Below are 47011 nucleotides of genomic sequence, written 5' to 3' on the forward strand. Positions count from 1 at the left end.
TTCACGTAGTAGACGTTGCCCACCAGGTTGGTCTCTTCGAAGCCGACCGTGTGGCGGATCTCGTAGTAGTCGGCCATCTTCAGTTCCCCTCTGCGTGGAGCACGGCGAAGACGATCGGATCGGTCCGGTCGTTGACGGTGGTCGACCAGGTGGCGATCCGCGCGCCGCCGGAGGCGAGCAGCGCCCACCCGTCGGCGTCGACCTGGCGCACGGTGAGGGCCTGGGTCATCGAGCCGGTCTTGCGGACGCACTCCAGTGCGCTCCAGACCCGTGTGTTGGCCACGCTGAGCGGTTCGCCGGTGTCCGCGGCCAGCAGCCGGCCGAGGGCGAGGAGCTCTTCGCCCAGCAGTCCGGCCCAGTCCTCTTCGGTGCGTTCGATCGCCGTCTCGATGTCGCAGGCGACCTGGTCGGCGCCGACGACCACGAGGGTCAGCTCCGAGGTGTGCGACGCGGTGACGTGCACGCCGTCGCACTCCGGCTTGCCGTCGGGACGGTAGTGGATCTCGACCGGCCGGTCGAGCGCGCGGCCCGCGGCGAGTGCGGTCTGCGCCCTCCGCTCGGCGATGCCTTCCGCCGGGCGGCCGGCCGGGTCCGGTTCGAGCACCACCGCCCGCGACCCGCCGAGCAGCCGTTCACAGGAACGCTCCACATAGGACCCGAGCATCGAGGGGACCCACGGCCCGGCACCGTCGCGCTTGCGGACCGCGCGCAGCTTCAGGCCTTCCCAGCGCTCGACCAGCGTCCCGTCCGGGTTGCGCACGTCGAGGTCGTAGACGTAGCTGTCGCCGTTCTGGGAGCGTTCCTTCGCGTCCAGCAACACGTACTCGTCGTGCTGGCGGCCGGGTTCGGCCAGGTACAGCTTCTCGATGCCCTGCGGCAGCAGCGTCGCGTCCGGGACGCAGCACTGGATCGCGTGCATCATCGCGTCCCGGGTGCCCGGGTCGGCCAGCAGCCGCTCCTGCGGGAGGAACGGGGCGAACCACTGGTGGTCGGCGCTGGTCGCGATCTCGGCGACCGCGTGCCGGGCGCTCGCCCGGCGGTAACCGAGGACCCGCTGGAACCGCTTGCCCTGGAACAGGACCGAGCCGTACAGCTCGCTGACCGGCTCCACCGGCACCGGCGGCAGCGCGACGTCGCGGGCGACGCGCTCGCCGATCTCCGTCGGCCGGGCGAAGCTCAGCCGCGCCTTGAAGTGGTCGGCGCTGAAGCCGGTCTCCTCGCTGCGGATCACGACGTCGACGGTGTCGGCGTCCCGGGCCAGCGTGGCCAGGCGGACCGTGGTCGACCCGCCCGGGGAGACGATGATCGGCCGGAGGAACTCGACGTCGGTGAGCACCGGGGTCCCGGTGCGGTCCAGCGTCGCCGCCGCGGCCTGCGTCATGGCCTCCATGCCGAGCACCGCCGGGAACAGCAGCTGCCCGTCGAGCAGGTGGTCGGTCAGGTACGGGTCGGCGCCGTCGGACAGGTCGGCCTCGGTGATCAGCTCGACGCCCGGGTAGTGCACGACCGCGCGGTCGACGAACCGGGTCAGCGGCAGTTCGCGCTTCTGGATCGGCAGCGTGGCCAGGCCCGACGTGCGGCCGCAGACCACCAGCACCGGCGGCGCGGCCGGGTCGGCCAGCACCTGGCGGAGGATGGTGATGCCCTCCTCGGTCGGGATCGGCGTGATGCCGTCGCGCATCAGGGCGGACACGACGCCGAGCTTCTCGCCCATGCCGGTGCCCGACCAGACCGACCACTCCAGCGCGATCGCCCGCGCCTGCGGGTGTTCCTGGCCGAAGCGCAGGGTCAGCTCGGTCATCCAGTCGTTCGCCGTGGCGTAGTGCGCTTCCCCGCGCAGGCCCGCCCGGCCGATGATGCTGCCGAAGGTGACCAGGAGCTTGACGCGGTCCTGGTCCACCGCGGCGAGCACCGCGTTGAGGCCGCCGATCTTCGGGGCGAGGGTCTTGCGGAAGCTGTCCTCGGTGAGGCTGAAGAGGGCGGCCGGCTCGTTGCGGCCCGCGCCGTGGAGGATCGCCGTGACCGGGCCGAGCTCGGCCTGGACCCGGGCGACCGCCTCGGCGATCTGCGGGGCGCTGGTGACGTCGGCGCGCTCGTAGCGGTAGCGGATGCCCGCCGCCTCCATGCGGTCGAGGTTCTCCGCCAGCTCGGTGTCGGTTTCGGGGTCGCTGCGGCCGAGCAGGGCCAGCTTGGCCCCGGAGTCCTTGGCCAGCGCCAGCGCGCTCTCCGCGGTGATGCCCTTGCCACCACCGGTGACGAGCAGGACGTCGGAGGAGTCCAGCGAGTCGCGGATCGGCCCGGCCTTGGGCGCCGGCAGCGCGGACAACCGCGGCACCGTGCGCCCGCCGTCGGCACCGTAGCGGGCCTCGGTGAAGTCCGTGGTCGCGGCGACCTCGCTCACCACGAGGTGCACGGTTTCGGCGATCGCGTCCACATCGGACGGCGACGGGTCGGCGAAGTCGATGATCGTCGTCTTCGCCGACGGGTCCTCGAGCCGCAGGGTCCTGGCGAGCCCGGCCGCACCGTAGCCGTGGTGCACGACCACGAAGCGCGTGCCGTTGGGGGCGGCCATGACGGCGCGGCCGGCGTCGAGGAAGAGACCGACGTGGCTGGAGTCGCAGTCCGCCGGCAGGCAGAGCAGCACGCCGTCGCCTGCTCCGGACGCGGCGAGCGCGGCCTTCAGCGGTTCGGCCAGCGGGTGCCGCGGCGTCGAGAAGACCTGCCAGTCCGCACGGCCGTTGCCCGGCGGGAGGTCCGCGCCGGGCCGCGGCGCGGGCACGTACTCGACCGCGAACGGCCGGACCCACGGTCCGACGCCCGGGGCTTCGCCGACGGTGGTGTCGGTCGGCTTCGCCGTCTGCGCCAGCTCGTCGATCATCTCGGCGAGCTCACCGAGGCACACCGTCGCGAAGTTCGGCATGCCCTCCAGCGCGGGCCGGCCCAGCGCCCGGGTGACGTCGTTGACCAGCTGCCCGACCGTGATCGACGACAGGTGCAGGTCGTCGAGCGGGTGGGTGTCGGCGGTGACCGCCTCCAGCGGCAGCTCGACGCGCTCGGCGGCGAGCTTGCGCAGCAGGTCCAGGGTCGAGCCGGAGTCGCCCTCGGCGGTCCCGGCGTCGGCCTCGGCGGCCTGGGCCCGCTCCGCGGCCAGCTCGGCGGCCAGCTCGCTGTCGATCGACGGCGCCGCCTCGCAGGGACTGGCCAGGAAGCCGAACTCGCCGTCGGCGGGCAGGGCACGCACGACGCGGCCCTCGAACAACGCGTCCACCGAGACCGGCGCGCCGAGGGCGAACGCCGCGCCGACGACCCGCAGCAAGGCCTGCAGCGACGCGTTGTCCGTGTCGATCGCGAGCACCGGCGTCTCCGGCGCGATCTCCTCGAAGAGCCCGGTAAGCACCCGGCCCGGGCCGACCTCGACCACCAGGTCGCTGCGCTCGGCGACCTTGGCGGCGGCCTCGCGGAACCGGACCGGCAGCACGATCTGGTCGCGCAGCAGCTCGGGCAGGTTCTCGGCGGCGTGCAGCACGTCGCCGCTGACCGTCGAGACGACCGGACGCTCCAACCGGGCGAAGCTGAATTCGCCCAGCCGCTCGGTCATGGCGTTCGCGGCCGGCTCGACGGCCGGCGAGTGGAAGGCGTGCGAGACCTTGATGCGGGTCGCGCCGACGCCCTGGGCCTTGGCCCGGGCGACGATGCGGTCGATCGCCTCGGCCGGCCCGGAGATGACGGTCTGCTCGGGCGCGTTGTACCCGGCGATGACGACGTCGTCGCCCAGGCCGAGCTCCTCGACGCGGCCGGGCGAGGCGGCGATCCCGGCCATCGCGCCGGTGCCGTCGCCGGTGGTCGTGGCCATCACCTTGCCGCGGACCTTCGCCAGCTCCAGCAGCCCGCGCTCGTCGAGCGCGCCACCCCAGTGCAGGGCGGTCAGCTCGCCGAGGCTGTGCCCGGTGGCCGTCGAAGCCTCGATGCCGAACGAGCGCAGCACCCGCAGCCCGGCCAGCGAACCGGTGACGATCCGCGGCTGGGCCACCTCGGTCGCGACCTGGTCGCCGGTGACCGGCAGTGCCGCGGCGCGGAAGATCTCGTCGGCCACGGCGAACCGGCGGCGCAGGGTACTGTCGCCGCCGCGCCCGGACCCCTGGCCGGGGAACAGGTAGCCGATCTTCGGCGCGGAGTCGCGGCTGCTCGCGAAGATGCCCTCGCCCGCGTCGAAGACCGAGTCCCCGGACTCCAGCAGTTCGAGCAGCTTCGTCAGCTTCCGCTCGGCGTGCTCCGGGTTGGCCGCGACGACCGCGGCGCGCACCGACCGGCCGGCCAGCTCGCCGGCCAGCTGGCCGGCGAGGTCGGTCAGCTCCGCGAACGACAGCTTGGGCACGACCTCCAGCGTCGCGGCGATGTCGCCGCGCAGGGTCGCGACGTCGTCGGCGTCGAACAGCAGCAGCTCGGCGTCCTGCCGGCCGGCCACCAGGGTGCGGGCCCGCTCGTCGAGCTCGCGGCGGCGGGCCGCGGTCGGTGCCTCGGTGACGGTGACGTGGGAGTTGATGCCGCCGAAGCCCATCGCGGAGACCCCGGCGCGGACCGGCTGGTCCTCGGGCCAGATCGTCGCGTCGCGCGGAACGTACATCCGCGCCGACGTGCCGGTCAGCGACTCGTGCGGCTCGTGGTGCCCGGTGGCCGGCGGGATGACCTGGTGGTACACCGCCAGCGTGGCCTTGATCAGGCCCGCGACCCCGGCCGCGGCCTTGGTGTGCCCGATGTTGCCCTTGATGGTCGACAGCGCGGCCGGCTTGGCCAGCGGGTCGGCGTCGCGGCGGGCGGTGGACAGCGCCTCGATCTCGGTGGCGTCGCCCAGCGCGGTGCCGGTGCCGTGGCCTTCGAAGTAGGAGACGGTCTCGACGCCGTAGCCAGCGCGGTCGTAGGCGCGCTTGAGGGCCAGCCGGTGCCCCGCGGCCTCGGGCCGGGTGATGCCGCCCTTGCCGTCGGAGGAGACGCCCCAGCCGCCGATCGACGCGTAGATCCGCTTGCCCTGCTCCAGCGCGTCGCTCTCGCGCATCAGGACGAGCATGCCCGAGCCCTCGCCGGGCCAGAAGCCGTTGGAGTCGGCGTCGTAGACCTTCATCTCGCGCTTGGCCAGCGCGCCGGTCTTCGCGAAGCCGATCACCTCGAACGGGTCGATCGAGAGGTCGACACCGCCGGCGACGGCGAGGTCGAGGTCGCCCTGGGCGAGCGCGTTGGCCGCGGTCACCACGGACAGCAGCGAGGACGAGCAGGCGCCGTCGACGGTGTACCCGCCGCCGGCGAAGTCGAAGTGGTTGCACACGCGCCCGGCGATGGTGTTCGCCAGGCCGCCGGCGAGGGTGTCCTCGTTGATCTCCGGGAACGGCTCCTTGTACTGGATCTCCAGTTCGCGCAGGAAGCTCGCGGTCTCCTCGTCCGCCCAGCCGCGGGCGGTCAGTGCGGCCGCGACCGTGCGGCGGACGTACGGCCAGCGCAGCCGCATGATGTTGGCGCGGGAGAACTCGCCGGTCAGGCTGTTGCCGATGACGACGCCGGTGTTCTGCTTCGGGGCGCCCTCACCCTCGGCGAACCCGGCGTCCGCGAGGGCCTGCGCGGCGACCTCGAGGGCCAGCCAGTGCGTCGTGTCGGTCGCGCGGAAGGTGCTGCCGGCGACCTTGTGCGCCACCCGGTCGAACTCGTAGCCCCGCAGCACGGCCGCCTTCTGCGCGTAGAAGCGGTCCGGCGCCTTCGGGTCGGGCGAGTAGTAGTCCGCCCGGTTCATCCGCTCGTCCGGCAGCCTGCGGAACGCCCGGCGCCCGGCCAGCACGTTTTCCCAGAGCTCCTCCGGAGTACTCGCGTCGGGGTACCGGAGACCGATACCGACGATCGAAATCCGCTCTACGCTCATGCCACCGCACTCCCACTGGCTCTCGAGCCCCGTATCACCGGAACCGTCAGGTCCCCGCTGTCCTCCGGCGCGGGATGGGGATCCCGCGTCCGGTCACTTCTCCTCGGGCCGCGGCGCCGCTGCCCGGTTCGCCCGGTCCGCCGGGCTGCCGGGTCCAGCATCTCCCGGCCACCGCGGACCCTCTTCTTTCTCCCTGCCCCGGCCCGCACGTCAGCACGCTGGGACAACGAGGCACTCCGTCTACTTCGGACTGTTCACGCGCCGAACTGGCCGGGCCGGCGGCCCTCGCCCGCCGGTCCGCGATAGGCCTGGGCGATGTCGAGCCACTGGTCCGCCAGCGTGCCCTTCGCCCGGACGTCGAGGTCGTAGCGGTGCCGGCGGCGGGTGACGAGCAAGCAGAAGTCCTCGGCGCTGCCGCTGACCCGCTGGGTCGCGTCGGCGGGCCCGAACGTCCAGAGCGCGCCCGAAGGCGCGGTGAGCTCGTACCGGAACTCCTCCGCGGGCGGCGTCAGGTTTCGCGCCTCGTAACCGAAGTCCCGGACCCGGACGGCGAAGCCCACGAGGTGCTTGATCCGGTCGGTGCGCTCCAGGCGCACGCCGAGCGCGTCGGCGACGTCTTGGCCGTGGCCGAACAGCTCCATCATCCCGGCGCAGGCGAGCACGTACGGCGGCAGCGGGTTCACCAGCCACGGCACCAGCCGGTCGCCGGGGACGGCGGCCAGCGCCTTGATCCCCGCGTCGCGCTCGGCGCGCCAGCGGCTCAGCAGCACCTCTACCGGGTCGTGGACGAACTCCTGCAGCGCGCCCTCGACCGCCTGCTCGAACCCGACGGAGGCGAGCGACTTCGTCAGCTGCACGAAGGCTTCCGGCTGCGCGGCCGAAAGGCCCGCGATCCGGAAGATGAACGCGAGGTGCGCGATCTGGTGCCGGACGGCCCAGCCCGGCGCCGGCGTGGGGGTGTCCCACTCCGCTTCGGCGAGGCCGGCGACGAGCGCGTCCACTTCGGCGGCCTCGGCGGTCAGGTCGGCGATCACGCCCGTGGTGTCGGTCACTTGTCTGTCCTCTCACCGCTACGACGTCTTCTCGTGAGCCGGCGGCCGCCGCGAGGAGGGGGTAAGGGAAGCCATTCCTCGCGGCGACCGCCGGCCGGCAGATCGGGGCCGCCCCGGGGCGGCGTCGCGAACCGGGTCGGGTTTCGGTGTGGCCCGGTGCTGCGCGCTCCGGCGGGCGATCTGTCCTTTTCGATCATCACCCACGCCGACCTGGGAAGTCTTCTCTTCGCGGGCGGTGCGGCAGCCGGTCACCGGCCGCCACGGCCGCGGTGAGAGCCGCCCACGACACCAGCTCCACCAGCCCGCGATCGTCTGTCCCCTCCGAACGGACGGCGGCGGCGTCGGCGGGCCCCACCTGGTAGGCCGCCTTGGCCGTGAACAGCGCCAGCCGGCCGGCCGCGCGTTCGGACCCGGGCAGCTCGGCGAGCACCGGCTCGGCCCAGGCGCGGCTCAACCCGGGCGGCTTCCCGTCCCAGGCCTTGACTTCCCGGCGGACGAGGTCGCGCACCCGGGGCGGCACCGAGCGTTCCCCCACCTGCTCGATCGCGGCCGTGGCGCGTGCGAAGGCGTCGGCCAAGGCGCTGCCCGGGGGCGCCCAGCCCGGACCGTCGGCGGAGGTCGCCGGGAGCAGGCCCAGCGCTTCCCCGGCCGGCGGCGCGGCCCCGGGTTTGAGCAGGGCTCCCAGTACCGCCTTGGCTTTCGCCCGTGCCGACGGCGGAACGGACTCCGGCAGCGGCGACGGGCCGAGGAACACGCTCACCAGCCGGTTGAGGTAGTGGAACGCCACGGCCACGGCGGTGAACTCGGCGGCGGTGCCGGCGGGCACGTCCGCGGGCAGCCGGCCTTCTCCGCGCGCCCACGCCGCCAGGGCCCGCGTGTCCCGGTCCGGGATGGCCCCGGCGTCGCCGGCCTCGATGGCCGCCGCCGCGGCCGGCTCGCCCAGCGAGCCGAGCGCCATGCCGTGCACCTCGACGCAGTACGGGCAAGAGTTCGCCGCCGACACCGCGGCCGCGACGACCTCCTTGTCGGCCCGGCTCGCCGTCCCGGCCGCGACCAGCGACTCCCGCAGCATCAGCCACGCGGCAGCGAGCACGTCCGGCGCGGGCGAGTGCAGCGCGACCGGCGGGGCGAGCATCCCGAAGTCCCGCTCCACCTGCCGGTAGACGTCTCGCACGAGCCCTCGCGCCCGCCTCGGCCGCACGGCCTCGACGTACTTCACGTCCCGCAGCGTCCGCCGCAGGGCGAACCGCACCAGTCCGGGCGCCATCGTGCCTCCTCGGGAAAGAGCGAACTCGTGTGCCGCAAACCGGAACTCGCGTGATCAGACCCGTGACTCGCGTGATCGGACGCGGTACGGCTCCGATCACGCGAGTTCCGGCTTCAATCACGTGAGATCCGTCCCCGGTCACGCGAGTCCCGGGTTTCGTGCCGGCGACGCGGCACCGTTTTCCGCGAGCCCCGCCGGAGTGCCGGTGTGCTCGACCGGCTTCGCCGGGCTTCGGACCGGCCGGCTTCGCGCTCCCAGATGCCCAGGAGCGCGAGTTCCAGGTAGCCGTGCATCAGGTGCCGGCCACCAGGTCCAGTTTGGACACCGCACGGCGGCCGGTGATCGAGCCGTCCGGCGCCGGAGCGCCGTACTTGACGTCGACGTCGCGGGCCTGCAGGGCCCGGACGATGCCCGGGACCGATCGCTCGGCGAGCGCGGCGACGGTCATCGCCGGGTTGACCGTCAGCGCGCCCGGCACCGACGCGCTGTCGGTGACGAAGATCCCCGGGTGGTTGCGCAGCTCGTGGTTCGGGTGCAGCGCGGACGTCGCCGCGTCGTCCCCGATCCGGCACGACGCCAGCGGGTGCACGGTGTACGCCCCGACGACGTCGTTGGTCCACGGCGCGACCTTCGCCAGGCCGTCCTTCTCGATGATCGCCTTGCAGTCGGCGTCCGCGAGCGCCCAGCCGCGCCGGGTGTTCTCGGTCGGGTCGTAGCGCAGCGAGCCACGCCCGAGCATCTGCTGGGAGATCCGGTACGCGTTGCCGGTGGGCGGCGGGGTGCCGAAGACGCCCTCGTTGTCGTCCTCGGTCATCAGGAAGATCGTCAGCCAGTTGGCCCACTGGTTGAGGATCTCCTTCTTCTGCGCCCCGTACCACCGTGGCTCCTCCCCGCCGGGCACCTGGGCGAGGATGGTGCCCAGCCCCGGCGGGAAGTACAGCTGCTCCAGCGAGTACCGCTCGTACTCCGGCAGCGACCCGTCGAGCTTGTCCCAGTTCGCGACGGTCGGGCCCTTGCCGATGTGGTTGGCGGAGTACACCGGACCGTCCTCACGGGACAGTCCGAGCACCTCGCGGACGCGGTCCTCGTCGACGATCGCGGTGTTGAGCCGCTCGCCGTTGCCGGAGAAGTACCGGCCGACGCCGTGCGGCATCGTGCCGAGCGTCGCCTCCGAACGCTGCAGGATCACCGGTGTCGCGCCGGCACCCGCGGCGATGATGACGACCTTCGCCTCGATCACGCCGGTGCCGGTGTGGATCCGGTAGTCCTCTTCGTCGATCAGGTCGAAGTGGACGCGGTAGCCGCCGTCCTCGGTCCGCTCGAGGCGCTGGACCTCGTGCAGCGGCCGGATCTCGGCACCGTGCGCCAGAGCCGCGGGCAGGTAGTTCGTCAGCATCGACCGCTTGGCGTCGAACCGGCAGCCGGCCATCATGAAGTTGCAGTTGACGCAGGTCCCGTTGTCCACGGCCACCGGCGCCGGGTTCGCGGTGCGCCCGGAGTGGTTGCAGGCCGCGGCCCACAGCCCGCCGGCGTAGGAGACGTCGGTCCAGTCCTGTTTGGACACCGGGAGCGACTCGTCGACCCGGTCGTACCACGGCTCCAGCGTGTCGCGGCTGAGGACCGAAGGCCACATCCGGCGCCCGATGCTGCCCTGGCGGTCGAAGACGAAGCGTGGCGCGCGCGGCATCGCGGCGAAGTACACCACGCTGCCACCGCCGACGCAGTTGCCGCCCAGGACGCTCATCCCGTCGCCGACGACGAAGTCGAACGCCCGGGTGTAGGACGAGCCGAGCAGGTAGTCGTGCTCGAAGTCGTTCGCGGCCAGCCACGGCCCGCGCTCCAGCACGGTCACCTTCGCTCCGCCCGCGGCGAGGTGGTACGCGGGGATGGACCCGCCGAATCCGCTGCCGACGATGACGACGTCGGTCTTGTCGATGGCCGTCATGCGGGACTCCCGGAAGGCGTGGTGTCGGGGTGGAGCTCGGCCAGCTTGCGGCCGTAGCCGTACTTCGGGAACCGCCAGAAGCCGTCGGCGTCCGGCGCCTGGTATCCCAGAGCCAGCAGGCCGGGGTGCCCGTCGCGGATGGCCTCGGCGGTGTGCCGGTGCGCGGCGCTGTCGTAGGCCATGTTGCAGAACAGCGCGAGGCTGACCCAGCCGTCCTTCTCCGGGTGCCCGGGCGTGGTCAGCCGCCGCACCAGCTCGCGGCGGTGCTCGTACGGCAGCGCGACGAACGGCGGGACGTCGTGGTCGAGCTCCAGTGCCACCTCGCCCGCGTAGATCTTCGCGTGGTCGTTGAGCGACTGCGCGAGGTAGGGCAGGCCGGCCGTGACGCCGGTCGCGTCGAAGTTCAGCAGCTCGAGCGCGCCCGCCGCCACCGACCCCGGGCCGGGCGCGGCCCCGGCGATCGCCCGGTCCTCCGGGAACCGCTTCTCCCCCGGCACGATCGTGTCCGCATAGGCCTCGAGAGTCATGTTCTTGACGCGTTCTTCTTCGGTGGCCTCGGGTTGCACCGGCCTACCTCCTCGTCGAATGTCCACAGTAGACTCAGGCGGCTTCGGACCGCCGCGTCCGCTCCCGGCGGTGCACGGTCATCGGCAGCCCGCCGCGCACCCGCAGCGACAGCATCGCCTCGGGTTCGACGACCTTGCCCGGCACCTTGCGCAGCTCCAGGTCCCGCGCCGCCATGGCGAGCACGAACACCGCCTCCATCACCCCGAGGCTGTTGCCGATGCAGAACCTCGGCCCGGCACCGAACGGGATGTAGGCGTACCGCGGCGGCCGCCCGGCCGGGTTGGCCGCGTCGAACCGGCCCGGGTCGAAGCGTTCCGGGTCGGTCCAGAACTCCGGGTGCCGGTGCAGCGTGTAGGGCACGACGACGACGTCGGACCCGGCCGGCACGTGGTACCCGCCGATCTCGTCGTCGGCTTGGGCGATCCGCGGCAGCAGCCACACCGGCGGGTACAGCCGCATGACCTCTTCGACCACCGCGACCGTGAAGGTCAGCCTCCGCAGGTCCTCGTGCTCGGGCAGCCGGTCGCCGAGCACCTCGACGGCTTCGGTGTGCAGCCGCTCGGCAACCTCCGGGTGCTCGTCGATCAGGTGGAACGCCCAGCCGAGCGTGCTCGCCGTGGTCTCGTGCCCGGCCAGCAGCAGGGTGATCAGCTCGTCGCGCATCCGCTCGCGGGACGCGCCCTGCTCCGACCCGGACGCGATCAGCCGGGACAGCACGTCCTCGCCGTTCTCGACCGGGTTCGCCAGCCGCTGCTCGACGAGCTCGTCGGCGATCCGGCGCAGGTCGTCGCGCGCGGTCCGGAACTCCACCTGCTTCTTCAGCGGCACCCACTGCGGGACCATGCTCAGCGTGACCGCCTCGAACATGGCCTGGTCCTGCACGGCCTCGAACGAGTGGCCCAGCGTCTCGTAGCCGCCGAGCTCGGCGTCGAGCAGCGTCCTGCCGAGCACGCCGAGCGTCAGCCCGGTCATCTCGTGCAGGATCTCGACCGGCCCGTCGTGCTCGGCCAGCCGCTTGACCAAAGCGTCCACCTCGGACGCGACGACCGCGGCCTGCCGCGAGATCCGCTTGGGCTGGAACACCGGCTGGATGGTCCGCCGCTGCTGGCGCCACGTCTCGCCGTCGCTGGTGAGCAGGCCGTCGCCGAGGGCCCGGCGGGCCTCCTGCAGGCCGATGCCCTTGTGGTAGTTCGCCGCGTTGTCCGCGAGGACGTGCTTGGCCAGGTCGGGGTGGTTCACCAGGTACATCGCCTTGGGGCCGATGGCGATGCGGACGACGTCGCCGTAGGTCTCGGCGTTGTCGCCCATGAGCGCGAGCCGGTCGGTGAAGAGCTGCTTCAACAACCGGAACGTCGCCCGGCGCGGCGGCCCGGGCGGCGCGGTGCGCGCCGCCCGGGCTTCGTGCTGCGGACCGGTCATGCCGCGACGGGCTGCTCGTCGTCGCCGGCCTCGGTCCCGGCCGCCGCCGGGGCGAGCTCGAGCTTCGCCTTCTGCGCGGCCTGGTCCGCCTCGAACTGGATCCGCGCCTTGTTCGAGAAGTGCAGGCCCCACAGGAAGGCCCCGCGGATCAGGCACACGGTCGCGGTGGCCAGGAACAGCCCGTACGAGACGTGCACGGCGGTGAAGAAGCCGTACGCGAGCGCAACTCCGGCCCCGAAGGCGAACTGCGAGCCCCTCTTCGACGGCGACGTGCCCGGGTCGGTCACCATGTAGTTCGTGTAGAGCACGAACGCGATCCCGGTGCCCATCGCCAGCGCGCCGGGGATGGACGTGCCGAAGAGCCAGCCGCGGACGAAGGCCTGGATCACGAAGAAGCTCAGCCAGCCCGCGATCAGGAACATCCGGTTGGTCAGCATGGCGTTGAGCACCGTGCCCGAGATCAGGATGATCGCGACGATCAGCCAGCCGCCCCAGGTCGCGATCTGCTCGCTGAAGTGGTACGGCGGGGCGATGCTGGCCCACGGGAAGAACAGCAGGATGATCGTGATGCCGAAGTTCGACGGGTTCATGTAGTGCCGCATGCGGCCGTACACCGGCGCCTGCAGGATCCATTTGGCGCCGACCGCCACGACCACCCCGAAGATCATCACGAGGATCCGGTCGTTGACGTAGGTCAGCATGTTCAGCGCGAGACCGGTGATGTGTGCCGGCAGCAGGAACTCCATGAGCCCCTTGAAACCGTTGCCCTTGAACCGGACGGTCCGCCGGGTCACCTTGGCGTTGATGATCTCGAGCAGGATCTCCGTGGTGTACGCCGTCGCCAGCGCGACGAACGGGTACAGCCACGGCTGCTCGAAACCGAGGATCGTGTAGCCGATGATGTTGAAGATCGTGATCGACATCGCGAACCGCTTCAGCGCGGTGACGACCTTGTTCGTCCGTTTCGGTGGTGCGGTGTCCACTGTGGTCAGGGTCGGGGTGGCCATGCCGTCACATCTCTTCCTTGGCCGTGGTGCCGAGCTGGTACATGTGGCAGCCGGGTTCGAGCTTCAGGTCCTGCGTCCGCAGCTGCCCGGTCCGGTCCCGCCACTGCAGGTGCACGTCGAGCGGGCCGCTGACGTCGTGCCCGAGGCCGATCTGGACGTCGAAGCTGCGCCGGCCGGCCTCCCCGCTGCTGCCGTCGACCCGGCCGAGGTACTTCTTGCCGTCCGCGGTCGTCACGGTGACCTGGGCGCCGATCGCGGGCACGCCGGCCGCGGGCAGCGGGCCGGGCGCCACCGGGGCGTCGGTGGTCAGCTTCAGCTGCAGGTACTTGCCGGGGTTCGGGCTGTCGTTGTGGTAGAAGATCGGCTGCTCCCACTGCCGCGCCACCGCGAACTCGGGCAGGCCGTCCCCGTCGGTGTCGCCGACGGCGATCCCGCGGGTCGGGATCGGCACCGCCAGGCCCAGCTGCGGGCCGAGGTCGGTGTAGCGGCCGCCCGGGCTCTTCACGAAGAAGTGGAACGTCTGGTCGCCACCGATGTCGTCCCCGGCGCGGGCGTTCGGCCACCAGAACGGGTTGGACAGCAGGCCGTCGTTGGCCGTGGCCAGCTCCTGCAGGTTCGGCCAGCGGTTGACCTGGCCCTTGACGAACCCGGTCGCCTGCGCGATCTGGTTCTCGCCGCTGTTGTTGAAGTCCTGGATCTTGACGTCCCAGCCCCAGCCGGACCAGGCCGTGCCGTCCGAGCCGCTTTCGTCCTCGAACGGCGCGACGCCGTCGTTCAGCTGGCTGCGCAGGTCCTGGGCGTTCTTCGCGGTGTTCATGAACTGGAAGTTCGACTCTTCGATGCCCCACGAGGTGGTGATGTTGCTGACGAACAGGTCGTAGAGGCCGTCGTGGTTCAGGTCGCCGAAGTCGACGCCCATCCCCTTGAAGGAGTCGTGGCCCAGCACCTTCGACTTCGGGTCCGTGATGCCGCGGACCCCGGTGACCTCGCCGAACTCGATGTGCCCCGGCGAGGACTTGTTGTACAGGAAGTGGTCGTGCCCGAAGTCGTTGGCGATGTAGAGCTCCGGCAGGCTGTCGCCGTCGACGTCGGTCGCGCTGGAGGCCAGCGTCCAGCCGAGGCGCGCGCTCTCCGGGATGCCCTGGGAGGCGTCGACGAACTGGGCGCTCGGGTTCGCCCCGGCCGTGGCACCGGTCCAGCGGAAGATGAACTTGCCGCCCGAGTTCGTCGCGTGCGACATCGACTGGTTCAGCGTGATGCCGCCGTCGGCGTTCGGGTCCAGGACCTTGCTGTCCGGGAAGTAGTTGCCGACGAAGACGTCGACGTGCCCGTCGCCGTCGAAGTCGCCGATGGTGACGGAGTCGGTGTTCCACAGCGGACCGCTGTACTTGCCGTCCGTGCCGCGGTGGTTGCCCGGCACCAGCTCGGTCGGCTGGAACGCCGAGGCGTCGAACTTCGTGGCGTTGGCCTTCTGCAGGAACAGGACCGGCGTGCGGCCCCAGTAGTAGGCCAGGATGTCGGTGCGGCCGTCTTCGTTGAAGTCACCGGGGACGCAGCCCATCGGCGCCATGTAGTCCCACGTCGGCAGCGCCGGCGCGGGGTCGAGCGCGAACGGCGCGTAGCGCGGGCCCGAGTCCGGCGCCGGCGTGATGACGACCTGGTCGCTGCGCGGGTCGACCAGGCACAGGTCGTTGGCCTTGCCGCTGCCGCTGATGTCGTTGAGCGCGATCGCGGCGCCGACCGAGGAGATCCAGGCGGCGATGTGCTCGTACTCCTTGTTCACCGTCCGGATCGACTGCGACTTCTTGGCCGCGGGCAGCGCGATCGTCATCGGGGTGAAGTGGAACTGGCTCGCCATCGAGTCCTGTTCGGCGGCCGAGACGCGGGGCAGCTGCGCGACCGTGTAGAGGCCGAGGATCAGCACCAGCGCCACGATGCCCGCCAGCTGCTTGCGCAGCCAGCCGAAGGTCGCGGTCATTTCTTCTTACCTCCGTGGGTCAGCACTTCTTCGGCGATCCGCTGCCGCCAGTGTTCGAAGGCCGGGACGTCGTCGCCGTCGACGACGACGGCCGGACGGACCTCCTGGGTGATCGCCGCGGCCCGCTCGGCGGACAGGCCGCAGATCGCCTGGGCCGCCATCTCGGTCTCCGGGATCATCAGGCCCGAGCGCACCCGGCACTCGGCGGCGAAGGCGCTTCCCTGCGCCAGCGGTCCGTGGTGGATCCCGGCTCGGTCGACCAGTTCCGCCAGCTCGTCGGCGGTGACGCCGCACGCGTAGGTCGAGGCCAGCCCGACCCCCGCGTACAGGTCGCCGTGGCGCGACTCGGGGAACTCCTCGATCGTTTTGGTCACCAAGGCGACGTCGGTGCCGCAGATGAACCACAGAGCCCGGCCGATGCCTTGGTCGATGGCCCGCAGCGCGTAACCGTCGTAGCGCCGGTCCGGCCAGGAGAAGTTCCGATCCTGGTGCTGCTGCCGGATGTACTTGCCGGTCTTGAAGTACGCCTGGTGGAAGCCGTAGCCGTCGAGCACGAGCCAGCGCAGGAGCGGGTCGAACGCCGACGCCTTCGGCCACGCGAACCGCGGGAGCCGGGCCATCGCCCAGCCGACCCCGACGTAGATGATGTAGTCGTGCTTCTCACCGGGGCCGGCCAGGAACTCGGCGATGTTCGTGCTCTTGCCGAACGGCAGCCCGTCGAGGACGCCGTACCCCATTCCCGCGCCTTCGTAGGCGAAGCCGCGGTACTGCGGAGGAATGCGCTCGAGCCATTCCTCGGCTTGCTCGGCCGAACGCGCTTCGACCGCGTGCGCGTACCCGAGGAGGAATTTCTCCCCGATCGTCTCGAGTCGTTCCTGAGCGGCTGGGCTCTTCCGGTGGAAGCCCCGCTTCTCCAGCGACGTCTCCGAGACATCGGGTGTCAGGACGCGGCGCCTGAGCGTTCGCCAACCATTGCCCAACGCACTCTCCCCCTTAGGGTCGACCAGGTTCGGTTCTTTGCTTCTACGGTCACAGATTCGCTGGTCAGCGCTCTACTCCACGGTTGCCCGCGATCACCCCGCGGCTTCTTCAGCCCGCCAGCCGCCGGGCCGCCGGGTCGAATTCCGCGCGGATCCGCTGCCGCCACAGCTCGTAGGGCGGCTGCGGCCCGTCGTCGCCGTCGGCCTGTTCGGTGCGGTCCGCGAGGTCCTGCGCGCCCTGCACGGACAGGTCGGTGAGCACCCCGGCCGCGAGGTGGGTGTGGGCGGGCACGTACGAGGAGTACGTCCGCGCCTTCACCGCGAACACCACGCCCAGCGCGAGTTCGTCGTAGTGCTCCCCGGCCGCCCGGCGCAACCGGCCCAGCCCGCGCTGGTCACTGCCTCCGGCGAAGGTCGCGGCCAGCCCGACCCCGCTCCACAGGTCCGCGCGACGGTGCTCGGCGAAGCGCACGACCGCCTCGGCGACGGCGTCCGGGTCCCCGCCGTTGATGAACCACAGCGCCCGCCCGACCCCCTGGTCGAACGCCCGGCCGAAGTACTCCGGGCGCCCCGCCCACGGGTAGGGCTGCGGCTCGGCCTGCTCGTCGACCCACTTCTTCGTGTCGAAGTAGGCGCGGTCGAAGCCGAAGCCGTCGACGGCCAGCCAGCTCATCACCGGGTGGTAGGCCACCCCGGACAGCTCGGGCAGGATGTTCTTCCACAGTGGACGCGGCAGCCGCGCCATCGCGAAGCCGATCCCGATGTAGGTCAGGAAGATGTGCGGGCGACCCGGCCCTTCCAGCAGCGCGCGGGTGCGGTCGCGGCCGCCACCCGGCATGGCGTCGAGGATCGTGTAGCCCATCGTCGCGCCCTCGTAGGCGAACCCGCGCTGCTCGGGCTCGATCAGCGCCAGCCGGCGCTCGATCTCCCACAGCGACGCGCCTTCGATGGCCCATTCGAACCCGCACACGACCGCCTGCGGCACCGCCTCCAGCCGGGCCGTCGCGTCGGTGTGGGTGACCGGGAATCCGCGCTCGGCGAACCCGACGGAGGCGAGCGGCGGAGCGAGGAAACGCTTGCGGAGCACTCCGATTACGGTGGACATCGTCGTGGTCGTCCTTACTGTGACGTGGTTGCCGATCCGGCCGCAGTCACGGCCGGCAGCCGCGTGGTGACGGTTGCGTGCCACTCGGGGGCGGCCTGCCTTGGTCGGATCGGCAACTCGCGGGGGATCAGGCGGCTGCGCGCAGGTGCGGGCGCTGGGCGGCGAGCATGCGCTGGGTGAACGGCGACTGCTTCGACGCCAGCGTGATCGCGATCGGCGCGTCGGTCGGGGCCGGCGCGCGCAGGCCCATCCGGGCGGTGGACGGGCCGTGGGGCGCCACGGTCACGCCCGAGTAGCCGATCGAGAACCGCGGCCCGGCCGCGCCGGGCTGGTGCTGCGCGACGGCGATCGCCGTCCACCGCCCCGCGGGCACGCCGTGGATGGTCAGCTCACCGGAGCTCATGTTGGCCATGCCGCCGAAGGCGACCGGGCCGCACTGCGGCACCGTGTCGGCGAAGAGCCCGACGAGGGTGTCCGCGGGCGCGGAGCCGCGCGGCATGTCCAGCTGCATCGACAGCACGCCGGTGCCGTTCTGCAGGGAGGCGCAGCTGCGGCCGGCCGCGCGCAGCGTGCGCAGCGGCGGAAGCCGCTGGAACGTCGGCGAGATCGCCACGAGCAGCTCGGCGACCTGCGGTTCCCGGTACTGCGTCGGCGTCATCCCGACCGCGCGCGAGAACCGGCTGGTGAACGTGCCGACGCTGCTGTAGCCGACACTGCACACGATGTCGGAGACGTTCAGCGACGTCGTCAGCAGCAGCCGCTTCGCCTCGAACAGGCGCACGGCGGTGAGGAACCGGCCGGGTGTCACCCCGGTGGCGTCGGCGAACATCCGGGAGAAGTGGAACCGGCTGACGAACACCTCGGACGCCAGCTCCGCGAGCGTGATCGGCTCGAAGTACCGCTCCTGGATCGACGAGATCGCCTGCAGCACGGCGGGCCGGACCGACTTCTCGACCCGCTCGAGGGCAGGCACCCGGGGCGGATCGTCGAACTCGCTGTCGTATCCGACAGCCGCAATAGACCGCAACATCATCCGTCCAACCTCGAATTCCCCTGATGGCAGTTCTCCTGCTGCCAGGGAAGACGCCGGGCCTTGCAGGACGATCGACGAGCGATGGAGGGATCCCGGGCGAAACGCACCCGATCGGGCCACCCCGTCGCGGCCACGGGCGATCCACACCGGACAGTCCATGCGAAACGCACGGCGACGGCGTGCCGGACACCCGCCCACGTGATCCGCGGCGGTCCCGCCGCGCCCCCGCCTGGTCCGTTCCAGCGACGCCGCCGGGCGCTCAGGCCCAGGTTGGGCCGGATGGCGGACCATGCGGAACGCACGAAGCGAACCTGCGGAACGCACGGGGCCACGGGGCAAACGCACGTTGACTCTGGTGGGCGACTCACTGGTCGCCGGAGGGACGCTCTGTCACATTCGGATAGAAGCCCGGAGTCGGCCGTCCCCCGACCCGCGCGGCACGACTGGGGAGCGCGAGGACGCATTGATGACGCTGGAGGCCTGCCATGTACTCCGAACTGCCGCCCACGGAAGCGCCGGACGACGGTGGCGTGACGTTCACCGTCCTGGGCCCGCTGGAAGTGCTGCGTGCCGGGGTGGATTACGCGCCGACCACGCCGAAGGTCCTGCAGCTGCTCGCCGTGCTGGTGATGCGCCCGGGCAAGATGGTACACATCGACACCCTCATCCGGGAGCTGTGGTCGGACAACCCACCCCGGACGGTGCGGACGACGCTGCACACCTACGTCTACCACCTGCGCCGGTGCATCGACCAGAACCGGCTGGCCGCCGACGGTGAGAAGATGCTGTCCACCAGGCAGTCCGGCTACACCTTCGCCATCGATCCGTCCCAAGTGGACACCTATCGGTTCGTCCGGCTGCAGCAGCGGGGCCACGAGCTCCAGGACGCCGGCGACCACGCCGCGGCCGCCGACGCCTACCGCGCGGCGCTCGACCTCTGGTCCGGGCCGCCGCTCGCGAACGTCCACTGTGGACCCGTTTTGTCCGCCTACCGCACCGAGCTGCTGGAACAGCGCCGCAGCGTCCTGCACCTGCGGATCGAAGCCGAGATCACCAGCGGCAAGCACCGCGAGTTGATCGGCGAGCTGCGCTCGCTGGCCACCGGCAGCCCGCTCGACGAAGCCCTGCACGGCCAGCTGATGCGCGTGCTCGGCCGCAGCGGGCGGCGCTCCGACGCGATGGCCGTCTACCGCAGGCTCCGGTCGCGGCTGGCCGGCGAACTGGGCGTCGAACCGTGTGACGACCTGCAGGTGCTGCTCCGCGAGCTGATCTCCGAAGGGGACCACCGCTGATCGACCGCTTCCCCGGTTCCGGCCGCAAACTCATCGCCCCGCCCGAGAAAGAATTGAGGAAAGTCCGATGCCCGCTCCCATCACCCGCGCCTATGGCCAGTTCTGCGGCCTCGCCCGCGCTCTCGAGATCATCGGCGAGCGCTGGTCACTGCTGATCGTCCGTGACCTGGTACTCGGCCCGAAGCGCTACGACGAGCTGCAGGCCGGCCTGCCCAAGATCCCGCCATCCATCCTGTCGGCCCGGCTCAACGAGCTCGAGGCGACCGGCGTGCTCCGCCGTCGCGTCCGTGCCGAGCTCGACGCGGGCCTGATCTACGAGCTGACCCAGTACGGCAGCGAGCTCGACCACATCCTGCTCGACCTCGGGCTGTGGGGCGCCCGTTCGCTGCACCAGCCGGGCCCGGACGACGTGTTCACCCTGGACTCGGCGATCCTCTCGCTGTACACGACGTTCCGCGCCGAGGTGGCCGAGGGCGTGCAGATCACCTACGAAATCCGGTACGACGACCGGATGATCGTCCACGCACTGATCGAGGACGGCGCGGTCAAGGTCGGCGAAGGCCGCTTCGCCGGCGCGGACCTGGTGGTCAAGGCCACGAGCGGCGCGGCGATGCTGGACCTGATGAGCGGGCAGGTGTCCGCGGCGGAAGCGGTCCGCACCGGCAAGCTGGCGATCGAGGGTGACCTGGCCGACCTCGAGCTGATGGTCCGCCTGTTCCACGTCCCGGCGGCCCCGGAACCCCCCTCGGGCATCGTGGTCCGCTGACCGGTCGTGAGTGAGAAACAGGGTGGGAACCCTGTTTCTCACTCACGACCTCGGTGGTGCATGGGTTCCGTTCCCGGCGCGATCCGGCCCGCCCGGTTCATCAGGTACCGCCGCTCGGGCAGGCTCGCCGTCCGCCGCGCGGCCCGCAGGTAGTGCTCGCGCGCGCCCGGCAGGTCGCCCGCCAGCTCCAGCAGGTGCGCGCGGACCGCATCCAGCCGGCGGCCGACGTCGAGCTTCGCGTCGACCGTGTCCAGCAGCTCCAGCCCGCGGGCCGGGCCCGAGGCCTGGGCCACCGCCACCGCGTGGTTGATCGTGACGACCGGGCTCGGCATCAGTGCCCGCAGCACGTGGTACAGCTCGACGATCTGCGGCCAGTCGGTCTCTTCCGTGCTCGGCGCGGTGGCGTGCAGGGCCGCGATGGCCGCCTGGACCTGGTACGGCCCGAGCGCCGCGTGGCCCAGCGTCGCGTCCACCAGCGCCTCGCCCTCGGCGATCATCGCCGCGTCCCAGCGGCCGCGGTCCTGGTCCTGCAGCGGCACCAGCTCGCCGTCCGGCCCCGTGCGTGCCGCGCGGCGGGCGTCGGTCAGGAGCATCAGCGCCAGCAGGCCCGCGACCTCGCCCTCCCCCGGGGTGAGCGCGTGCACCGCGCGGGTCAGCCGGATGGCCTCCGTGGCCAGTTCGGCGCGCACGAGGTTCTCCCCCGACGTCGCCGCGTACCCCTCGTTGAAGATCAGGTACAGCACCTGCAGGACGACGCTCAGCCGGTCCCCGAAGTCGTCCGGCGAGGGCTCGCTGAACGTCGACCCCGCGGCGGCGATGCTCTCCTTGGCGCGGGTGATGCGCCGCGTCATCGTCGCCTCGGGCACCAGGAACGCGCTCGCGATCTGCGCCGTGGTGAGGCCGCCGACCGCGCGCAGCGTCAGCGCGACCTGCGAAGGCGGCGACACCGCGGGGTGGCAGCACAAGAACAGCAGCTTCAGCGTGTCGTCCTCGCCGGCGGGCTGCTCCTCGCCGGGACCGGGGACGACCGCGGAGCTCGCCGGCTCCCGCACGGCGACCGACTCCTCGCGCCGCCGCCGCGCGCTCTCGCTGCGCCAGTGGTCGGTCAGCCGCCGGGTGGCGACCGTGACCAGCCAGCTGCGCGGGTTGCCCGGGACGCCTTCGGCCGGCCACTGCTCGCTCGCCGCCAGCAGGGCCTCCTGGACGGCGTCCTCGCACGCGTCGAACTGGCCGTACCGGCGCACCAGCACGCCCAGCACCTGCGGGGCCAGCGGGCGCAGGAGCTCGGCGACCGGGGCGGAGGCGGTCACCTCACGAACCGGGGATCTCGGATTCGGCGTCGGCGAAGAAGACGATCTCGCGTACCTCGACGGCCAGGCCGTCGATGGCGGCGTCCGGGATCATCGCGGCGAGCTCGACGGCGCGCTCCTTGCTCGCGCAGTCCACGAGGTAGTAGCCGGCCAGGAACTCCTTCGACTCCAGGAACGGGCCGTCGGTGACCGCCGGCAGTCCCCCGCGCACCCGCACGACGGTGCTGTCGGCGACCGGCGCGAGCGCCTGAGTGCCGATCATCTCGCCGGACTCCCTGATCGTGCGGATGAAGTCCTGGTGCCCGCTCATGATGGCGTCCATGTCCTGCTGGGACAGGCTCGCCATCACGTCGGGGTTCAGGTACATCGCCAGCAGGTACTTCACGCCCGCGCTCCCATCGTCGGTGGCACGAACATAGCCGACCGCGCACCGCCGGGGGGCGCCACGTCGCAAGCGCGGAGTGGAGCCGCCGCGGGCCCGCCTGCCAGCCTGGACCCCCGGGCAGTCCCGGTTACCCGGACCCAGGAGGTTGGCACCGATGGCCGACGTGTTCACGGACCTGCAGACCGAGACCGAGGCGCTGGCCGAGCTGGCCGAGCGCCACGGGCGCGGCCCGGGCCCCGGCCCCGACCTCACCGGGCACTTCGCCCGGCTGACGTCGACCGCGCGGCTGGTCCGGCTCAGCGCCGAGAACCCGGGCGCCTTCGGCGTCACCCCGCAGATCTCCTACGACTCGCTCGACGAGGCGATCGTGACCTGGCTGATCGAGCAGCGGAAGGCCAACACCCTGCTCGCCTCGGCCCCCGCGAAGCCGGAGCTGCCGTGGAGCGACGGCCCGCTGCGCCCGTCGGTGCTCGCCGCGGCCGCGCTGACCGAGCTGTTCGCCTGCGGCCAGGACATCGCCGACGCGCTCGGCGTCCGCCCCCGGCGCGACGACGCGATCGGGCACGTCGCCTACTACGGCGTCCGGACCAGGGACCGCGCCTACCGGCGGCACCAGCGGACGCCGCCCGGGCCGTTCCGGTTCGAGCTGCGGGCGCCGTCGGGGACGCGGTGGGACTTCGGGCCCGAAGAGGCCGCCGACCGCGTCGCCGGGCCCGCCGAGGACTTCTGCCTGCTGGTGACCGGCCGCCGCCTCGCGGAGGACCTGGCGCTGACGTTCAGCGGTGGGCACACCGCCGAATGGCTGGAACTGCTGGAGAACTGACCGGCGTCACTCGAACGGCGCAGGATCGCCCGCGCCGACCCGCAGGATCTCCGGTTCGCCGGAGGAGAAGTCGACGACGGTCGTCGGCTCGACCCCGCAGTCGCCGGAGTCCAGCACCGCGTCGAGCTGGTGGTCCAGCTCCTCCTTGATCTCCCAGCCCTGCGTCATCGGCTCGTCCTCGCCCGGCAGCAGCAGCGTGCTCGACAGCAGCGGCTCGCCCAGCTCGGCCAGCAGCGCCTGGGTGACGCGGTGGTCGGGGATGCGCACGCCGACCGTCTTCTTCTTCTCGTGCATCAGCCGCCGCGGCACCTCCTTGGTGGCGGGCAGGATGAACGTGTAGCTGCCGGGCGTGGCCGCCTTGATCGCGCGGAACACCGCGTTGTCGATGTGGACGAACCGGCCCAGCTGGGCGAAGTCCTGGCACACCAGCGTGAAGTGGTGCCGGTGGTCCAGCTTGCGGATGGTCCGGATCCGGTCGAGCCCGTCGCGGTTGCCCGGCCGGCACCCGAGCGCGAAGCACGAGTCGGTCGGGTAGGCGATCAGCCCGTCGGCGCGGAGGATCTCGACGATCTGGCCCAGCGACCGGCGCTGCGGGTTCTCCGGGTGCAGGTCGAAATAACGTGCCATGACCGCAGAGCCTAGGGTCCGGGCCGCCGGCGGGCACGGCGGCGGGGGTCCAGGGGGGCGCGTCCCGGTCGCCACCGCCCGCGCGTCTCCCAGCTTGCGGTTCCCGGCCCGAACGCTGGGCCGGCCCGGGCCCCCGCGCGACACTCCGAACGGGGACCACACCAGGGAGGGCGTGCCATGACGAAGCTGACCGTGCCGGAGCTGGACCGGCCCCGGGGCGTCACCGCGGCGAAGTACCTGTTCGAGGGCCCGCAGGGCCGGATTTCGCTGGCCGACCTCTTCGACGGACGCCCGCGGCTCGCGGTGCACCACGCGATGGCCGACCACAGCGGCCCCTTCGATGTCGTGCCGGTCGCGGACATCGCCGCCGCGCTGCACGACCCGGACCTGCGGCTGGTGCTGGTCTCCCGCGCCCCCTACGCCAAGCTCGAGCGGTATCGGCGGCACTTCGGCCGGGACCTGCGCACCTACTCGGCGGGCCGCGCGTTCACCGCCGACTTCCCGGCCGCCCGGCGCCTTTCCGAAGCGGCGGGCGCCGAATTCTTCGACGACGACGAAGCGGGGCTCAGCTTCTTCGGGCAGGACCGCGGTTCGGTGCTGCACACCGGGTCGGTCGCCTTGTCCCGGCTGGACTTCCTGGGCTTGCTCGGCGTCCCGGACCGCCTGCGCCCCGGCACCGGCCGCCGCTGAGCGCGGCGTACTCCCAGGTCCCGTGCTGTCGTCCCGGGCAACTCGCGCCCGTTCGCCACGTCTTTCCGGTGCGGGGAAACGGCCCTCGCGTGAGCTACGATCGATCGGCAGCAGCACGCCCTGGCCGCGCCCTGTGGAGCGCCCGGCCATCGCCGAGACCCCGGGGGTTCCACTGATGTCTCCGGTCGCCGCGCTCGAGCCGGCCGCGGAGCTGTCCGCGACCGCCGAACCCCGCGGCACCACCGCCGCCGACCGGCGCCCTCGGCTGGCCACCTACCTCTCCGCGGCCATCATCGTCGTGGTCGTCACCGGGTTCGGCGTGATCGGCGTCGTCGGCCTCCTGCCCGCGTCGGTCGGCCCCTTCCGCGCCGGATACGCCATCGTGGCCGCCGTCGCGCTGCTGGCGATCCAGCTGCTGTGGTTCAGCCGCCCGTCCGCCCGGCTCGACTCGACGACCAGCCGGGTGCTGTTCGTGGTCATGGTCGTCCTCGCCTACGTGCCGATGCTGACCTTCGGCTGGCTGTGGGCCACCATGCTCGTGTACGTCGGCAGCGCCGCGCTCCTGGTCCTGCCCCCGCGCTACGGCTGGGCAGCGGTCGTCGTGATCGTGCTCAGCACCGTCGGGGTCTACCAGGTGTTCGGCGTGGCAGCGGCGCCCACCGTCTACAACGCGTTCGGCACGCTCTTCTACATCCTGGTCTTCTACCTGCTGTCCCGGCTCGCGCGGATGGTCCACGAGCTCCACGAGGCCCGCACCGAACTGGCCCAGCGCGCGGTCGCCGAGCAGCGGCTGGCCTTCGCCCGCGACCTGCACGACCTGCTCGGGATGAGCCTGTCCGCGATCGCGCTCAAGGGCGAGCTCGTGTCCCGCCTCATGCGCAAGTCCGCCGACCGCGCCAAGGCCGAGCTCGCCGAGATCACCGCCACCGCGCAACGCACCCTCTCCGACGTCCGCGCGGTCTCCCACGGCTACCGCGAACTCTCGCTGGAGAAGGAGTCCCGCACGGCCGAATCGCTGCTGTCGGCGTCCGAGATCGCCGTCCGGATCCACTTCGACCAGGGCGATCTGCCGGTCCAGGTCCGCACGCTGCTGGCCAAGGTGCTCCGCGAAGGCGTCACGAACGTCCTGCGCTACAGCGACGTCGAACACTGCGAAATCGACGTCCGGCACCAGGACGGCAAGGTCGCTCTCGAGATCGTCAACGACGGCGTGACGGCGGACGACCCGGCGCTGGCCCCGGGCAGCGCGCTGACGATCCTGCCCGACGAGGTCTCCGCGCTCGGCGGCACGGCGACCGCGAAGGCCGGCGCGGACGGCCGGTTCCGGCTGCGCGTCGAGCTCCCCCTGCCCGGCGGGCCGGGCGGCCCCGCCGCGCACGACACCGAGGAGCGCTCGGAGAGCGCGTCGAAGCAGATCCGCCGGCTGCTGCCGGTGATCATGGCGCTGATGGGCATCGGTGCGTTGGCGCACCTGCTCCAGCTGGCCCCCCGGCCGTGGGAGGTCGCGCTGGTCGTCGGCTCGATCGTGGCGTTGCTGGCCTTGCAGTTCTCGTACTTCAACCGGCCGTCGACCCAGCTGCGGTCCGCGCAGAGCTACGGGATGCTCCTCGTCCAGGCCTGCCTGATCTACCTCCCGCTGCTGCCGCTCGGCCCGCACTGGGTCAGCCTGCCCGGGCTGCTGCTCGGCAGCGCGCTGCTGGTGCTGCCGCCCGTCGCGGGCTGGGTGTTCTTCGCCCTCAACATCGCCGCCTACGCGGAGATCCACCGGGTGTCGGGCGCGGACCTCACGTCCACGATCTTCTACACCGCCGCGACCGTGATGACGAGCCTGACCGTGTTCGGGCTCCTGTGGCTGGTCCGGCTGGTCACCGAGCTCGCCAGCACCCGGCGGCGGCTGGCCGAGATGGCGCTGGCCGAGGAGCGGCTGCGGTTCGCCCGCGACCTGCACGACCTGCTCGGGATGAGCCTGTCCGCGATCGCGCTGAAGAGCGAGCTGACCGCCCGGGTGCTGCCCCTGGACCGCGACCGCGCCGCCGAGGAGCTGAACGAGGTCCTCGGCCTGACCCGCCAGGCCCTGTCCGACGTCCGGTCCGTGGCCAGCGGTTACCGCGAGCTGTCCCTCGACAGCGAGTCCCGCACGGCGAAGTCCGTGCTGGCGGCCGCGGACGTGCGGGTGCGCATGGAGATGCTCGGCGACGACCTGCCGACGCCGGTGCGCACGGTGCTGGCCGTCGTCCTGCGCGAAGGCGTCACGAACGTGCTGCGGCACAGCAAAGTGGAGAGCTGCGAGATCGCGATGCGCCGCACCGACGGCGGAATCTGCCTCGACATCGTGAACGACGGTGTCGAGCGGAACGGTGACGGGCCCGCGAAGCCCGTCGTGCCCGAACCACGTGCCGCCGCCGTACCCCGGGACTCCTCCCCCGGCAGCGGGATCGGCAACCTCTCCCACCGGGTCGCCGACCTCGGCGGCGAACTCACCGCCGGGGTCGAGCCGGACGGCCGGTTCCGGCTGCGGGCGGTCGTCCCGGCCTGAACCCTTCGCGCCGGCCCGAACCGCCGGCCCGGCGCGCGGACACCGGACGGCCGATCCGGCCACGCTGGTCTGGACCTCCGGTTCGGCTCCGGCCGCCGGTCACAGCCAGCCGGACTCCTCGGCGATGCGGATGGCGTCCACCCGGTTGCGGGCGTTGAGCTTCGCGACGACGGTCGTGAGGTAGTTCCGTACTGTCCCGGCGGAAAGGTACAGCCGGGCGGCGACCTCCACCGTCCCGTAGCCCTGCGCGGTCATCCGCAGCACGTCCAGCTCGCGGGCGGTCAGCGGGCAGTCGACGCTGTCCCAGGCGGCCAGCGCGAGGTCGCCGTCGACCATGCGGCGGCCGGCGAGCACACCCCGCACGGCGTGCGCCAGCTTGTCCGGGGGCGCGTCCTTGAGCAGGAACCCGCCCACCTTGGCATCCAGGGCGCGCCGCAGCGTGCCGGGACGGCCCAGGCTGGTGAGGATGAGGGTCCGGCAGCCCGGCAGGTGTTCGTGCAGCTCACCGGCCGCGGTGAGGCCGTCCTTGCCCGGCAGGTCGATGTCGATGACGGCCACCTGCGCCTGCTTGGCGCGCGCGGCGGGCAGGATCTCGAGCCCGGAGGCGACCTCGGCTACCACGTCGATGTCGGGTTCGAGCCGCAGCAGCGCCACCAGTGCTCCCCGCACGATGTGCATGTCCTCGGCCACCAGCACTCTGATCACGGGTGTGCCTCCGCACTCACGATTCCCCAGAAGCTCAGTTAAACATTCCGCTTGACGAATCGGTTGCACCATTCGGGCACCACTTTTGCGGCGATGCCGCGAAATGCACATGCACGGGTTAGGGCCAGGTTAAAAATGCCTACTCGCACCCGGTCGACTACCAGCCGTCACGGACGGACAGGGATTTCCGTCACTCGTGTCGGAAATTTTCCGGCCAGGTCGCTTGTGGACTTCCCACACCGCGAGCCGGCCGCGGCGGGCGCACTGGGCACCCGCCGCGACCGGCTCGAGGCTTCGAGAACTGCGCAAACGCGCATCAAGCCGCTTCGAGGACGTCGGCCCGGCAGAAGCAGGTGCCGCGGCGCCCCGGCACGGCGCCCGTGGAAGCCTCGATACTGAAGTGCTCGAAACGGTCGATCACGAGGTCCGTCCCAGCCTTTTCGAACTCGATCTCCAAATCGGTGAAAAGCGCGCGGACGTCGGCGGAAAACTGTGCGGACATGTTCTGCTCCCAGTGGCGAAGATGAATGCTTCACGTGCCATAAATCGTCGCCAACGGAGGCGGCATCAACCAGTGCCCGCATCATCGCCGTGATGTGGCTTACACATGGTCCGTGCGGTTACCGCAAAGACTCCGAACGGGCTAGCAAGTCCCTCGAACACCGTCGAATCACCGCGTTTTCGTCACCATGTGCGGTCACCCGCATCCCCGGTGCTACCACGGGTATGAGAAACGCACATGTGTGCACGGCCGGAGTGCCCGTTCCCCGCCGCGTTCACACCCCATGTGCAAAACGCATGCCCGGGACCGGTGAAATCCATCCGGACCGGTGCACAGAGCACTTAAGAAGTAGACGCCCGCCGACTTACAGTTTTGGTCGAAATCACATCCCCCGCACCGGACGCCTTCACCGGGAAGGTGCCCGGGCGGCATTGTCGACCGGGAGGGACGGCCACCATGGATGAGATCGTCCGGCAAGCCGTGGCACGCGCCATCGTGACCATGCGAGACAACCTGGGGGAGCGGCTCACGATCGACGACCTCGCCCGCGCGGCCATGTTCAGCAAGTTCCACTTCACCCGGGTGTTCCTGCGGGTCACCGGGCTGTCACCGGGCCGGTTCCTGTCGGCCCTGCGGCTCGCGGAGGCCAAGCGCCTGCTCGCGACCACGGTCATCTCGGTGGCCGACATCAGCCACCAGGTCGGCTACAACAGCGTCGGCACGTTCAGCGCCCGCTTCAGCGGCAGCGTCGGCGTTTCGCCGTCGGGGTACCGGCAGCTGCGCGGCATGGCGCCGCGGGTCGCCGACCAGCAGGCCCAGCCGGGCTCCGGGACGGCCGTGCGCGGCCAGCTGCGCGTCGCGCCGTCGGCCGAGGTCGGACCGGTGTTCGTCGGGCTGTTCGCCGCCCGGATCGCCGAGGGCGCGCCGGCCAGGTACGCCGTCCTGCCCGGCCCGGGACCGTATGCACTGGCAGACGTTCCGCTGGGCTCGTGGTACGTGCTCACCCACGCCTACGGCTGCGGCGAGGTCGACGACCACACCCTGCGGCCCTACACCGGCCTCGCCGGCCCGGTGACCGTGCACCGCGGCGTCACGGCGAGCCTGGCCGACGTCCGGCTGCGGCCCCGGCACGGCTTCGACCCGCCGGTCCTGCTGGCCCTGCCCGACCTGCGCCGGTCCGCGGTGGCCCGCCCGATGGCGGTCTGAGCGCGGGCAATTCCGGGACACCGAATCCGCCGTCCGTTAATCCGCGGACGGCGGACGCACCCGGCCCGCGTTCCCCGCAGCCATTCGGCCCAGCGGCGCCGCCGTGAATTCCCGTCATTACCGGGTGAGTGCGCTTCCGCGAAACACCGGCGGGGGCCGGGCAATGGCGTACAATTGCGGTTCGGAGTCAACGGACTGGGGTGCGAGGTACCGTCGTGATCAAGGTGTTGCTGGCCGAGGACATGCACATGGTCCGCGGCGCCCTGGTCGCCCTGCTCAACCTGGAATCCGACATCGAGGTGGTCGCCGAGGTGTCCACCGGCGACCAGATCCTGCCGGCCGCGAAGGCGGCCCAGCCCGACGTCGCGGTCATCGACATCGACCTGCCGGGCAAGGACGGGCTGTCGGCGGCGGTCGAGATCCACGAGAGCCTCCCCGACGTCCACACCCTGATCCTGACCAGCCTCGGCCGCCCGGGCACGGTCCGCCGCGCGCTGGACGCGAAGGTGAACGGCTTCCTGCTCAAGGACTCGCCGTCGGACAAGCTGGCGAACGCGGTCCGCTCGGTCGCCATCGGCCGCCGGGTCATCGACAGCGAGCTGGCGCTGGCCGCCTGGGAGACCGACGACTGCCCGCTCACCCCGCGCGAAATCGAGATCCTGTCGCTGGCGGCGCGCGGACGCAACGTGGCCGATATCGCGGCGGAGCTGTTCCTGTCGGCCGGCACGGTCCGCAACTACCTGGCCGCGGTGGTCACGAAGCTCAACGCCCGCAACCGGGTCCACGCGATCCGCATCGCGACCGAAGCGGAATGGCTTTAGCCCCGGCCGGTTGAGGCTGACCAGCCAAGCACGCTAGCCGTCCGTCCGGGTACGAGTGTCGTCCCTCCAAGCACGCGTGCCGACCCTCCAGACACACGAGCCGCCCCTCCAGACACGCGTGCTGCCCGCCCGAACACCCCACCCCGCCCGGAAAACCGGCCGGGAAAGCGCTTACGCCGACAGCTCGTCCGGCGCCCGATGCCGGCGCACGCCGCCACACCCCACCGGGACCGCCGCCAGCAGCCGGTGCGTCCCGTCCGCACCGGACTCCGTCGCCAGCGTCCCGCCCAGCGACTCCACCCGGTCGAGCAGGTTGCGCAGCCCCGATCCCGAACCCGCGCCGCCGTCCGCGGGGCCGCCCGCGCCGTCGTTGACGATCTCCAGCCAGGCCGTTCCGTCCTCCTTGCTCACCGAGAACGCGCACCAGCTCGCCGTGCTGTGCCGCACCACGTTCGTCACCCCTTCGCGCAGCACCGCCGCCAGCGCGGTCGCCACCTCCGGGGGCAGGTCCTCCGTGCCGGAACGGGCCACCGTCACCCGGGTCCCGGCCGCGCTCAGCACCGCCGCCGCGGCCCGGCACTCGTCGGCCAGCGACAGCTCGCGGTAGCCCGCCGCGACCGTGCGGACGTCGGCCAGAGCGCGCCGCGACATCGTCAGCAGCTCGGCCAGTTCCTCCTTCGCGCGCCCCGGCTGGCCGATCACCAACCGGTCGACGAGTTCACCCTTGAGGGTGATCGCCGAAAGGCTGAGGCCGAGCAGGTCGTGGACGTCGCGGGAGAACCGCTTGCGCTCCTCGGCGATCGCGCTCCGCTTCAGCTCGCGCCGTTCCTCCTCGCGCTCGGCGATCAGCCGCGCGGCCGCACCCGCCCCGGACAGCGCCAGCGCCGCGATCCCGGCGGACACCGCGCCCGCGAACCCGGCATCGGCCGAACCCGTCGGCCAGGCGCAGACGAGCCCCGCCACGACGCACACCAGCCCCGCCGCGGGCACCGCCCGGGCCGGCCGGACGGCCAGCAGCAGACCCCCGGCGAGGAACCCACCCGCGGTGCTCCACAGGGCTCCCAGCAGCAGCATCGGCCCGTACGCGAGCAGGGCCTGGGCGGCCAGCGCCAGGCCGGGGCGGCGGACGCGGCCGTGGGCGAACGCGGTCAGGTGCACCCCCGCCAGCGCCGCCGCGCCGGCCAGCGCGAGCAGCCGCGGGGCCCAGGACTCCCGTTCGGCCAGGACCGGGAGCAACGCCGTCAGCGCGACCGCGGCGGCCGCCGCCACCGGACCGCCCGCGACGAGCGCGCGGAAGTCCGGCCGTCCGGCATCCCGCTCCGCCGGCGGCTCGGCCCGCACCCGGGACTTCCCGCGCAGCCGAACCGGATATGCCACGGCGCCTCCCACCTCACCCGCACCCCAGTGCCTCAAAGGTAACAGGGCGAACGGTTCCCGCGGAGGCGTCGCGCGATCAGCCCAGCGCATTACCGCCGGGGAAATCGAGCACGCACTCGCCGACGCTGACCTCGGCCGGCCACTCCAGTTTCAGTGAGCGGTCCACCCGGTCGCCCGCGTCGACCGGCACGGCGTGCGCGGCGAGTCCCATCGCCTTCGCCGTCAGGTAGAGCACCTGCTGCAACGCGCCGACGTGCACCAGCGTCGTCGCGTACGCGGCACTGCCGAGCACCCACGCGATCCGCGACATCCGCGCGGTCATCGTCAGCAGCACCGAGGGCCGGCGGTGGCTGCCCGCGCCGACCATCGCCAGGTCCAGCATGCCGTCCAGGACGCCGAGGTCGTCGTTGATCAGCGTCAGCGTGTGCCACAGCGGGTCGTAGTGGTAGATCCCCCGCGCGAGGTCCGCGCACCGGTTGATCCCGACGTAGATCTCCAGCTCGTACAGGCACGCGACGCTGAAGTACGGCCGCTGGGAAGCCTCGTGGCCGGGTCCGCCGGGCAGGTACGCCGGCCCGATCGAGCGCACCCGCGCGGCGCGGAAGAGGAACTCGCCCACCTGGTCGGCGGACAACGCGCGTTCGGTGACCTCGGGGCACGTGTGGTCGTGTTCGAGCAGCGTGGCCAGCGTCGGGTCGGTCGCCTTGAGCACCTCCGGGTCGGGGCGGTGCAACGGGAAGGTCGGGCCGGCGGTGAGCTGCTTGACCACCGGCGGCTCGGTGCCCGCCCGGTGCGCCTCCGGGTCCGGCGGGCCGCCCTTCAGCCACGTCCGGCTGCGGGCGTGGAACATCAGGTCGTCGGGCGACCAGACGGTCAGGTCGGTGTCGGTGTCCTCGGTGAACTCGGCCCAGTCGTCGGCCACCAGCACCACGCCCGCGGCCACCAGGAACGTGACGACGTCGGCCACGACCGCCTCGGTCAGCCCGGAGGTCTCGGCGACCTGCGCGACGGTCACCGGCCCGGCCAGCGACGACGCCACGGCCACCGCCGGCGGCCGCAGCAGCGCGACGCGGTACCGGGCGCGGGGCGACTCCAGCACCAGCCCGCCGCCGTCCGGGCGCATCGCCGAGTACCGCGACAGCTTGATCAGCCGGCCCGGCGGCACCACGTCGGCCGGGAAGACCGGCGCCTGGGTCACCGGGATGGCCGAGAGCAGCGGCCCGCGGCCGTCGTTGAGCGCGAGCGAGTGCACGACCGAGCCGGACAGCTGGTTGAGGACCCTGCGCAACGTCCCCGCCCACGCTTCGGCGGCGTTGCCCGCCGACGTGGCGAGGTTGCCCATCGAGATCGGGCCCAGCGCCATCCGGCCCAGCGACTCGCGGACCGGCCGGGGGATGTCCGCCAGCTCGTACTCGCCCCACCAGGTGATCGCGACGAGCGTGTCGTCGTCCCCCGCCTCCAGCAAGGTGTCTTCGGTGAGGGACCAGAGCCGGACGGTCTCGGGGATCCCCTCCGGGGGGTAAGCAGGCAAGGCCAACTCCTCAAGCAACAGCGAAAGACCGAGCCCCCGGGGGCGCTCAGAGGAACATCGGGAACGGGTTGAGCCGCTCGTACGGGGTCGGTGCGCCGAGCCGGCCCAGCCGGACCGGGACGTCGAAGAGCCGGCCCGGCGCGAACCGGGCCCAGAACGGGCGCAGCCCCGGCGCGAGCACCTTGGCCACCGGGATCCCGACGTCCGGGCGGGTCTGGTCGAGCACCAGCAGCTCCAGGCCGGCGCGGTCGAACACCCGGGTCAGCGCGTCGACGTCGTCCCGGACGTCGGCCCGGTTGACGAACCGGAAGTCGCCGGCGGCCCGCATCCGCTCGCCCGCCACGGGCCGCAGGTACGGCTGGTTCGCGACGGTGGCGCAGGCGAGCCAGCGCCGCGCGTCCGGGTCGTCGACGTCGGTTCCGGCGCTCCGCACGGCGGGCAGCATCTGGTTGAGCTCGGTCACCGCGCGGCGCACCGCGATCCGTGGGTCGAGGTGCGCGCCGAAGCCCATCATGATGTCCTCGTGCGGGCCGTCGATCCGCCGCGAAACCGCGACGGTCACCGGGATCCCCAGGTCCGACGTCACGTCGAGGACCCACATCTCGCGGCCGATCCCCGCGTAGCCGGTGGCCATCTCGTCCAGCCACGGGTCGGCGAAGGACGCGAGGTCGACGCCCGGCACCGGCGTGCGGTTGTACCACCACAGCGCCACGGCGTCGCGTTCGACGAGTTCCAGCGCGCCCTGCAGGATCGCGTCCTCGAGGCTGCTGCCCGCCGCGGTGCCGTTCGAGTCGGCGCGTACCCCGCGGGCCGCGCTCTCGCGCGGGATCCCGTAGTACAGGTAGGACGTCGGCAGCAGACGGCGGTGCCCGGCCGGCGTCCACACCGGCGTCCAGTCGACGACGGCGGCCGGGTCGAACGGCTCGGGGACGTGCTGGAAGGCGGCGTGCTCGGCGTTCCAGGCCGCGCGGCCGGCGTACTGCCGGTCGGCGAAGAGCATGCACGCGTTGGGGTGGACGGCTTCCTCGCCCAGCTCGTCGAAGGAGGCACGGATGCGCAGCTCGTCGCCCTGGAAGTTACCGGAGAACCGTTCCGCGGCCTCGCAGAGCGCGCTGACCTCGGCGTCGAGCGGGCTGACGCCCTTGCCGCCGTTTTCGCAGCGCAGCCCCGCGCGCAGAGCGGCCATCGCGGTGACACCGCGGGCGACGTTGGGCCCCGAGCGGTAGGCGTTGGCGAACCAGGGCGCGTCCGGGTCGCGCCGGATCTCCTTGATGATCCCGGTGACCGGGCTGACCAGGTGGCGGTGCCGCTCGAGCATCTGCGACGGCGTCGCCGTGCGGTGCCCGCCGCCCCCGGTGGTCGCCTTCTTGGCCGGCTGGAGCTCGACCGGGCGCACCGAACGCCACGTCACCAGCCACCGGTCGCCGCAGCGGGGACACTGCGGGCGGCGGTGCAGCTCGTGCAGCCGGCCCTGCAGGTCGAGCGTGTCGAGCGTCCACACGCACTGCTGGCCGTGGTGGCGGTACCCGGCCACCCACTTGGCCGCCTCCAGCGCGACGAGGTGCGCCGCGGCGGAGGTGAGCGGCGGCAGCGCCGGCATCGGGCGGCGCGCCGGGCCGGCGTGGCCCAGCTCCTCCTGCACGCACGCCTCGGCGTGCCGGTGGCCCCACAGCCGGTGGGTCAGGCAGTGCCAGCACGCCCCGTCCGGCTGCAGCACCGGGCCGATCCACACCTGCGCCCCGGACGGGCGGGCCAGCAGCCACGGCCGTCCGGCGCGGCGGTGCTCGGCGTCGATCCCGGCCAGCCGCGGGTCGAGGTAGTCGGCGCACAGCACGACCGACAGGTCGGCGGTGCCGGTGTCCGTGCGGACCACCTCGAGCCCCGCGCCGGCCAGCGCCCGCTCGACGGCGCCGGGGTCCACGCCGTCGGCGCTGTCGCCCACCGCGGTCAGCCGCACGGTGCCCCGCCGCGCGGCCACGACGTCGGCGTCGACCCCGCACGCGTCCCAGTAGGCCAGCGCGCGTTCGTCGCCCGGCAGCAGGTCGTCGGTGCCGGGGTTGCGCAACGTCACGAGCCCGGCGTCGACGAGCTGGGCCAGCAGCGCGGCGACCTCCTCCGGCGCCATCCCGCCGGGACGGCCGCGCAGCAGCCGGTCGAGGTCGTGGGTGCCGTCGAGCAACGCCGCGAGCGACTCGATCTTCGCGCCGCGCATCGCGATCACGCCCTGTTCGGAGAACAGGTACGCCCCCTTGCCCGCCCGGACCTCCGCGCGCAGGTGCCGCCGGAACGCCGGGGCGCGCGCCGGCACCGGGGCTTCCGTGGCGCCGCCGCCTTGCGCGTCCACCGCTGTCGTGCGCATGGGCCCTCCTGCCGGTCTCGGGCTGGGCGGGACGAGAGAAGAAAATCCTGCTCCACGAGAGGTCTACTCAGCCAGTGCTCGAAGCACCGGCAAGTCATGCGAAACGCATGGTTTGACGTGGAAAACGCACAGGGCACCGGTGTGTCGTTCACTGGCCGCACGCGGCGGGGAACCGTCACCGTAGACAGCGACGCCCGTGGCGGCACGGTGCGTCCGGGGCACCGTAACCGAACTCGCGGTCCCGCGCGAACCCAGGCGGCGCCCGGTCTGGCACCCGAGACAAGTGAGGACCCGAGTATGCCTACCTCTGCTCGCACCTACGGACAGTTCTGCGGCCTGGCCCGGGCGCTCGAGATCGTCGGCGAACGGTGGTCGCTGCTGGTCGTGCGTGACCTCATGCTCGGCCCGAAGCGGTTCACCGACCTGCAGCACACGCTGCCCCGGATCCCGGTCAGCATCCTCACGTCCCGGCTGAACGAGCTCGAAGAGGCCGGGGTGATCCGCCGCCGGGTGCTGTCGCAGCTGGACGCCGGGGTCGTCTACGAGCTCACCGAGTACGGCGCCGAACTCGACCACGTCGTGCTCGACCTCGGCCTGTGGGGCGCCCGCTCGCTGACCTACCCGAAGCCGGACGAGACCTTGACCCTCGACATCGCGATCCTCTCGCTCTACACGACCTTCCGGGAGGAGGCCGCCGCGGGCGTGCACGTCAACTACGAGCTGCACCACCTCGGCGGCGAGATGATCGTGCACGCCCTGGTCGACGACGGCTCGCTCAAGGTGTCCGCCGGCGCGCTGCCCGCCGCCGACCTCGTGATCGAGCCGCGGGGCCCGGCGATGCTGGACCTGCTCAGGGGCAGCTTGTCCGCACAGGACGCCATCTCCAGCGGCAAGGTCCGCGTCGAGGGCGACCCGGCGCACCTCGAGCTGTTCAGCCGGCTCTTCCACATCCCGCCGGCGCCCGACCGCTCGACGGGGCTGTCCGTCCACTGAGCGTGGCTCCGCCCGGCGGTGCGCAATCCGCCGGGCGTCGTAACTTCTCTTGCGGGATCAGCAATCCGGAGTAACGGAAGCCGCTCCGGCAACGGCTATCGTCGACGCACATCGTCGTCTTGGTGAACTGGGGTCTGTATGTCGACGTCCGAACTCGCCCGTCCGTCCGGGTTCCTCGGCGGGCTCAACAGCCGCTGGCACCACCGCGCGCTCGCCGTGTTCATGCTCATCGTGATCGCCCACTGGGCCGAGCACATCGTGCAGGCGATCCAGATCTACGGGTTCGGCTGGCCGACCGCGAAGGCACGCGGCGTGCTCGGGATGCCCTTCCCGTGGCTGATCTCGCAGGAATGGCTGCACTACGGCTACGCGCTCGTGATGCTGGTGTTCCTGTGGATCCTGCGCCACGGCTTCGCCGGCCGGTCGCGGCAGTGGTGGAACCTCGCGCTGGCCATCCAGTTCTGGCACCACATCGAGCACCTGCTGCTGTTCATCCAGGCGCAGAGCGGCTGGCGGCTGGCCGGGCAGAAGGTGCCCACCAGCATCATCCAGCTGCTCGTTCCCCGGGTCGAACTGCACCTGTTCTACAACACGATCGTCACCATCCCGATGATCATCGCGGTCGTTCTGCACCGGCGCGCTTCGGCGGCCGAGCACGAGCTGACCGGCTGCGTCTGCGGGCTGCCGAAGCCCGCCCTCGCCGCGTCGTGAAGCGTGCGCTGGCCCTGCTGGCCTTGCTCCTCGGCTGGCTGGTGCTCGGCGCCACTCCGGCTTCGGCCCACGTCGAGATCGTCTCGTCGACCCCCGGGGACGGCGCCCGCCTGAGCGCGGCGCCGTCCCTGGTGTCGGTCACCCTGTCGGAGAACATCGGCATCCAGCCGGGCTCGATCAAGGTCGTCGACCTCGAAGGCCACCAGGTCGACGCCGGGCCGGTGTTCCAGCCCGGCGAGGTCGCCGAACAGCTCGCGGTGCGGCTGAAGCCGAACCTGCCGGACGCCGGCTACCTCGTCGAATACGCCTTCGTCTCGGCCGACTCCCACCCGGTGCGCGGAACGTTCGCGTTCGTCGTCGGCAGCGGACCGCTGGTGACCTCGGCCGGCGCCGTGTCCGCGGCCACCGGCACCGACCCGGGCGTCGACTTCGCGTCGACGGCCGCGCGCTGGCTGGCCTACCTCGGCGTCGTGCTGCTCGGCGGGCTGGCGTTCGTGCTCCTGTGCCGCCCCGCGGCCCGCACCGATCCCCGCGCCCGGCGGCTGCTGCACTGGGGCTGCGGCCTCGTCGCGACGGCCACCGTCGCGGCGTTCGTGCTGCAAGGCCCGTACGCGGCCGGGCGGAACCTCGAGGCCGTGTTCGACACCGGGCTGCTGGCGGACACGCTGCGCGTCGCGTACGGCAAGCTGCTCCTCCTCCGGCTGGCCGCCGTGGCCGCGCTGGCGGTGCTGCTGCCCCGCCTCCTGCGGCCCGGGCTGCCGGACCGGCTGCGGTCCCGCCACGAGAACGCGGCCATGGTGACCGGCTTCCTGGTGCTGCTGACGTTCTCGGCCACCGGCCACCCGGTCACCGACCCCATCATGTTCGTCTCGGTCTCGGCCGACCTCGTGCACTTCGGGGCCATCGCCGTCTGGGCGGGCGGACTGGCCCAGCTGGCCCTGGGCCTGTACCGCCCGGCGCCCGGCGAGGACCTCGCGCCCGTCGCGGCGCGCTTCTCGCGCCTCGCGGCGGGCGCGGTGACCGCGATCGCGCTCAGCGGCGCCGTGCTGGCGCTGCGGATCATGCCGTCCCTGTCCACGCTCTGGACCACCCGGTTCGGCCTGCTGGTCCTGCTCAAGATCGCCGGCTTCGCGTTGCTCCTGGCGGTGGCGAGCCGGTCACGCCGCGCGGTGCGCCGGGGCATGACCGGCCCGGCGGAGGGCGCGACGAAGACGGTGACGGCGGACCTGCGCCGGCTGCGGCAGGCCGTGGCCGTGGAGGTGCTGCTCAGCGTCGTGGTGCTGGCGCTGGCGGCGATGCTGACGGTGACCCCACCAGGCGGCTGAGGCGCCCCCGCGGAAAGTCCGTGAATGGCACATCGAGGGACTTCAAGTCCGTGGATGTGCCATTCACGGACTTCGGCCGGTCAGACCCCCGGTGAGCGCGGCGGGGTGAACGGCCCCCAGCTGAACGCGGGCAGCCAGGGCCCCGGCACCGCACTCCACTCCAGGCCCGCCAGCTGGGCGGGCGACCGCCGCCCGGCCAGCGCCCGGTACAGCTCGTGTGCCGGAGCCGTCAGCGTCGCCGTGGGCCGGCCCGCGCCCGCCGTCCTCTGGGAGCCACCCGTCGTGCGGAGGCGCAGGGCCGGCAGCCCGCGGCCCGCGATCGAGCCCGAGAACCCGCGGACCAGCACCTCGAAGCTCGGTGCCCAGGCCGCGTGCTCGGCCGGCGGCGGCGCCCCCAGCGCCGCGCGCAGGTCCAGCTCGTGGGTGTAGGCGTCCATCACCATGACCTCGCCGCTGCGGCCGCCCGCCTCCGCGAGGCGCCGGTCGAGGTCCTCGCCGACGTCGTCCCAGCGATCGAGCAGCTCCGGGACCGTCAGCGGCCCCGCCGGCGCCGGGGGGACCGTGCCGCCGTGGCGCTCGAGCACGCGCTCGGCGATCCCGGTGAGGTGACCCAGCAGGTCGGTGACGGTCCACTCCGGACACGCCGGCACCGGGCGCCGGTGGACGCCGGCGCGGGACCCCAGCAGGGCGCGCACGCCGCGCCGCACCTCCGGGTAGCCCACGAAGTCCGGGGCCGGCCGACTCGCTGTCACGCGTCCCACCTCACCTGGCACGATCGGGGCTTCCGGCCCAGTATGCCCAGGTGACGGGCACGGCGGTTCTCCCCGCGTGCCGACACCGCCGACCTCGGGAGGTAGTGATCTTGCCCACTCTGTGGTCCACGCCGGCGCAGTGGGACCTGCTACCGCCGGTGCTGCTCGCGCTGGTGCTCAGCGTCGCGATCGGCCTCGAGCGCGAAGCCGGCATGAAGGCCGCCGGGCTGCGGACGCACAGCCTGGTCGGGGTCGGCTCGGCGGTGTTCATGCTGGTGTCGAAGTACGGCTTCGCCGACCTGCTGAGCAGCGACCACGTCTCGCTGGACCCGTCGCGGATCGCCGCGCAGATCGTGTCCGGCATCGGCTTCATCGGCGGCGGGCTGATCTTCGTCCGCCGGGACGCCGTGCGCGGCCTGACGACGGCGGCGACGATCTGGCTCACCGCCGCGGTCGGCACGGCGTCCGGCGCCGGGCTGCCGGTCCTCGCCGTCGGCACGACGATCGCGCACTTCGTGGTGACCCGTGGCTTCCCACCGCTGCAGCGGTTCGTCGCGCGGCACCGCCGCGAGCCACCGGTCGTGCAACTGAGCTACCTCGACGGCCACGGCGTGCTGCGCGCCGCGCTCGCCGTCTGCACCGGGCGGGGCTGGAGCGTGCACCACGTCGACGTCGACCACGAGTCGCTTTCCGAAGAGGGACAACGGATCGCGGTCGTGACGCTGCGCCTCGACGGCCGCGGTGATCTCTACGACCTCGCCGCCGAACTCGCCGAACTGCCGGGCGTCCGGAGCACGTCCACCGGCCCCGGGGAACCGCTCGACGAATGATCAGCCGCCCGGGCAGCGCGCGGGGGCGGGTTTGCGGCACACTGGGGTGGACGCGGAATTCCCCGGCACCGCAAGGAAAACGTGCGGCCGAGGAGAAACCATCCAATTCGGAGGTGAGGCATGGCCCCCGGCGGTGGCGAGGACGAGGCGCGGACGCAGCCCGGATTCGACCTGGCGTGGCGCGGTTTTCAGCGCGCGCAGGTCGCGGAGTACGTCGCGTGGGCCGAGGCCGAGATGCGCAGACTCGCCGCCGAACGCGACTCCGCGCGCCACCGCGTGGCCGCGCTCGCCGAGGACAACCGTGAGCTCCGGGTGAAGATCGACCGGATCAGCCGCACCCCGATCGAGCCGGACGCGCTGCAGGAGCGCTCGCGCCGGATGATCGAGCTGACCCGCGAGGAAGCGGCCGAAATCACCGCGCGGGCAACGGAAACGGCCGAACGCACCCGGCGCGAGGCCGAGCAGGAGGCCGTCCGGCTCACCGAGCGGGAACGCCGGCTGGTCGCCGAAGCCGAGGCCGAGGCCGAACGGCGGCGCGCCGAGCACGAGGAGTTCCTGCGCGCGGCCGAGCAGCGCCGCCGCGAGCTCGACGAGGCCGCCGCGCACCGCCGGGCCCAGCAGGAAGAGGACCACAGCCGCGCGATGACGATCCGCCGCGCCACCGCGATGCGCGAACTGGCCGAGCAGGAATCGGCTGCCCGCGCGAAGGCGGATCAGCTGGTCGCCGAGGCGACCCGGCGCAGCGAGGCCCTGGTCAACAACGGGGACCGCAAGCTCGCGGCCGCCGAGGCCGAGGCCGAGAAGCTGGTGACCGAGGCCACGAAACGCAGCGAAACGCTGGTCACGATGGCGGAGGCCAAGGCGGATCAGCTGGTCAGCACCGCCGAAGCCGAAGCCGAGAAGCAGGTCACGGCCGCGGAGGCCCAGGCGAAAAAGCTGGTCACCACCGCGGAGGCCAAGGCCGAGGACCTCGTCACCACTGCCGAAAACAAAACCCGGAAGCAGGTCGCGGCCGCCGACACCCGGGCGAAGAAGCTGGTCACCACCGCCGAGGCCAAGGCCAAGAAGCTCGTCACCACCGCCGAAGCCGAGGCCGAACGCCTCGTCACCGAAGCGACCCGGCGCGGCGAAGCCCTGGTCGAAGCGGCCGAACGCGAGGTCACCGCCCTCACCGAGGTCCGCGACAAGCTCCACTCGAGCCTCACCGGCTGCCGCTCCCTGCTGGCCGAAGCGGCCGTCGCCCTCGACGACCGGCCCGCGTCCTTCGATCCCGAGGCCACGCTGCCGATGTCGAAGAGAGTGCCCGTCCAGCGGCGCTCCCCGGCGGACCTCACCGACGCGGTGGGCTGATCCCTTGCCCGCCGGGCGGGCAGCCCCCATGATCGGAAGCTGTGAGGCGAACGAAGATCGCGCTGGTCGCGGCCTTGGCCGCGGGCGCACTCAGCGCGTGCGGTGACGGCTCGAGTGTCACGATCAACCTGTACGTCTCGCCGGAGAACAACCTCCAGCACGTCGTCGACGCCTGCACCGCGGCCGCGGGCGGGCGCTACCGGATCGTCTACCACAAGCTGCCGCGCAGCGCGGACGGCCAGCGTGAGCAGATGGTCCGGCGGCTGGCCGCGGAAGACCCTTCACTGGACGTCCTCGGCCTCGACGTCACGTGGGTGCCGGAGTTCGCCGAGGCCGGCTGGGTGGTGCCGTGGACCGGCGCCGCCGAGGCCGAGGCGACGCGGGACGTGCTCCCCGGCCCGCTTTCGACCGCCCGCTGGAACGGGAAGTTGTACGCGGCGACGAAGCACACGAACGTCCAGCTGCTCTGGTACGACGACCGGCTCACGCCGTCGCCGCCGAAGACGTTCGACGACATGATCGCCCAGGCCAAGGCCCTCAAAGCGGCGGGCAAACCGGGGAACGTCCTGTTCACCGGCGCGCAGTACGAGGGCCTGGTGGTCTTCTACAACACGCTGGTCGCGTCGGCGGGTGGGCACATCCTGTCCGACGACGGCAAGTCCGTGCTGGTGGACGACGGCGCCGTGCGCGCGCTCGAGGTGCTGAAGACCCTGACCACGGCCGGCGTCACCGACCCCTCGCTGGGCAACTCCAAGGAGGACGAGGTCCGGCAGGCGTTCCAGCGCGGGCAGGGCGCGCTGGAGCTGAACTGGCCCTACGTCCACGCGTCCTACGCCAAGGAGAAGCCGCAGGACCTCGCGCACGTGCACTGGGCACGGTACCCGTCGGTGGTGCCGGGACGCCCGAGCCGGGTCACGATCGGCGGCTTCAACCTCGCGGTCAGCACGTACTCGCCGCACCAGACAGAGGCGTTCGAGGCGGCGTTGTGCCTGCGCGGCCCGGCCAGCCAGAAGTACCAGGCGATCGAGGACGGCCTGGCACCGACCACGCGCTCGGTCTACGACGACCCGGCGCCGCTCGACCCGGCCGACCCCGGCTCGACCATGGCCGCGAAGTTCCCGATGAAACCGGACATCCTCGCCGCGCTGGCCGACGCCGCCGTCCGGCCGCTGACCCCGGCGTACCAGAACCTGTCGACGGTGATCTCGAAGGTGCTGTCCCCGCCGTCCGCGATCGACCCGCCGGTCACCGCGGCGGAGCTGCGCGAACGGCTGACCGACGCCCTGAACTCGCGGGACATCATCCCTTGACGTGGACCGTCCGGCGGGTGCTCGCGCTGGTCGCGGCCGTCGTGACGCTCGCCGCGTCGACCACCCTGGCCAACCGCGTGCTGCCCGGCTGGGCGTACCCGGTGTGCGGGCTGGTCGCCGCGCTCGTCCTGGTGGCCCTCGGCCGGGCCGCGGGGTGCACCTGGACCGGCCTCGGGCTCGGCACGCTCCGGCGTCCCGCGCTGGTCGGCCTGGCCGGGGCCGGGCTGATCGCGGTCGTGTTCGGGATCGCGCTGGCCGTGCCGGCGCTGCGGACGGTGTACGAGGACGGCCGCGTCGGCGACCCGGACCTCGGGCAGCTGCTGTGGCTGACGTGCGGCCGGATCCTGTTCGGGACGGTCCTCATCGAGGAGGTCGCCTTCCGCGGGGTGCTGCCGGGCCTGTTCGGCGCGACGGACGAGCGGTGGAGCTGGCCGCCCATCCTCTGCTCGGCGGCCCTGTTCGGGCTCTGGCACGCGCTCCCGGCGCTCGCGATCGGCCGCAACGCCGCCGTGCACGCGGTGTTCGGCTCGACGCCGGTGGTGGTGCTGCAGGTGCTGGCCATGGCCGCGGCGGGTGTCGCCGGGATCTTCCTGCACTGGTGGCGCCACCTGGGCCGGGGCGTGCTCGCGTCGGTGATCGTGCACTTCGTGACGAACGCCGGCGGCCTCACGCTCGCCGTGCTGGTCCGCTAGGACCGCACCAGGCGCGCGATCGCGTCCGAGGCTTCCCGGACCTTCAGGTCGGCTTCCTCGCCGCCGGCCGCGGCGGCCTGGACCACGCAGGTCGCCAGGTGTTCGTCGAGCAGCTCCAGCGAGAACGACTGCAGGGCCTTCGTCGCCGCGGAGACCTGGGTGAGGATGTCGATGCAGTACTTGTCCTGCTCGACCATGCGCTGCAGCCCGCGGATCTGCCCTTCGATCCGGCGCAGGCGCTTGAGATAGGCCTCCCGCTCAGTGCCGTAACCCGTCATCGCGCACCTGTTCCCCTCGTCGGCGTCCCTCTTCCTCGAGTATACCCACCGGGTGTATGGGCCCGGGCTTCAGCGGAACCGGCGCAGCCGGAGGCTGTTGCTGACCACGAAGGCCGACGAACACGCCATCGCCGCGCCCGCGATCATCGGGTTGAGCAGCCCGAGCGCCGCGAGGGGCAGGGCGGCGACGTTGTAGGCGAACGCCCAGAACAGGTTGCCCTTGATCGTGGCGAGGGTGCGCCGGGCCAGGCGGATCGCGTCGGCGGCGACCCGCAGATCGCCGCGCACGAGCGTCAGGTCGCTCGCCTCGATGGCCGCGTCGGTGCCGGTGCCCATGGCCAGGCCCAGGTCGGCCTGGGCGAGCGCGGCCGCGTCGTTGACACCGTCGCCGACCATGGCGACCACGCGTCCCTCGGCCTGCAGCCGCTTGACGACGTCGAGCTTCCCTTCGGGCAGCACCTCGGCGATCACTTCGCCGATCCCCGCCTCGGCGGCGATCGCGCGGGCCGCACCCGCGTTGTCCCCGGTCAGCAGGACCGGCTTCAGGCCGAGTTCGCGCAGCTCGGCGACCGCCTGGGCGGACGTCGGCTTGATCGTGTCGGCGACGACCAGGCGCCCGCGGACCTCGCCGTCCCAGGCCACGTGGACCACGGTCCCCGCGCTGCCGGCGTTCGTGGCGCCGACGAACTCCGCTCGCCCGGCGACGACGTCGTGTCCCTCGACCACGCCTCGCACGCCCAGCCCCGCGGTGCTGCGGAAGTCCGTGACGGCGGGGAGCGTGCCGAACCGCTCGCGGGCGGCGTCCGCGACGGCGCGGGCGACCGGGTGCTCGGACGCGGCCTCGAGCGCCCCGGCGAGGCGCAGCACCTCGCCGTCACCGTCGACGAGGGTCATCCGGCCGGTGGTGACGGTGCCGGTCTTGTCCAGGACCACGGTGTCGACGCGGCGGGTGGACTCGAGCACCTCGGGGCCCTTGATGAGGATGCCGAGCTGCGCGCCGCGGCCGGTGCCGACCAGCAGCGCCGTCGGCGTCGCCAGGCCGAGCGCGCACGGGCAGGCGATGATCAGCACGGCGACGGCGGCGGTGAAGGCTTTTTCGGGGCTCCCGCCGGTCGCCAGCCAGACGACCAGCGTGGCCAGCGCCGCGAAGACGACCACCGGGACGAACACGGCCGAGACCCGGTCGGCGAGCCGCTGGACCTCGGCCTTGCCGGTCTGCGCGGCTTCGACCAGCCGCGCCATCTGCGCCAGCCGGGTGTCGGCGCCGACGCGGGTGGCGCGCACGAGCAGCCGCCCGCCGACGTTGACGGTGGCGCCGGTGACCGCGTCGCCCGGGCCGGCCTCGACCGGGACGGACTCGCCGGTGAGCATGCTGGTGTCGACCGCGGAGCTGCCTTCGGTGACCACGCCGTCGGTGGCGATCTTCTCACCGGGCCGGGCGACGAAGACGTCTTCCACCTGCAGCTTTTCCACCGGGATCAGCTGCTCTTCGCCGTCGCGGAGCACCGTGACGTCCTTCGCGCCGAGGTCCATGAGCGCGCGCAGGGCCGCGCCCGCGCGGCGCTTGGAGCGGGCCTCGAAGTAGCGGCCGGCCAGGATGAACGTGGTGACCGCGGCGGCCACCTCGAAGTACAGGCTGTCGCCGGCCGTGCCCGAGCCGATCAGCTCGAAGCCGTGGCGCATGCCGATCTCGCCGGCCATGCCGAAGAAGAGGGCGTAGAGCGACCAGGCCACCGAAGCGACGACGCCGAGCGAGATCAGCGTGTCCATCGTGGCGGTGACGTGGCGCAGGTTCACGGCGGCGGCGCGGTGGAAGGGCCACGCGCCCCACGTCACGACCGGGGCGGCGAGGGCGAGCGAGACCCACTGCCAGTAGTCGAACTGCCAGGCCGGGACCATCGCGAGCGCGATCAGGGGGAGGGTGAGCGCCGCCGAAAGGAGCAAACGCTTGCGCAGCGTGGGCGTCTCGTCGGGCTCCTCGGGCTCGGGGAGCCGCGCGGAGTACCCGGCGGCCTCGACGACGGCCCTGAGGTCGTCGACCGAGAGCTCGCTCGGATAGCTGACCAGCGCTTTCTCGGTGGCGTAGTTGACCGTCGCGGTCACGCCGCCGACCTTGTTGAGCTTGCGCTCGACCCGGGCGGCACAGGACGCGCACGTCATGCCGCCGATGGCGAGTTCGACGCTTTCTGCGGACCGCGCGGTGGTCATCGGGCTCAGGCGACCAGGCGGTAGCCGGCCTCGGTGACGGCCGCGGCGACGGCGTCGGCGGACAGCGGGGTGTCGCTGGTCACGGTGACGCGCCCGCTCTCGACGTCGACGTCCACCTGGCGGACGCCGGCGAGCTCGGAGACCTCTTCCCGGACCGACGTGGCGCAGTGCCCGCAGGTCATGCCCTCGACGGTGTAGCTCGCTTCGGTCATCAGCAGCTCCTCTCGTTCCCCTTCCTTTATACCCATCGGGGGTAGGGGTTCACTCGTGGCCCCCGCCAGACTCGCGGGATGCGGAAGATCTACGCGATCGGGATCGGTGCCGGGGACCCGGAGCACCTGACGGTGCAGGCGATCGACCGGCTCAACCGCGTCGACGTCTTCTTCGTGCTCGACAAGGGTGCGGAGAAGGCCGACCTGGTCCGGGTGCGCCAGGAGATCCTCGACCGGTTCGTCACCCGTCCGCACCGCATCGTGCTGGTCGCGGATCCACCCCGGGACCGCACGCCGGAGGACTACCGGGCAGCGGTGGCCGACTGGCACGCGGCGCGGGCGGCGGTGTACGAGCAGTTCCTGCGGTCGGAGCTGGACGAGTCGTCGACGGGGGCGTTCCTGGTGTGGGGCGACCCGTCGTTGTACGACAGCACGATCGCGCTGATCGAGGCGGTGCTGGCGCGGGGGAACGTCGAGTTCGAGTACGAGGTGATCCCGGGGATCAGCAGCATCTCGGCCCTGGTGGCCCGCCACCGGACGACGATGAACCAGATCGGGCGGTCGGTCCAGCTGACGACGGGCCGCCGGCTGGCGACGGGCTGGCCCCCGGACGTCGACGACGTGTTCGTCCTCCTGGACGCGCACACGACCTTCGACCGCTTCACCGACTCCGGCCTGACGATCTACTGGGGCGCGTACGTGGGCACCCCGGACGAAATCCTGATCTCGGGCCCGCTGACCCCGGCTCTCGCCACCCGGATCCGCGAGACCCGCGCCGCGGCCCGCGAACGCCACGGCTGGATCATGGACACGTACCTCCTCCGCCGCCCGGCCTGACCCGTGTCGCCCCTCCAATCACGAGCGATGCCTCTCCAATCACGTGAGATCCGCCTTCAATCACACGAGATCCGGCTTCGAGCACGCCAGTGCCGGCCCGAGTCCCGGCGGCGCGGGTGCTGGAAGGGTCGGCTCGCGTGTTTCAGGAGCCGACTCGCGTGATTGGGGAGCCGACTCGCGTGATTGCAGGGTCAACTCGCGCACCCCGACGGTCGGCTCGCGTGCCTGCACGGGTCGGCCAGCAGTGACCAGGACCGCCATCCCCGTGATCCAGGACGTGACTCACGTGAGTGAAGCCGGAACTCGCCCACCCGGGCAGGTCGGC

Annotated in this window: 39 protein-coding genes (1 of these 39 running past the window's edge); 15 read left to right on the plus strand and 24 right to left on the minus strand. The window is 72.3% G+C overall.

The window, feature by feature from the left end; all coding sequences use genetic code 11:
• The 12 genes from QRX60_RS51220 to QRX60_RS51275 form a co-directional block, all read right to left on the minus strand.
• A protein-coding gene (locus tag QRX60_RS51220; protein WP_285998692.1) for an acyl-CoA thioesterase crosses the window boundary here: on the minus strand, nt 1–77 show its 5' end (the start). Its footprint begins 376 nt before the window's first position; the window shows 77 of its 453 coding nt (coding positions 1–77); the start codon lies at nt 75–77; the stop codon falls past the left edge of the window.
• A 2-nt stretch (nt 78–79) separates the two neighbouring features.
• Entirely contained in the window at nt 80–5905 is a 5826-nt protein-coding gene (locus QRX60_RS51225) for a type I polyketide synthase (protein ID WP_285998693.1), read from the minus strand.
• Between the two features lie 254 nt (nt 5906–6159).
• Nucleotides 6160–6957 (minus strand): TIGR03084 family metal-binding protein, encoded by a 798-nt coding sequence (locus QRX60_RS51230; protein WP_285998694.1) that lies wholly within the window; start codon nt 6955–6957, stop codon nt 6160–6162.
• 196 nt (nt 6958–7153) lie between these two features.
• Entirely contained in the window at nt 7154–8224 is a 1071-nt protein-coding gene (locus tag QRX60_RS51235) for a carboxymuconolactone decarboxylase family protein (RefSeq protein ID WP_285998695.1), read from the minus strand.
• 292 nt (nt 8225–8516) lie between these two features.
• Complete coding sequence (locus QRX60_RS51240; protein ID WP_285998696.1) at nt 8517–10169, minus strand: GMC family oxidoreductase N-terminal domain-containing protein; 1653 nt, start codon at nt 10167–10169, stop codon at nt 8517–8519.
• A complete protein-coding gene (locus tag QRX60_RS51245) occupies nt 10166–10735 on the minus strand; it encodes a DUF5987 family protein (RefSeq protein ID WP_285998697.1) in 570 nt (189 codons plus the stop codon). Before QRX60_RS51245 ends, QRX60_RS51240 begins: the two co-directional genes overlap by 4 nt.
• A gap of 34 nt (nt 10736–10769) precedes the next feature.
• Nucleotides 10770–12155 carry a cytochrome P450 gene (locus tag QRX60_RS51250; protein WP_285998698.1) on the minus strand — a complete coding sequence of 462 codons (1386 nt, stop codon included), beginning with the start codon at nt 12153–12155 and terminating at the stop codon, nt 10770–10772.
• Nucleotides 12152–13162 carry an enediyne biosynthesis protein gene (locus QRX60_RS51255; RefSeq protein WP_285998699.1) on the minus strand — a complete coding sequence of 337 codons (1011 nt, stop codon included), beginning with the start codon at nt 13160–13162 and terminating at the stop codon, nt 12152–12154. Before QRX60_RS51255 ends, QRX60_RS51250 begins: the two co-directional genes overlap by 4 nt.
• A gap of 4 nt (nt 13163–13166) precedes the next feature.
• Nucleotides 13167–15140 carry a CRTAC1 family protein gene (locus tag QRX60_RS51260; protein WP_285998700.1) on the minus strand — a complete coding sequence of 658 codons (1974 nt, stop codon included), beginning with the start codon at nt 15138–15140 and terminating at the stop codon, nt 13167–13169.
• The gene (locus QRX60_RS51265; RefSeq protein WP_285998701.1) at nt 15137–16120 is read right to left on the minus strand and encodes a DUF1702 family protein; all 984 of its coding nucleotides are present in this window, start codon (nt 16118–16120) and stop codon (nt 15137–15139) included. Before QRX60_RS51265 ends, QRX60_RS51260 begins: the two co-directional genes overlap by 4 nt.
• A gap of 109 nt (nt 16121–16229) precedes the next feature.
• Complete coding sequence (locus tag QRX60_RS51270; protein ID WP_285998702.1) at nt 16230–17225, minus strand: DUF1702 family protein; 996 nt, start codon at nt 17223–17225, stop codon at nt 16230–16232.
• Between the two features lie 127 nt (nt 17226–17352).
• Complete coding sequence (locus tag QRX60_RS51275; protein ID WP_408630195.1) at nt 17353–18258, minus strand: helix-turn-helix transcriptional regulator; 906 nt, start codon at nt 18256–18258, stop codon at nt 17353–17355.
• A 485-nt stretch (nt 18259–18743) separates the two neighbouring features.
• Between QRX60_RS51275 and QRX60_RS51280 the strand changes: the two genes are divergently transcribed.
• Together QRX60_RS51280 and QRX60_RS51285 are read left to right on the plus strand one after the other, a co-directional pair.
• Nucleotides 18744–19550 (plus strand): AfsR/SARP family transcriptional regulator, encoded by an 807-nt coding sequence (locus tag QRX60_RS51280; protein ID WP_285998704.1) that lies wholly within the window; start codon nt 18744–18746, stop codon nt 19548–19550.
• A 67-nt stretch (nt 19551–19617) separates the two neighbouring features.
• Nucleotides 19618–20316 (plus strand): winged helix-turn-helix transcriptional regulator, encoded by a 699-nt coding sequence (locus QRX60_RS51285; RefSeq protein WP_285998705.1) that lies wholly within the window; start codon nt 19618–19620, stop codon nt 20314–20316.
• Between the two features lie 38 nt (nt 20317–20354).
• On the opposite strand, the gene QRX60_RS51290 is transcribed toward QRX60_RS51285, so the two are convergent.
• Nucleotides 20355–21626 (minus strand): RNA polymerase sigma factor, encoded by a 1272-nt coding sequence (locus tag QRX60_RS51290; protein ID WP_285998706.1) that lies wholly within the window; start codon nt 21624–21626, stop codon nt 20355–20357.
• Nucleotide 21627: 1 nt separating this feature from the next.
• The gene (locus QRX60_RS51295) at nt 21628–22011 is read right to left on the minus strand and encodes a YciI family protein (RefSeq protein WP_285998707.1); all 384 of its coding nucleotides are present in this window, start codon (nt 22009–22011) and stop codon (nt 21628–21630) included.
• Nucleotides 22012–22165: 154 nt separating this feature from the next.
• Between QRX60_RS51295 and QRX60_RS51300 the strand changes: the two genes are divergently transcribed.
• On the plus strand, nt 22166–22834 hold the full coding sequence (locus QRX60_RS51300) for a maleylpyruvate isomerase family mycothiol-dependent enzyme (RefSeq protein WP_285998708.1): 669 nt from the start codon (nt 22166–22168) through the stop codon (nt 22832–22834).
• A gap of 6 nt (nt 22835–22840) precedes the next feature.
• Here QRX60_RS51300 and QRX60_RS51305 read toward each other — a convergent pair whose 3' ends face one another.
• Nucleotides 22841–23461, minus strand: a complete 621-nt coding sequence (locus tag QRX60_RS51305) for an L-threonylcarbamoyladenylate synthase (RefSeq protein ID WP_285998709.1) — start codon at nt 23459–23461, stop codon at nt 22841–22843.
• A gap of 177 nt (nt 23462–23638) precedes the next feature.
• Here QRX60_RS51305 and QRX60_RS51310 point away from each other — a divergent pair, with 177 nt between their 5' ends.
• Nucleotides 23639–24151, plus strand: coding sequence for a DUF899 family protein (locus QRX60_RS51310; RefSeq protein ID WP_285998710.1), 513 nt, complete (start codon nt 23639–23641; stop codon nt 24149–24151).
• A gap of 175 nt (nt 24152–24326) precedes the next feature.
• Nucleotides 24327–26687 carry a sensor histidine kinase gene (locus tag QRX60_RS51315; RefSeq protein ID WP_285998711.1) on the plus strand — a complete coding sequence of 787 codons (2361 nt, stop codon included), beginning with the start codon at nt 24327–24329 and terminating at the stop codon, nt 26685–26687.
• A gap of 99 nt (nt 26688–26786) precedes the next feature.
• Here QRX60_RS51315 and QRX60_RS51320 read toward each other — a convergent pair whose 3' ends face one another.
• Both QRX60_RS51320 and QRX60_RS51325 read right to left on the minus strand, forming a co-directional pair.
• A complete protein-coding gene (locus tag QRX60_RS51320) occupies nt 26787–27392 on the minus strand; it encodes a response regulator transcription factor (RefSeq protein ID WP_285998712.1) in 606 nt (201 codons plus the stop codon).
• 316 nt (nt 27393–27708) lie between these two features.
• Nucleotides 27709–27894: a hypothetical protein gene (locus QRX60_RS51325; protein WP_285998713.1), complete on the minus strand. Its 186-nt coding sequence runs from the start codon at nt 27892–27894 to the stop codon at nt 27709–27711.
• Nucleotides 27895–28350: 456 nt separating this feature from the next.
• Here QRX60_RS51325 and QRX60_RS51330 point away from each other — a divergent pair, with 456 nt between their 5' ends.
• Together QRX60_RS51330 and QRX60_RS51335 are read left to right on the plus strand one after the other, a co-directional pair.
• Nucleotides 28351–29100 carry a helix-turn-helix domain-containing protein gene (locus QRX60_RS51330; protein WP_285998714.1) on the plus strand — a complete coding sequence of 250 codons (750 nt, stop codon included), beginning with the start codon at nt 28351–28353 and terminating at the stop codon, nt 29098–29100.
• Nucleotides 29101–29315: 215 nt separating this feature from the next.
• Complete coding sequence (locus QRX60_RS51335) at nt 29316–29921, plus strand: response regulator transcription factor (protein ID WP_086677117.1); 606 nt, start codon at nt 29316–29318, stop codon at nt 29919–29921.
• A 171-nt stretch (nt 29922–30092) separates the two neighbouring features.
• On the opposite strand, the gene QRX60_RS51340 is transcribed toward QRX60_RS51335, so the two are convergent.
• The 3 genes from QRX60_RS51340 to QRX60_RS51350 form a co-directional block, all read right to left on the minus strand.
• Nucleotides 30093–31298, minus strand: coding sequence for a sensor histidine kinase (locus QRX60_RS51340; protein WP_285998715.1), 1206 nt, complete (start codon nt 31296–31298; stop codon nt 30093–30095).
• 76 nt (nt 31299–31374) lie between these two features.
• Nucleotides 31375–32829, minus strand: coding sequence for a SagB/ThcOx family dehydrogenase (locus QRX60_RS51345; protein WP_285998716.1), 1455 nt, complete (start codon nt 32827–32829; stop codon nt 31375–31377).
• A 46-nt stretch (nt 32830–32875) separates the two neighbouring features.
• On the minus strand, nt 32876–35188 hold the full coding sequence (locus tag QRX60_RS51350) for a TOMM precursor leader peptide-binding protein (RefSeq protein WP_285998717.1): 2313 nt from the start codon (nt 35186–35188) through the stop codon (nt 32876–32878).
• 297 nt (nt 35189–35485) lie between these two features.
• Between QRX60_RS51350 and QRX60_RS51355 the strand changes: the two genes are divergently transcribed.
• The 3 genes from QRX60_RS51355 (at nt 35486) to QRX60_RS51365 (ending at nt 38217) form a co-directional block, all read left to right on the plus strand.
• Complete coding sequence (locus QRX60_RS51355) at nt 35486–36181, plus strand: winged helix-turn-helix transcriptional regulator (RefSeq protein ID WP_285998718.1); 696 nt, start codon at nt 35486–35488, stop codon at nt 36179–36181.
• Between the two features lie 138 nt (nt 36182–36319).
• A complete protein-coding gene (locus tag QRX60_RS51360) occupies nt 36320–36892 on the plus strand; it encodes a hypothetical protein (RefSeq protein WP_285998719.1) in 573 nt (190 codons plus the stop codon).
• Nucleotides 36889–38217: a copper resistance CopC/CopD family protein gene (locus QRX60_RS51365; RefSeq protein WP_285998720.1), complete on the plus strand. Its 1329-nt coding sequence runs from the start codon at nt 36889–36891 to the stop codon at nt 38215–38217. The genes QRX60_RS51360 and QRX60_RS51365 overlap by 4 nt, the downstream gene beginning before the upstream one ends.
• A gap of 80 nt (nt 38218–38297) precedes the next feature.
• On the opposite strand, the gene QRX60_RS51370 is transcribed toward QRX60_RS51365, so the two are convergent.
• Nucleotides 38298–38969 (minus strand): maleylpyruvate isomerase family mycothiol-dependent enzyme, encoded by a 672-nt coding sequence (locus QRX60_RS51370; RefSeq protein WP_285998721.1) that lies wholly within the window; start codon nt 38967–38969, stop codon nt 38298–38300.
• 110 nt (nt 38970–39079) lie between these two features.
• Between QRX60_RS51370 and QRX60_RS51375 the strand changes: the two genes are divergently transcribed.
• The 4 genes from QRX60_RS51375 (at nt 39080) to QRX60_RS51390 (ending at nt 43151) form a co-directional block, all read left to right on the plus strand.
• The gene (locus QRX60_RS51375) at nt 39080–39799 is read left to right on the plus strand and encodes an MgtC/SapB family protein (protein ID WP_285998722.1); all 720 of its coding nucleotides are present in this window, start codon (nt 39080–39082) and stop codon (nt 39797–39799) included.
• 120 nt (nt 39800–39919) lie between these two features.
• Complete coding sequence (locus QRX60_RS51380; protein ID WP_285998723.1) at nt 39920–41149, plus strand: coiled-coil domain-containing protein; 1230 nt, start codon at nt 39920–39922, stop codon at nt 41147–41149.
• Between the two features lie 41 nt (nt 41150–41190).
• Nucleotides 41191–42459: an ABC transporter substrate-binding protein gene (locus QRX60_RS51385; protein WP_285998724.1), complete on the plus strand. Its 1269-nt coding sequence runs from the start codon at nt 41191–41193 to the stop codon at nt 42457–42459.
• Complete coding sequence (locus tag QRX60_RS51390; RefSeq protein ID WP_285998725.1) at nt 42456–43151, plus strand: CPBP family intramembrane glutamic endopeptidase; 696 nt, start codon at nt 42456–42458, stop codon at nt 43149–43151. The genes QRX60_RS51385 and QRX60_RS51390 overlap by 4 nt, the downstream gene beginning before the upstream one ends.
• Here the strand turns inward: QRX60_RS51390 and QRX60_RS51395 are convergent.
• From QRX60_RS51395 to QRX60_RS51405, 3 genes are all read right to left on the minus strand, one after another.
• On the minus strand, nt 43148–43429 hold the full coding sequence (locus QRX60_RS51395) for a metal-sensitive transcriptional regulator (protein ID WP_086678475.1): 282 nt from the start codon (nt 43427–43429) through the stop codon (nt 43148–43150). The genes QRX60_RS51390 and QRX60_RS51395 overlap by 4 nt on opposite strands.
• A 69-nt stretch (nt 43430–43498) precedes the next feature.
• Nucleotides 43499–45637 (minus strand): heavy metal translocating P-type ATPase, encoded by a 2139-nt coding sequence (locus tag QRX60_RS51400; protein ID WP_285998726.1) that lies wholly within the window; start codon nt 45635–45637, stop codon nt 43499–43501.
• Between the two features lie 5 nt (nt 45638–45642).
• Nucleotides 45643–45849 carry a heavy-metal-associated domain-containing protein gene (locus QRX60_RS51405; RefSeq protein WP_285998727.1) on the minus strand — a complete coding sequence of 69 codons (207 nt, stop codon included), beginning with the start codon at nt 45847–45849 and terminating at the stop codon, nt 45643–45645.
• Between the two features lie 78 nt (nt 45850–45927).
• Between QRX60_RS51405 and cobF the strand changes: the two genes are divergently transcribed.
• A complete protein-coding gene (gene cobF, locus QRX60_RS51410; RefSeq protein WP_285998728.1) occupies nt 45928–46686 on the plus strand; it encodes a precorrin-6A synthase (deacetylating) in 759 nt (252 codons plus the stop codon).
• Nucleotides 46687–47011 lie beyond the last annotated feature (325 nt).

The sequence above is a fragment of the Amycolatopsis mongoliensis genome (assembly GCF_030285665.1).
GTDB lineage: Bacteria > Actinomycetota > Actinomycetes > Mycobacteriales > Pseudonocardiaceae > Amycolatopsis > Amycolatopsis mongoliensis.

What these genes read in the sequence shown, in the direction of transcription:
- QRX60_RS51395 (WP_086678475.1), bottom strand. Translation starts at nt 43,429, where the DNA reads ATGACGGGTTACGGCACTGAGCGGGAGGCCTATCTCAAGCGCCTGCGC.
- QRX60_RS51315 (WP_285998711.1), top strand. Translation starts at nt 24,327, where the DNA reads ATGTCTCCGGTCGCCGCGCTCGAGCCGGCCGCGGAGCTGTCCGCGACC.
- QRX60_RS51250 (WP_285998698.1), bottom strand. Translation starts at nt 12,155, where the DNA reads ATGACCGGTCCGCAGCACGAAGCCCGGGCGGCGCGCACCGCGCCGCCC.
- QRX60_RS51255 (WP_285998699.1), bottom strand. Translation starts at nt 13,162, where the DNA reads ATGGCCACCCCGACCCTGACCACAGTGGACACCGCACCACCGAAACGG.
- QRX60_RS51325 (WP_285998713.1), bottom strand. Translation starts at nt 27,894, where the DNA reads ATGTCCGCACAGTTTTCCGCCGACGTCCGCGCGCTTTTCACCGATTTG.
- QRX60_RS51380 (WP_285998723.1), top strand. Translation starts at nt 39,920, where the DNA reads ATGGCCCCCGGCGGTGGCGAGGACGAGGCGCGGACGCAGCCCGGATTC.
- QRX60_RS51235 (WP_285998695.1), bottom strand. Translation starts at nt 8,224, where the DNA reads ATGGCGCCCGGACTGGTGCGGTTCGCCCTGCGGCGGACGCTGCGGGAC.
- QRX60_RS51270 (WP_285998702.1), bottom strand. Translation starts at nt 17,225, where the DNA reads ATGTCCACCGTAATCGGAGTGCTCCGCAAGCGTTTCCTCGCTCCGCCG.
- cobF (WP_285998728.1), top strand. Translation starts at nt 45,928, where the DNA reads ATGCGGAAGATCTACGCGATCGGGATCGGTGCCGGGGACCCGGAGCAC.
- QRX60_RS51350 (WP_285998717.1), bottom strand. Translation starts at nt 35,188, where the DNA reads ATGCGCACGACAGCGGTGGACGCGCAAGGCGGCGGCGCCACGGAAGCC.
- QRX60_RS51310 (WP_285998710.1), top strand. Translation starts at nt 23,639, where the DNA reads ATGACGAAGCTGACCGTGCCGGAGCTGGACCGGCCCCGGGGCGTCACC.
- QRX60_RS51260 (WP_285998700.1), bottom strand. Translation starts at nt 15,140, where the DNA reads ATGACCGCGACCTTCGGCTGGCTGCGCAAGCAGCTGGCGGGCATCGTG.
- QRX60_RS51355 (WP_285998718.1), top strand. Translation starts at nt 35,486, where the DNA reads ATGCCTACCTCTGCTCGCACCTACGGACAGTTCTGCGGCCTGGCCCGG.
- QRX60_RS51280 (WP_285998704.1), top strand. Translation starts at nt 18,744, where the DNA reads ATGTACTCCGAACTGCCGCCCACGGAAGCGCCGGACGACGGTGGCGTG.
- QRX60_RS51360 (WP_285998719.1), top strand. Translation starts at nt 36,320, where the DNA reads ATGTCGACGTCCGAACTCGCCCGTCCGTCCGGGTTCCTCGGCGGGCTC.
- QRX60_RS51285 (WP_285998705.1), top strand. Translation starts at nt 19,618, where the DNA reads ATGCCCGCTCCCATCACCCGCGCCTATGGCCAGTTCTGCGGCCTCGCC.
- QRX60_RS51240 (WP_285998696.1), bottom strand. Translation starts at nt 10,169, where the DNA reads ATGACGGCCATCGACAAGACCGACGTCGTCATCGTCGGCAGCGGATTC.
- QRX60_RS51275 (WP_408630195.1), bottom strand. Translation starts at nt 18,258, where the DNA reads ATGATGTTGCGGTCTATTGCGGCTGTCGGATACGACAGCGAGTTCGAC.
- QRX60_RS51300 (WP_285998708.1), top strand. Translation starts at nt 22,166, where the DNA reads ATGGCCGACGTGTTCACGGACCTGCAGACCGAGACCGAGGCGCTGGCC.
- QRX60_RS51225 (WP_285998693.1), bottom strand. Translation starts at nt 5,905, where the DNA reads ATGAGCGTAGAGCGGATTTCGATCGTCGGTATCGGTCTCCGGTACCCC.
- QRX60_RS51330 (WP_285998714.1), top strand. Translation starts at nt 28,351, where the DNA reads ATGGATGAGATCGTCCGGCAAGCCGTGGCACGCGCCATCGTGACCATG.
- QRX60_RS51305 (WP_285998709.1), bottom strand. Translation starts at nt 23,461, where the DNA reads ATGGCACGTTATTTCGACCTGCACCCGGAGAACCCGCAGCGCCGGTCG.
- QRX60_RS51400 (WP_285998726.1), bottom strand. Translation starts at nt 45,637, where the DNA reads ATGACCACCGCGCGGTCCGCAGAAAGCGTCGAACTCGCCATCGGCGGC.
- QRX60_RS51405 (WP_285998727.1), bottom strand. Translation starts at nt 45,849, where the DNA reads ATGACCGAAGCGAGCTACACCGTCGAGGGCATGACCTGCGGGCACTGC.